General features: G+C 62.9%; 47 protein-coding genes (1 of these 47 running past the window's edge). 25 read left to right on the plus strand and 22 right to left on the minus strand.

What is annotated here, in order from left to right; translation table 11 throughout:
• Positions 1 to 697 precede the first annotated feature (697 nt).
• Positions 698 to 1603 carry a flagellin gene (locus AB5Y47_RS03115; protein WP_042015961.1) on the minus strand — a complete coding sequence of 302 codons (906 nt, stop codon included), beginning with the start codon at positions 1601 to 1603 and terminating at the stop codon, positions 698 to 700.
• 382 nt (positions 1604 to 1985) lie between these two features.
• Here AB5Y47_RS03115 and AB5Y47_RS03120 point away from each other — a divergent pair, with 382 nt between their 5' ends.
• Positions 1986 to 2618 carry a trimeric intracellular cation channel family protein gene (locus tag AB5Y47_RS03120; protein WP_041212810.1) on the plus strand — a complete coding sequence of 211 codons (633 nt, stop codon included), beginning with the start codon at positions 1986 to 1988 and terminating at the stop codon, positions 2616 to 2618.
• A gap of 101 nt (positions 2619 to 2719) precedes the next feature.
• Positions 2720 to 3112, plus strand: a complete 393-nt coding sequence (locus AB5Y47_RS03125; RefSeq protein WP_039038657.1) for a hypothetical protein — start codon at positions 2720 to 2722, stop codon at positions 3110 to 3112.
• 75 nt (positions 3113 to 3187) lie between these two features.
• Here the strand turns inward: AB5Y47_RS03125 and thiI are convergent, their stop codons facing one another.
• Positions 3188 to 4636: a tRNA uracil 4-sulfurtransferase ThiI gene (gene thiI / locus AB5Y47_RS03130; RefSeq protein WP_039038656.1), complete on the minus strand. Its 1449-nt coding sequence runs from the start codon at positions 4634 to 4636 to the stop codon at positions 3188 to 3190.
• Between the two features lie 164 nt (positions 4637 to 4800).
• On the opposite strand from thiI, the gene AB5Y47_RS03135 reads away from it, so the two are divergent.
• The gene (locus AB5Y47_RS03135) at positions 4801 to 5760 is read left to right on the plus strand and encodes a hypothetical protein (RefSeq protein ID WP_202042722.1); all 960 of its coding nucleotides are present in this window, start codon (positions 4801 to 4803) and stop codon (positions 5758 to 5760) included.
• 88 nt (positions 5761 to 5848) lie between these two features.
• On the opposite strand, the gene pbpC is transcribed toward AB5Y47_RS03135, so the two are convergent.
• From pbpC to AB5Y47_RS03150, 3 genes are all read right to left on the minus strand, one after another.
• Positions 5849 to 8257, minus strand: a complete 2409-nt coding sequence (gene pbpC, locus AB5Y47_RS03140; RefSeq protein ID WP_368219810.1) for a penicillin-binding protein 1C — start codon at positions 8255 to 8257, stop codon at positions 5849 to 5851.
• On the minus strand, positions 8223 to 13067 hold the full coding sequence (locus tag AB5Y47_RS03145; RefSeq protein ID WP_368219812.1) for an alpha-2-macroglobulin: 4845 nt from the start codon (positions 13065 to 13067) through the stop codon (positions 8223 to 8225). Before AB5Y47_RS03145 ends, pbpC begins: the two co-directional genes overlap by 35 nt.
• A 330-nt stretch (positions 13068 to 13397) precedes the next feature.
• Positions 13398 to 13532: a hypothetical protein gene (locus AB5Y47_RS03150; RefSeq protein ID WP_263308517.1), complete on the minus strand. Its 135-nt coding sequence runs from the start codon at positions 13530 to 13532 to the stop codon at positions 13398 to 13400.
• A gap of 87 nt (positions 13533 to 13619) precedes the next feature.
• Between AB5Y47_RS03150 and AB5Y47_RS03155 the strand changes: the two genes are divergently transcribed.
• The 5 genes from AB5Y47_RS03155 to AB5Y47_RS03175 are packed head-to-tail and all read left to right on the plus strand — an operon-like array spanning position 13620 to position 18730.
• Positions 13620 to 14657, plus strand: coding sequence for an AI-2E family transporter (locus AB5Y47_RS03155; RefSeq protein ID WP_223955555.1), 1038 nt, complete (start codon positions 13620 to 13622; stop codon positions 14655 to 14657).
• A 4-nt stretch (positions 14658 to 14661) separates the two neighbouring features.
• On the plus strand, positions 14662 to 16179 hold the full coding sequence (locus tag AB5Y47_RS03160; RefSeq protein ID WP_323933629.1) for a TolC family protein: 1518 nt from the start codon (positions 14662 to 14664) through the stop codon (positions 16177 to 16179).
• On the plus strand, positions 16172 to 17263 hold the full coding sequence (locus tag AB5Y47_RS03165; protein WP_323933627.1) for an HlyD family secretion protein: 1092 nt from the start codon (positions 16172 to 16174) through the stop codon (positions 17261 to 17263). Before AB5Y47_RS03160 ends, AB5Y47_RS03165 begins: the two co-directional genes overlap by 8 nt.
• A gap of 8 nt (positions 17264 to 17271) precedes the next feature.
• Positions 17272 to 18300 carry a hypothetical protein gene (locus tag AB5Y47_RS03170; protein ID WP_324036600.1) on the plus strand — a complete coding sequence of 343 codons (1029 nt, stop codon included), beginning with the start codon at positions 17272 to 17274 and terminating at the stop codon, positions 18298 to 18300.
• A gap of 1 nt (position 18301) precedes the next feature.
• Complete coding sequence (locus AB5Y47_RS03175) at positions 18302 to 18730, plus strand: ion channel (protein ID WP_041212801.1); 429 nt, start codon at positions 18302 to 18304, stop codon at positions 18728 to 18730.
• Positions 18731 to 18838: 108 nt separating this feature from the next.
• Here the strand turns inward: AB5Y47_RS03175 and AB5Y47_RS03180 are convergent, their stop codons facing one another.
• Complete coding sequence (locus AB5Y47_RS03180; protein WP_368219815.1) at positions 18839 to 20527, minus strand: FAD-dependent oxidoreductase; 1689 nt, start codon at positions 20525 to 20527, stop codon at positions 18839 to 18841.
• Positions 20528 to 20661: 134 nt separating this feature from the next.
• Between AB5Y47_RS03180 and AB5Y47_RS03185 the strand changes: the two genes are divergently transcribed.
• The 3 genes from AB5Y47_RS03185 to AB5Y47_RS03195 all read left to right on the plus strand — a co-directional run bounded on the left by AB5Y47_RS03185 (position 20662) and on the right by AB5Y47_RS03195 (position 25261).
• Positions 20662 to 23607 carry a putative bifunctional diguanylate cyclase/phosphodiesterase gene (locus tag AB5Y47_RS03185; RefSeq protein ID WP_368219816.1) on the plus strand — a complete coding sequence of 982 codons (2946 nt, stop codon included), beginning with the start codon at positions 20662 to 20664 and terminating at the stop codon, positions 23605 to 23607.
• Positions 23608 to 23682: 75 nt separating this feature from the next.
• Positions 23683 to 24525 carry a pyruvate formate lyase 1-activating protein gene (gene pflA, locus AB5Y47_RS03190; RefSeq protein WP_010674272.1) on the plus strand — a complete coding sequence of 281 codons (843 nt, stop codon included), beginning with the start codon at positions 23683 to 23685 and terminating at the stop codon, positions 24523 to 24525.
• Positions 24526 to 24619: 94 nt separating this feature from the next.
• Complete coding sequence (locus tag AB5Y47_RS03195; RefSeq protein WP_319888414.1) at positions 24620 to 25261, plus strand: energy-coupling factor ABC transporter permease; 642 nt, start codon at positions 24620 to 24622, stop codon at positions 25259 to 25261.
• A 58-nt stretch (positions 25262 to 25319) separates the two neighbouring features.
• Here the strand turns inward: AB5Y47_RS03195 and AB5Y47_RS03200 are convergent, their stop codons facing one another.
• The 4 genes from AB5Y47_RS03200 to AB5Y47_RS03215 all read right to left on the minus strand — a co-directional run bounded on the left by AB5Y47_RS03200 (position 25320) and on the right by AB5Y47_RS03215 (position 28471).
• Positions 25320 to 26012 carry an ABC transporter permease gene (locus AB5Y47_RS03200; RefSeq protein ID WP_043156313.1) on the minus strand — a complete coding sequence of 231 codons (693 nt, stop codon included), beginning with the start codon at positions 26010 to 26012 and terminating at the stop codon, positions 25320 to 25322.
• 3 nt (positions 26013 to 26015) lie between these two features.
• Entirely contained in the window at positions 26016 to 26756 is a 741-nt protein-coding gene (locus AB5Y47_RS03205) for an ABC transporter permease (RefSeq protein WP_010674269.1), read from the minus strand.
• A gap of 105 nt (positions 26757 to 26861) precedes the next feature.
• On the minus strand, positions 26862 to 27635 hold the full coding sequence (locus AB5Y47_RS03210) for an ABC transporter substrate-binding protein (RefSeq protein WP_010674268.1): 774 nt from the start codon (positions 27633 to 27635) through the stop codon (positions 26862 to 26864).
• Positions 27636 to 27700: 65 nt separating this feature from the next.
• Positions 27701 to 28471 (minus strand): ABC transporter ATP-binding protein, encoded by a 771-nt coding sequence (locus AB5Y47_RS03215; RefSeq protein ID WP_010674267.1) that lies wholly within the window; start codon positions 28469 to 28471, stop codon positions 27701 to 27703.
• Positions 28472 to 29003: 532 nt separating this feature from the next.
• On the opposite strand from AB5Y47_RS03215, the gene AB5Y47_RS03220 reads away from it, so the two are divergent.
• A complete protein-coding gene (locus AB5Y47_RS03220; RefSeq protein WP_113725220.1) occupies positions 29004 to 29906 on the plus strand; it encodes a lysine exporter LysO family protein in 903 nt (300 codons plus the stop codon).
• An 82-nt stretch (positions 29907 to 29988) separates the two neighbouring features.
• Here the strand turns inward: AB5Y47_RS03220 and iadA are convergent, their stop codons facing one another.
• Both iadA and AB5Y47_RS03230 read right to left on the minus strand, forming a co-directional pair.
• A complete protein-coding gene (iadA, locus tag AB5Y47_RS03225) occupies positions 29989 to 31119 on the minus strand; it encodes a beta-aspartyl-peptidase (RefSeq protein WP_010674265.1) in 1131 nt (376 codons plus the stop codon).
• A 58-nt stretch (positions 31120 to 31177) separates the two neighbouring features.
• Positions 31178 to 31957 carry an ABC transporter substrate-binding protein gene (locus tag AB5Y47_RS03230; RefSeq protein WP_010674264.1) on the minus strand — a complete coding sequence of 260 codons (780 nt, stop codon included), beginning with the start codon at positions 31955 to 31957 and terminating at the stop codon, positions 31178 to 31180.
• A gap of 65 nt (positions 31958 to 32022) precedes the next feature.
• On the opposite strand from AB5Y47_RS03230, the gene AB5Y47_RS03235 reads away from it, so the two are divergent.
• Together AB5Y47_RS03235 and AB5Y47_RS03240 are read left to right on the plus strand one after the other, a co-directional pair.
• The gene (locus tag AB5Y47_RS03235; protein WP_029314324.1) at positions 32023 to 32346 is read left to right on the plus strand and encodes a hypothetical protein; all 324 of its coding nucleotides are present in this window, start codon (positions 32023 to 32025) and stop codon (positions 32344 to 32346) included.
• Positions 32343 to 32954 (plus strand): ACP phosphodiesterase, encoded by a 612-nt coding sequence (locus AB5Y47_RS03240; RefSeq protein ID WP_010674263.1) that lies wholly within the window; start codon positions 32343 to 32345, stop codon positions 32952 to 32954. The genes AB5Y47_RS03235 and AB5Y47_RS03240 overlap by 4 nt, the downstream gene beginning before the upstream one ends.
• A gap of 38 nt (positions 32955 to 32992) precedes the next feature.
• Here the strand turns inward: AB5Y47_RS03240 and AB5Y47_RS03245 are convergent, their stop codons facing one another.
• The 3 genes from AB5Y47_RS03245 to arsC form a co-directional block, all read right to left on the minus strand.
• A complete protein-coding gene (locus AB5Y47_RS03245; RefSeq protein ID WP_323887017.1) occupies positions 32993 to 34063 on the minus strand; it encodes a linear amide C-N hydrolase in 1071 nt (356 codons plus the stop codon).
• Between the two features lie 248 nt (positions 34064 to 34311).
• Positions 34312 to 34686: a DUF2069 domain-containing protein gene (locus AB5Y47_RS03250; protein WP_069785092.1), complete on the minus strand. Its 375-nt coding sequence runs from the start codon at positions 34684 to 34686 to the stop codon at positions 34312 to 34314.
• Positions 34683 to 35033 carry an arsenate reductase (glutaredoxin) gene (arsC, locus tag AB5Y47_RS03255; protein ID WP_010674260.1) on the minus strand — a complete coding sequence of 117 codons (351 nt, stop codon included), beginning with the start codon at positions 35031 to 35033 and terminating at the stop codon, positions 34683 to 34685. Before arsC ends, AB5Y47_RS03250 begins: the two co-directional genes overlap by 4 nt.
• Before the next feature lie 60 nt (positions 35034 to 35093).
• Between arsC and AB5Y47_RS03260 the strand changes: the two genes are divergently transcribed.
• A complete protein-coding gene (locus AB5Y47_RS03260; protein ID WP_128318062.1) occupies positions 35094 to 35573 on the plus strand; it encodes a TlpA disulfide reductase family protein in 480 nt (159 codons plus the stop codon).
• 133 nt (positions 35574 to 35706) lie between these two features.
• On the opposite strand, the gene AB5Y47_RS03265 is transcribed toward AB5Y47_RS03260, so the two are convergent.
• Positions 35707 to 37161: a M48 family metalloprotease gene (locus AB5Y47_RS03265; RefSeq protein ID WP_223918331.1), complete on the minus strand. Its 1455-nt coding sequence runs from the start codon at positions 37159 to 37161 to the stop codon at positions 35707 to 35709.
• A gap of 127 nt (positions 37162 to 37288) precedes the next feature.
• Here AB5Y47_RS03265 and AB5Y47_RS03270 point away from each other — a divergent pair, with 127 nt between their 5' ends.
• The 3 genes from AB5Y47_RS03270 to AB5Y47_RS03280 all read left to right on the plus strand — a co-directional run bounded on the left by AB5Y47_RS03270 (position 37289) and on the right by AB5Y47_RS03280 (position 39635).
• Positions 37289 to 37558: a sulfurtransferase TusA family protein gene (locus AB5Y47_RS03270; RefSeq protein ID WP_368219819.1), complete on the plus strand. Its 270-nt coding sequence runs from the start codon at positions 37289 to 37291 to the stop codon at positions 37556 to 37558.
• Positions 37559 to 37580: 22 nt separating this feature from the next.
• Positions 37581 to 38651, plus strand: coding sequence for an AI-2E family transporter (locus AB5Y47_RS03275; RefSeq protein WP_029314318.1), 1071 nt, complete (start codon positions 37581 to 37583; stop codon positions 38649 to 38651).
• A gap of 174 nt (positions 38652 to 38825) precedes the next feature.
• Entirely contained in the window at positions 38826 to 39635 is an 810-nt protein-coding gene (locus AB5Y47_RS03280; RefSeq protein WP_368219820.1) for a MipA/OmpV family protein, read from the plus strand.
• A gap of 66 nt (positions 39636 to 39701) precedes the next feature.
• Here the strand turns inward: AB5Y47_RS03280 and AB5Y47_RS03285 are convergent, their stop codons facing one another.
• Complete coding sequence (locus AB5Y47_RS03285) at positions 39702 to 40508, minus strand: alpha/beta fold hydrolase (protein ID WP_368219821.1); 807 nt, start codon at positions 40506 to 40508, stop codon at positions 39702 to 39704.
• Between the two features lie 156 nt (positions 40509 to 40664).
• On the opposite strand from AB5Y47_RS03285, the gene ppk2 reads away from it, so the two are divergent.
• Entirely contained in the window at positions 40665 to 41495 is an 831-nt protein-coding gene (gene ppk2 / locus AB5Y47_RS03290) for a polyphosphate kinase 2 (protein WP_010674253.1), read from the plus strand.
• A 127-nt stretch (positions 41496 to 41622) separates the two neighbouring features.
• Here ppk2 and AB5Y47_RS03295 read toward each other — a convergent pair whose 3' ends face one another.
• The 5 genes from AB5Y47_RS03295 to yejK form a co-directional block, all read right to left on the minus strand.
• Positions 41623 to 42759, minus strand: a complete 1137-nt coding sequence (locus AB5Y47_RS03295; protein ID WP_010674252.1) for an ABC transporter ATP-binding protein — start codon at positions 42757 to 42759, stop codon at positions 41623 to 41625.
• A 70-nt stretch (positions 42760 to 42829) separates the two neighbouring features.
• Positions 42830 to 43720, minus strand: a complete 891-nt coding sequence (gene malG / locus AB5Y47_RS03300) for a maltose ABC transporter permease MalG (protein WP_010674251.1) — start codon at positions 43718 to 43720, stop codon at positions 42830 to 42832.
• 12 nt (positions 43721 to 43732) lie between these two features.
• The gene (gene malF / locus AB5Y47_RS03305) at positions 43733 to 45388 is read right to left on the minus strand and encodes a maltose ABC transporter permease MalF (RefSeq protein ID WP_201968802.1); all 1656 of its coding nucleotides are present in this window, start codon (positions 45386 to 45388) and stop codon (positions 43733 to 43735) included.
• A 73-nt stretch (positions 45389 to 45461) separates the two neighbouring features.
• Positions 45462 to 46643 (minus strand): maltose/maltodextrin ABC transporter substrate-binding protein MalE, encoded by a 1182-nt coding sequence (gene malE / locus AB5Y47_RS03310; protein WP_010674249.1) that lies wholly within the window; start codon positions 46641 to 46643, stop codon positions 45462 to 45464.
• A 395-nt stretch (positions 46644 to 47038) separates the two neighbouring features.
• On the minus strand, positions 47039 to 48088 hold the full coding sequence (gene yejK / locus AB5Y47_RS03315; RefSeq protein WP_039038628.1) for a nucleoid-associated protein YejK: 1050 nt from the start codon (positions 48086 to 48088) through the stop codon (positions 47039 to 47041).
• A 73-nt stretch (positions 48089 to 48161) separates the two neighbouring features.
• On the opposite strand from yejK, the gene AB5Y47_RS03320 reads away from it, so the two are divergent.
• The 6 genes from AB5Y47_RS03320 to AB5Y47_RS03345 all read left to right on the plus strand — a co-directional run.
• A complete protein-coding gene (locus AB5Y47_RS03320) occupies positions 48162 to 48389 on the plus strand; it encodes a YejL family protein (RefSeq protein WP_039038627.1) in 228 nt (75 codons plus the stop codon).
• 43 nt (positions 48390 to 48432) lie between these two features.
• Positions 48433 to 50280, plus strand: a complete 1848-nt coding sequence (locus tag AB5Y47_RS03325; RefSeq protein WP_010674246.1) for a DUF3413 domain-containing protein — start codon at positions 48433 to 48435, stop codon at positions 50278 to 50280.
• Between the two features lie 250 nt (positions 50281 to 50530).
• Entirely contained in the window at positions 50531 to 52699 is a 2169-nt protein-coding gene (locus AB5Y47_RS03330; RefSeq protein WP_368219822.1) for a TonB-dependent hemoglobin/transferrin/lactoferrin family receptor, read from the plus strand.
• Entirely contained in the window at positions 52699 to 54741 is a 2043-nt protein-coding gene (locus AB5Y47_RS03335) for a prolyl oligopeptidase family serine peptidase (protein WP_368219824.1), read from the plus strand. Before AB5Y47_RS03330 ends, AB5Y47_RS03335 begins: the two co-directional genes overlap by 1 nt.
• Before the next feature lie 29 nt (positions 54742 to 54770).
• Entirely contained in the window at positions 54771 to 57182 is a 2412-nt protein-coding gene (locus tag AB5Y47_RS03340; protein WP_368219826.1) for a proprotein convertase P-domain-containing protein, read from the plus strand.
• A gap of 50 nt (positions 57183 to 57232) precedes the next feature.
• Positions 57233 to 57539 carry the 5' portion of a DUF1566 domain-containing protein gene (locus AB5Y47_RS03345; RefSeq protein WP_368219828.1) on the plus strand. 1061 nt of this gene lie beyond the right edge of the window, so the window shows 307 of its 1368 coding nt (coding positions 1-307); it begins with the start codon at positions 57233 to 57235; its stop codon lies beyond the right edge, outside the window.

Here is a 57539-nt window from a genome sequence, read left to right on the forward strand (position 1 = left end):
GGTGTAAGAGGTATCCAACGACTTGGTGGTGTTCATCAAGTTACGCTGGGCGTTCAGTGATGAAGTGTTGGTGTTGATAAACATGGCCATAAAAGGTCTCTCCTGATGAACAAGGAACTGCGGGCCCTGTGTGTTGTGTCATACACAATCAGGTTCCCACCGTTCAGATGGACAGATTGAACGGTCTGTCTCATCTGGCGGGTCCTCTGTTTGAACGGACATCGGACCCGCAGTTGCGCAAATGTTGGTTTTCCGAACACCCCTCGATTTGCTTCATCTTCTGTAACGGCCTGCCTCTCAGAACCTTTAAAACAATTTATGCATACCAGGTCACTAAAGTGAGAAAGCGGAGCCTTGGTAGCCCATCGGCCACTTCATTTCCCCCTCCCTTGCTCCTCTCCCGCCTTTTTCATATCTGATGCCATAAATTGGCATGGGTTGTGCAGTGTTTTCTGTGTCGCCATTTTTTCGGCGCCCATAAAAAAGGCCGACAATGTCGGCCAAAGAAGAGCTTACGCTCAGGAGAACAACCTCGAGGGTGACAGAGTGAACGATCTGCGCAACACTCGAGGGGTATACCAATAAGAGAACTTCTCTTTCGATAGAACAAGGCGTAAATCCGAACACCCCATTGTTCCATCTTGTTTACCAGGGCGGCCTGAACAACCGCCCTTTTCTTTTTCTCGGCATCAGGACCTTAGTTCTGCAGCAGGGAGAGTGCAGACTGGGGACGCTGGTTGGCCTGGGCCAGGATGCTGGAAGCCGCCTGTTGCAGGATGTTCTGCTTGGTCATGTTGGCGGTCTCGGTCGCAAAGTCTGCATCGCGGATACGGGAGCGAGCGGCAGAGACGTTTTCCGAGATATTAGCCTGGTTGCGAATGGTGGAGTCCAGACGGTTTTGCACCGCACCCAGTTCGGCACGCTTGCTGTCGACCACGGTCAGCATGGAATCAACCGCCGCCAGCACGTTTTGGGCGTTGGTCTGGGTACTGATGCTGATACCGCCAGCAGCAGCTCCGTTAGTGAAAATGGCATCGACCGCAAGGGTACCACCACTTGCTGCCGTTACCGTGGTGTTCGCTGCCGCTGCGATTCCAGAGATACTGAAACCGTTGGCCTGACTCAGGCTGAAGCTGATGGTTTGGTTGGCATCAGCACCTACTTGGAAAGTACCGCTAAATGAACCATCAAGCAGCTTGGTCCCTGCAAAGGTGGTTGCAGTGGAGATACGGTTGATCTCGGCACCCAGCTGATCCACTTCTTTTTGCAGGGCTTCACGATCCTTGGCGGAGTTGGAACCGTTGGCGGATTGTTGAGCCAGGGTACGCATGCGTTGCAGCATACCGGTCACTTCATCCATCGCCCCTTCAGCAGTCTGAGCAAGGGAGATGCCGTCGTTGGCGTTGCGGTTGCCCTGGTCCAGACCGTTGATCTGGGAGGTCAGACGGTTGGAGATCTGCAGACCTGCCGCATCGTCTTTGGCGCTGTTGATGCGCAGGCCGGAGGCCAGACGGGTGTAGGAGGTATCCAGGGATTTAGTGCTGTTCATCATGTTACGCTGAGCGTTGAGCGATGAAACGTTGGTATTGATATACAGACTCATGATTTTTCTCCTAAGCTATTAAAATTTAACTTTAATTCACTCAGGCTTTATTGTGTTTTGTGCCTGATATGTTTAGTTAACGGCGCCTTTTCACAAGACTTTAATTTCTTTTTTCTGCCTTTCTGGCAGTAATCGCCGCCTAACCTATATATCGGCCTCTATTCCTCACCCTTGAGAAAAAAATCGGGATTTTTTGTCACCTGACAGCCCGCCCCCCGGGCCATAGTGGCCACAGCCCGCATCAGACAAGGCGGGAGCGTGATCTTCACCCAGCCTTCAGAAACCGGCGCTGGCTCCCACTTTTGCACGCCAGCATTGCTCATCCCCACACCTTGCCCCTAAAATCGCCGCCCCATCATCTATTGGACGTGAGTTGTTCTCCATGCAGACACTGGTTGAGCAGATTGTTTACATCAGCGACATGTTTGGTACTGCGGTATTCGCGTTTTCGGGCGTACTGGTGGCGGGCCGCCTCAGGATGGACGGTTTCGGTGTCATGGTGCTGGCGGCGGTTACCGCCATCGGGGGGGGCACCATCCGTGACATGATCCTGGGGGCAACCCCGGTCTTCTGGGTACGCGACCCCCTCTATATCTGGGTGGTCATTGCCACGGCGCTCATCGGCATGTGGATGGTCAAACTGCCCCGCCGCATGCCCTGGTATGTGCTGCCGGTGGCAGACGCCTTCGGGTTGGCGCTCTTTACCGTGATCGGGGCACAAAAAGCCCTCAACTTTGGTACATCTGGGCTTATCGCCGTATTGATGGGCACCATGACAGGGGTCGCTGGGGGCATGATAAGGGACGTGCTGGCCCGGGAAGTGCCCATGGTGCTGCAAAAGGAGATCTACGCCACCGCCTGCATTCTGGGCGGCATCCTCTATACCTTGTCGCTGGAGGTCGGGGTAGACAGGGTCAGCGCCATGCTCATCAGCATGCTCGGGGTGTTTGGTCTGCGGGTGGCGGCCATCTACTGGCACCTCTCCCTGCCCACCTTCTCGCTGCAGCGCAACTGAGAAGCCTCAGAGTGGGCGAGATCCCATCCCGGCAGGGACAAGATTGAACCAAGCCGGCTTTTCTGTTGTCATACAGGGGTCGTTTCAAGCCGGAAAACCTCATGCAAAAACTTGGGCTCATTACCACGCTTGTTCTGATGATGGTGGCAGCGGCTCATGCGGGGGCACAGGCCCTGTTCGGGCGTCTGGCATCCACCCCGGTACAGCAGTTCAACCAGCAGATCCGTCAGGCGAGCAGCAGTCAGCAAGGCTGGGTCAACGACTATCGCGAAGTGGCTCGCCGCTTCGTCGGCCATAAAGATGTACCCACCCGTATCCATGCTCAACAGCTGGACAACGATCTGGTACTCTCGGTGGCTCTTGATGGCCAGCGTAGCGACATGCTCTACATCCTGACCCTGTTTCGCAGCAACAACCTGTGGCAGATGCGTCAGGCCGAGATGGGCTGGCGCTGTCAGGGTCAGGAAACCTTCACCCCGGTCCCCTGCCCCTGAGCATCTACCTTCATCCGAGTGAAATAAAAAATCCGGCGCCTTGGCCGGATTTTTTATACGCGTCTTGCCGTCACATCACGGACGGTAGACCTTGACGTTGGCAAAACCCTTCTCTTTCAGGTAAAGCGCCTGCAGTTTGCTCATCACGCCACGATCGCAATAGAGCAGGTAGGTCTTCTCTTTCGGCAGGTCACCAAAGGCGGTGGCCAGCTTGAAGAAGGGGATATGCATGATCTCGCGCCCTTCCACCACCAGCGGCTTGTCGTCATGCTCCTCCATGGAGCGAATGTCCAGGATCACCTCGTCGTCACCGCTCTCGGCGGTGGTCTCCACCTCCTGCACCTCGGCGGCGGTCTCTTCACCGATGCGACGAATGTCGAGGTAACGGGCCTCGGCCACCACCTTGTCCAGAATGGCAAAGTCGAAGTTCTCCTCTTCCGCCTCGATGCGGGAGAGCTCGGCCTTCACGGTCGGCTTCTTGGAAATCACGCCGCAATACTCCGGCATGGTCTCCGCGAACTCCAGGGTACCGATGCGGCGGGCTTCGCTGATGATGTCCGGCTTGTCCCAGGTGATGAGCGGGCGCAGGATCACCTTGTCGGTCACCCGGTCGATGACGTTCAGGTTGGTGAGGGTCTGGCTGGAAACCTGGCCAACGCACTCGCCGGTCACCAGGGCCGGGATCTGGAACTCGTCGGCCACCTTGGCAGCGGCACGCATCATCATCCGCTTGAGCACCACCCCCATCTGGCCGTTGTCGATCTTCTCGAGGATCTCGGCCACCACGGGCTCGAAGTCTACCGCGGTGAAGCGCACCCGGTGGGAGGAGCCGAAACGGTTCCACAGGTGATAGGCCACCTGCTTGACGCCAATCTCGTGAGCCGCCCCACCCAGATTGAAGAAGCAGTAGTGCACCCGGCAGCCGCGCTTGATGAACTGGAAGGAGGCGACACCCGAGTCAAACCCGCCGGAGAGCAAGCTCAGCACATCTTCCTGGGTGGCGATGGGCATGCCGCTCAGCCCCTGGTGGATGGCGCTGACGATGAAAAGCTCCTCGCCATCGATCTCGAGGTTGATCTTCACATCCGGGTTCTTGAGGCGCACACCGTTGCTCACGCAGTGCTGGTTCAGACCGCCGCCCACGTAGCGTTCAATCTCCAGCGAGGAGAATTCGTGCTTGCCGTGGCGCTTGGCACGCACGCAGAAGGTCTTGCCCTCGAGCTGATCACCCCAGACGGCTTTCACCTGCTCGAAGATGTCGTGCAGGTCGGTAAACTTGCTGGCCTGCACCTCGAGGAAGGCCTGAATGCCGGGGATGCAGGCCAGGGCTTCGATGGCTTGCTCGCGGAACTGGTCATTGCGGGAGCTCACGATCAGCTTGTCCCAATCCATCCGCACCCGGGCATCGTCGTCAAAGCGGCGCAGGACATTGCGGATATTGCCCTGCAGGATCTTGATAAAGCGCTGGCGAACCGACTTGCTCTTGATGGTGATTTCAGGGAACAGCTTGATAATGAACTTCATGGTAATGACTCGGGTGGCCTTGATTTAAGGGCGCGAATTATATCAGAACTTTGTGACCAGCGCCTACTGCATGAGCGGCCGCTCACATTCCCCCACGCAAAGTTTGCCGCATCCGGGCAATCATGCGTATATTCCCACCCCTGCATCCTGGCAACACAGCATCCATGAAAACCCATATCTACTACCCCGGCATGGAGGTACGCGACGAGCTCTGGCTCAAGTTTGCCCTGCTCTATCTGGAGCGGCTCGCCTTCGTCTTCACCGTCAGTGAGAAGAGCGGTCTCACCGCCCTGCTGGAGACCCTGCGCCAGCAAACCGACCTGCTGGCCGAGCCGCCACAACCCGCCTTCTTCGCCCATATCACGCCCCAGGTGGAGAGCCAGATTGCCGGCCTGGTCGCCCCCGATTTTGTCCGCCACAAGGTGTTTGGCAACAGGGAGCTGATCGCCCGCTGGCGTTCAGCCCCCAACCACGACTGCTTCTGCCCGGCCCAGGCGGGACTGGAGCGGCTGCACGGGTTTTGTCTGACCCACGGCTTTGCGACGCAGGATGAAGGGGGGATCAGAATGGCGCGCCGCTTTGCCAACCTGCTCTCCATGCGCCTCGCCCGTGAGTGGGCACTCGCCAATGACGGGGCGCTGATTACCGATCACGACTATCTCGACCGCCTGCTCCACCTGCTCGAATCTCGCTACCACAATCGCGGCGGTCAGGATTGCTTCCACCTCGAGATCCCGCTGCAAGTGCCCACTCACCTGGCCGACATCCCGTTTGCAGAGCTCATTGCCCTGCGGGGGCGAAGCGGCTTTCGTCAGCAGCTCGCCGAGTTCCATCAGGCCCTCGATGCCCTGCTCGCCATGCTGGGCAGCGGCTACGCCGAACCCGCCGTGTTGACCCGCTTCGAGCAGGCCCAGCAGGGGTTCACACCCTTGCTGGGACCCGAGACCGTTACCCTGCCGCTCACCACGCTCGTCAGTACTGGCTTACCGGCCATGGCGATGATCCACCACCTCAAGGGGAGTCACCCACAGAGCAACCTGGTGTTTCATCCCATCAAGAAGAGCCACTTCCACCAGCGCAAGAGCCGGCATTTCTTCACCCGGCTGGGGCAGGTCAAGCCCTGACTCCCCGCCTCTGCCGGGGAATCGACAATCAACTGACGGCATCGGGACCATCACCGATGCCGTCAATATTCTGGCGCTCACCACGCCCTCAGGAGGGGGTTTCCAGCCGAAACTCGATGCGATCGCTGTTTCCCGCCTCATCCACCACCACCAGCTGATAGCGACCCGCCTTGCTCACTACTTGATCCCCGTCCCAGCGCAGCCGCTGGCCGTTGAGAAACCAGGCCGGCTTGCCGACACCGCCCAGCACCCTGGGCTGCAACCGATAGCGCTGACTGCGGATAAGGTTGCCCTCCCCCAGTGCCAGGATGCGGATGGGGGCCTGCTGCTCGGCGCTCTGCCCCTCCCCCGCGCAGCCCCTGGCAAGCAGCGCCTGACGCCGCTCGCCCGGTGAGCGCCATGGCTCCAGCGACAGCGGCCAGAGCGCTCTAAAAGCGGATTGTGCCGCATCGTGGCAGCGGGTCAGCGTCGGCTTGCCGTCGACAGTGAGCGCAATCTGGCGCAGCGGCGAGGGCCAATCCATGGGATCCGGCAAGGTGGGAGGGTCGCGCCCTTCCAGCAACCAGGCGCTCTGATGCTGCAAACAGGCCTCAGGCAGGGTCGCGCTCGTCTTGCGCCCCAGCGGCCAGCAAACTTCGGCCTCGCTCACCGTGTTGGGTTGTGCCGGCAGGGGGCTGTTGTCCGAGAGCCGCGAATAGACAGAGAGCAGCAGTGGCACTGCCGCACTCTGTCCATAAAAGCCGGGCATGGGGGTGCCATCGGGGCGCCCCAGCCAGACGCCGATGGTCCAGCGACTGGAGACCCCCATCGCCCAGCTGTCGCGATAGCCATAGCTGGTGCCGGTCTTCCAGGCCAGTCGATTGACCCGGCCGGTCGCCTCACTGGCAAAGGGCTGATCCGCGCGCCCCTGGGCGCTCAATATCTGCCAGATGATCCAGGCGGCCCCCGGGCTCAGCAAGGGGCGTGACACCGCCTGCTGCCCCGCCAGCCAGACCGGCATCGCCACCTGCCCCTGCCGGGTCAGCGAGCTGTAGAGCGCCACCAGCTGCTCGAGCCGAATGCCCGCCGCCCCCAGCGCAATGGCCGGATTGGGTTTGTCGGAAAGGGCCAGCCTCACCCCGGCGTTGTCGAGACGGCTGACCAGTTTGTCGGCCCCGAGCGCCTCCAGCACCTGCACCGCCGGCACGTTGAGGGATTGCTGCAGCGCCTGGGCGAGCGTCACCGGCCCCTGAAAGGCACCGGAGAAATTGGCGGGTCTATAGTCCGAGCCCAGCCTTGGCGCATCGGAGAGCAGGGAGGCCGAGTGCACCAACCCTTCGTCCATGGCCAGACCGTAGATGAAGGGCTTGAGGGTGGAGCCGGGAGAGCGGATCGCCTGCACCATGTCGAGATAACCGTGGCGGCGCAAATTGCCATACTCGGCACTTCCCACGTAGGCACGCACCGCCATGGTTCTGTTGTCTACCAGGAGCAACGCCGCTGAGGTTTGCTCGGGGAAGCGCCGGATATAGCTTGCCACCCGCCCCTCCAGCCAGCGCTGCAGATCGCCGTCGATGGTGGTGTGCACCAGCGCCCCGGCCTGATGGTCGGCGGCGAGACGGGCAAACAGCGGCGCCTCCATCGGCGTAAAGTGGCCGCGGGCCAGCACAGGCTCGATACGACCCTCCAGCCACACCTGTTCGGGCCAGACGCCCTGTGCCACCAGCCGCTGCATCACCTTGTCGCGGGCGGCGCGAGCCCGCTCGGGATGCCGGTCCGGCCGGTTGCGGCTGGGAGCCTGCGGCAGCACCGCCAACAGCGCCGCCTCGGCATAGGTCAGCTTGGCGGCGCTCTTGCCGAGATAGGCAAAACTTGCCGCCTGCACCCCCTCCAGATTGCCGCCAAACGGCGCCCGGTTCAGATAGACGGTGAGCAGGGTGCGCTTGTCGTAGTGCCACTCCAGCTGCAGCGCACGGGCCATCTGGCGCAGCTTGCCGGGCACGCTCCTGTGGTAGGGCTCGATAAGACGCGCCACCTGCATGGTGAGGGTCGAGCCCCCCGATACGGCGCGCCCGTAACGCAGCCACTGCCAGACCCCGCGCACCATGGCCACCGGATTGACCCCGGGATGACGCAAGAAGTAGCGATCCTCGTAGCCCAGCAGCGCCTCGATATAGCGGGGGGAGACCTGCTCCAGGGTCACGGGGTAACGCCACACCCCGCTGGTATCGGCAAAGGCGCGCAGCGGTCGCCCCTTCATGTCGAGCACCACCCGCGCGTAGGCAGGGTCGAGTGGCGGCGGCGGGAATAGTCGATCCAACGCCAGCAATGACAGGAGCAGTGCTACAACGCCCAGCACCGAGCAACTCAGCCAGCGTGGCAAACGGCCAAGCCAGCGCCAGCCAGCGCGGCCAGTGCGACCCAGGCTCAGCCAGCCACGCTGCCAGAAAGTGAGCGGGCGAACCCGCTCAAGGGAGGGTTTGTTACTCAGAGATACGCACCTCGTGGATATCCTCACCCACAGCCCGCAGCTCGGGCCGGTACATATCCTCCACCTGGGTCGGCGGCACCTGATAGCGACCCGGCGTTACCGCCCGCATCAGGTAGACCAGTTGTTGGTTGCTCCCTTCGCTCAGATCCAGCGCCGCCGTATAGCGGTCGTCGCGAAACTCCTGATGCTTGAGGTAGTCGTTCCACTCGCTCTGCCACGCCGGTTTCCCCTCAATGGAAAGCTCTTCCAGCTTGATGCTGTTGCCGAGGGCCGGGTTCTCCAGCTCGAAGCCAGCGGGCACCATCTCCACCAGCAGGGCATCGGGCACCGCCGATTCACTGCTGACGTTGAGCCGCACCACCACCAGATCGCCCACCTTCACCTTGGCGGGATCAAACGGCTGGCCGTCGCTATTGAACCAGCTGCGGGTTACGCTTATCCCCTGGCTCAGCCGGGTAGGAGCCTGCTCGGGGTAACCGATCAAGGTGCGCTGCACATAGAGGGATCCCTTGCCCTCGTTGGTGACGGTGCTCGCCGCCAGTGCCTCGGGGGCACCCTGCTGCAGCGGAGCCGAACCGCTCAGGGATCCACTGCCAAGAGAGGAGGTCACCCTGGCCTGCCAGTCGACGGCCGGATCGACGCGGGCGAGTCGCAGCAGGGCGAGCCGCTCTTGGGTGCTGAGCCACTGACGGTGAGCCAACGTATCGGCCACCTTGGCACTGAGGGCCGGCCAGCGCTCCGCAGCCAGCTTGTGCTGGCGCAGCAAGGAGAGCTCAAGAGCTTCATCGCGCAGCGGCGAGCCGTAATCCCCCAGATAGTCGTCCCCGCGCTCGGTCGCCAATGCCCGACTGAGGGCCTTGGCAGCGTTCTGCTCATCCCCCATGGCCGAGAGGGCCAGCGAGAGGTGGAGCAGCGGCAAACCTGAGCGGGCATGATCGGCCTGCTGCTCCCAGATAAGGCGCAGGGTAGCGAGTGGCGCCTTGCCCACCCGGGCCAGCACATAGGCGCTGTAGGCCTGATAGGCCAGCCGGCTGTGCTCGGGGGCACTGCTCCAGCGCTCACCATACTGACTGTCGGTGAGATAGCTCTGCAGCCGGTTCAGCGCCTGATTGAGCATCGCCTCCGGCACGGCGTCGCCCGCCTCCTTGCGCGCCAGCAGGTAGTCGGCGGCATAGGCAGTGAGCCATTGCTCCTCGTCGGAGCGACCATCCCAGAGGCCAAAACCGCCACTGGGCAGTTGCAACCGCTGCAGCCGTTGCAGCAGGGCGCGCTGCACGTCCGCCTCGCTCACCGCTTGCTTGCCCTCTGCGGGTTTGCTCCAGGCGGCCCGCTCATCGGCCGTGGTCAGCAAGTAAGGCCAGGCACGGGACAGAGTCTGCTCCAGACAGGCATAGGGGTAGTCAGCCAGCGCCTGCCACTGGGCTGCCGGATCCCAGGGGGGAGTGCCGGAGAGGCTGAGCAGCCCCTGCAGGTTGGCGCGATCCAGCCCGGTCAGCTCAGCTGGCGCAAAGCTCATCTGCTGGCCGGGAGCCAACATCTGATAGCGCTGGCGAGTCTCGGCCGGCCAGGGGGAGCGCAGCGGCAAATACCAGTCGCGGCTGATGGCAAAATCCTTGCCGCTGGCCGCCAACTGCAGGCTTGCCACGCCGCTCGCCCCGGTCACGGTGAGCGGCAGGGTCAGCCACTGCTCCTCGCCGTTTTTAAGGGAAAGGGTGCCGGGCAGCTCGCCATTTGCCTTGAGCCCGCCGTTGAGGGTCCAAGCAAGGGAGAGGGTCTGATCCTCGCCGCTCATGTTGCGCAGCTGCACCAGCGCACGGGTCTCATCCCCTCTGGCGCCAAAGCGCGGCCAGCCGATCTCGGCCACCAAGGGCGCCACCACCTTGACGGCACGCTCGGCCTCGCCGACTTGCTGTTCGTTCCAGGCCAGCGCCATCAGCGCCAGTTCGCCGTTGAAGTTGGGCAGATCAAGTGGGATCACCGCCTTGCCGCTCTCATCAAAGCTCACCTCGCCACTCCACAGTGCGGCGATCTCGACCCGGCTCTCCAGCGCACCACCCTTTTTCAGCGGCGCCCGATCGCCCCCGTAGTTGAGGCGGGCCAGCTTGCCATCCTGCGGCGGGATCACCTGGCCGTAGTTGTCGAACAAATCTTGGGCGAAGCGCTTGCGACCAAAGAAGATCTCGAACGGGTCGAGCGGCTGGTAGTCGCTGATGTTGAGCACGCCCCGATCCACCGCCGCCAGCACCACCCGCCCTTGGCTATTGGGGGTGGAGGTTGCGGTCACTTCCAGCCGGGTGAGCGGCACCGCTTTATCAGGCGCGCTCAGGGTGAGCGGCAGACGGCGCGCTTCCCGATCCAGGGTGAGCGGCACCAGACCGACCGAGCGCAGGCTCTGCACACTCTTTTGGCTCACCGGCTTTGAGTCACTGTCTGGCGCGGCGATCTGGGCCGAGATATGCAGATCATGACGCTGCCACTCGGGGCTGACCGGGATCTCGAACTCGCCGCGGGCATCCTTGGCATCGCCGCCGGCCCCCTTGAGCTCGATACGCTGCCACCAGCGCAGGCCGTCGCCATCTTCCACCAGCAGCAAGCCCTTGCCGGGTCGAGGGGCCACCAGCGTCACTTTGGCCTTCTCCCCGGCCTGATAGGCGCGCTTGTCGAGGGTGATGGCAATCTTGTCAGGCCGCGCCTGCTCGCCACCGCCGCCCCAGGCGTAACTGCCTATCTCCACCCGCAGGCTGGATTGATGGCCCTGACTGTTCTCCACCTCCAACCGATACCAGCCCGCCGCCAGTTGCAGCGTGAGCGGAGTCGGCCCCTTGCCATCCAGCTGCAGGGTCTGCTCCTGCTCCAGATAGGGCTGGCTGTTGAACTCGTACTTCCACCCCTCGCCATCGGCGTAGTGCCAGTAGTAGTCGCGGTATTCGTTGATGAGGCGCACCTTCACCGCCCCCGCCACCGGCTGGCCTTGCTCATCGAGGTTGAGGATCTGGAAGGGGAGCGGCTTGCCCCCCTCTACCCGATCAGCCACAAAATCGGCCTTGAGCGCCGGCCACTGGCTGCCCGCGGGCCAGCCATACTGAGTGCGGCTGCGATTGACGGCGCGGCCACCGGGCTCGGCGAGCGACACCCGATAGGCCACCTCCAGCGGCCCGAGGGCGCGCACCCCATCGAGTTCATCAGCAAGCGAAAAAGTCCCCTGCCCCTGCGCATCGAGGGTGAGATTGAGAGGCTCGAGATCCTTGCCCTGCTCGGCGAGCAGCACGTCACCCAGAGTGAACTCCTGCCACTGAGTAAAAGGCATGGTGGCGCGGCTGATCTTTACCTCCGCCTTGGCCTTGGTGGCACTGGCCGGCGCGCCGTAGAGATAGTCCCCCTGCAGTGGCAGGCTGAGGGCGGCGTCCAGACTCGTCACTTCCCCATCCGGCCCCTTGCCAAGCTGCAGTTTGAGCCGCTCCGGCAGAAACTCCTCCACCAGAAAAGGCCACTCGAAGCGACTACCAGCAGCGGTCTTGAGGTTGATGGTCCAGCGCCCGAGCGGCGCATCGTCCGGCAGACGCAAGCCGTAATGGGCGGCGCCCAAATTGTCCGGCAACAGCCGTTTCTGTTCGAGCAGTTGGCCGTCCGGCTGCTTCACCTCCAGCTCTACCGCCATGCCCGGCAGCAGCTGGCCATCCTGCCCCTTGAGCAGGATCTCGCTGTCGAGCCGCTCGCCGGGGCGATAGAGATCGCGCCCGCTAAAGAGATAAAGCTGCTGGGCCTGCCAGGGCTGGGTGCCGAGATCGAAGGTAGAGAGATCGAGCGCCGCCCCATCGAGGCGCAGCACCGCCAGATGATTGCCCTGTTCAGCCAGCAGCAAGCGAGCCCCCTGCACCTGATCGAAGCGACGATGGCCCTGCGGATCAGTGGTTTGCACCTGCAGCCGGTTGCCCTTCTCGTCGAGCAGGGAGAGCTGCACATTCTTGAGCGGGTCGGCGCTGGCCAGGGAGCTGACGAACACCTCCAGCTGATCGCGGTAACGGCGGGCACTGAGCCCCATGTCGCTCACCGCAAAATAGGTGGTCTCCTTGCGCCAGTCATAGTTGCCTAGGGGCGACATCACCGCAAAGTAGACGCCGGCCTCCGCCAGCTGCGGCTCCTTCACATTGATAAGGCGAGTCTCGCGCCGGTTGGCATCGAGCTCCAGCGCATAGCGGCCGCTGAACACCCGCTTGGCCCGCTTGGTGATCTGTTCAAGCTCCCAGTTGCCCATGCCGGCACCGGGGCGATACTCGGCCAGGAAACGGGGCAGGTATTCGGCATCGACCCGGAAGAAGTCGATATTGACCTCGTCCACGTTGACCGCGCTGATGGGCAGGCGCAGCTCGTCGCGCAGCGGCAATACCATGCCACTGGCGGTAAAAGAGGCTCCCGCCTCCAGCGGCCGGGTCTTGAGAGTCCAGCTCTGGGGGGATGGGCCCAGCCCCGCCTTGAGGCTCACCTCATAGCTTTTATCGGGCTGAACGTTCGGGAAATAGAGGGTGCGGCCATCGTCGGCGAGGATCCACTCCCCCTGCACCTGCTTACCCCCCTCACTGACCCCGAGCCAACTCTGCCAGTTTGCCTTGGGCACCAAGGGGTCGGAGAAAACCAGCGCCAGTGCCGGGGCATCGCGATATTGACGGGCATTGGCTTGCACGACTGAACTCGGCGCCCCGGCCTCCTGCCGGGCCATCGGTTCTGTCGTCGGCACCTGGCTGGCAGGCTTGTCGGGGCCGCAACCAGCCAGCAGCAGCGCCGCCAGCCAGGCCACACGGGGAAGACGAGTCACGGGGCAGGAGAGAGAGAGGTGCATGGTGTTCATCCCGGGTTGGATCGCCGCAGCGCAGGAGCCAATAGAATAAAGCGTCACTCCCGGGAACACCAACTGCCATATCGGGCGGCATCGGCCAACAGAAATGGGCGCATCGCCTCGGACGGGAGCGCGACGCCCCGTGAAGCGCGAGGTTTATTCGAGGCCCCGTATGCGATGTCCTGTTCCATGAAAGGGGATTGTCGTGATTTTCTGAACCCAGGCTAAACCGGGCACCACTGTTCACTTGTGCGTGATCGGGCCATTCATTATTCTCGGCCCTGCTCAACACAGGCCTTCCAATCAACGACATATCAAGCAGATAAATATTTTTTAAGCCTTGAACACCTGTGCCATACATAACGTGCAGGTGCGCTTGATGTATGCCTCAACCATTGAAAACAAACTTATTAATTGTCCATCGACCAGAATGCCGACCTTGAGTTCACACAGGGTCAGCGGGGTCATGCATCCATCCCTCTCTGGAGTCATATCAGCATGGAAAATAACGATCTGTCCCTCGTCGAAAAAAGATTGGTTGCCCGATTCCTGGACATGTTCATCAAATTTGGCCTTATTCTGGCGCTGGGGTCGTTCTGCTTCACCGTGTTCTCCCCCTTCATGAACATGATGCTGTGGGCCCTGATCTTGGCGGTCACCCTTTACCCCCTCCATCAGCGCTTTGCCGCCCGACTCGGGGGAAAACAGGGCCAGTCGTCCACCCTGCTGGTCCTGCTGGGCATCCTGCTCATCGTGGCCCCCACCGTTGCCATGCTCGGCTCCCTGGGAGACAGCGTCAGCGCCCTGATAGACAAGGTGAACAACAACACTCTGGTGATTCCGGCGCCTTCCGCCGACATCGCCAGCATCCCGCTGATCGGTGCCAAGCTGCACGCCTTATGGACCAAGGCATCCGTGGATCTGCCGAGCCTCCTCATCAGCTACAAGCCGCAGCTCGGCGACATGGCCAAGCAGACTGTCACCATGCTCGCCAGCATGGGGGGCGGCCTGCTGGGCTTCGTCGCCTCTTTCATCGTGGCTGGCATCATCATGGCCTGGGGTGCACCGGGTGCCATCAGCGCCGAGCGCATCGCCATGCGCATCACCGATGAGCGCAAGGGCCTCGCCCTGACCAAGCTGTGCACCAGCACCATCCGGGCCGTGGCCATGGGGGTCATCGGGGTCGCCTTCATCCAAGCCCTGCTGGCTGGCGTCATCATGTCCCTCGCCGGGATCCCGGCGGTCGGCATCTTCTTCGTCCTGGCGCTGATCCTGGGTATCGCCCAGGTCCCCGTCATCCTGGTCACGGGACCGGCCATTGCCTTCATGTGGATGGCGGGGGATCACGGCACCCTGCTCAACGTCATCTACTCAGTGCTGCTGGTCGTGGCCGGCATGGCCGACAACGTGCTCAAGCCGCTGCTGCTGGGGCGTGGCGTCGATGCGCCCATGCCGGTAGTGCTGCTGGGGGCCCTCGGCGGCATGGCCACCAATGGCATCCTCGGCATGTTCATCGGTGCCACCCTGCTCTCCATCGGCTATCGCATCTTCATGGCCTGGGTCAACGACGGTCTGGCCAACGCGGAAAAATAACCCCATGGCCGACGCACTTTCTCTCCTTCGCCCCCTGTTTGCAGGGGGCACCTGCCTGCTGCTCGGTGCCTGTACTCTGCTCGGGCCCGATTATCAGGCCCCCGGTGTCGAGGAGATGGCCAACTGGCACAGCGCCAGCGAGGGTCAGCAGGCGGTGACGGTGACCGACTACCGACGATGGTGGGACAACTTGCATGATCCCGTGCTGAGCGCCCTGGTGGAGGAGGCCTTCCTCAAGAATCCGGACGTGCGGATCGCCGGCCTGCGGATCCTCGAGGCCCAGGCCCAGCTTGGCATCGCCGAGAGCCTGCTCGGCCCCCAGGCGACGGTGGGAACGGCAGAATTTCTCCAGGCAGGTCAGACCCGGGGCGGCCACAGCAGCGCCGGCAGCAGCTACGGCGCCGGCTTCAACCTCGGCTGGGAACTCGACTTCTGGGGCAAGTTCCAGCGCGGAGTCGAGGCGGCGGATGCCAGCTATTTCGCGAGCCTGGCCCAGTATGACGACATCCAGGTGTTGATGGCCGCCCAGGTGGCCCAGCTCTATGTGAGCATCCGTACCCTGGAGGCCAGGCTCCAGATCGCCCGGGAGAATGCCCGCATCCAGCGGCGCAGCCTGGAGATCACCGAGCGACTGTTCAAGAGCGGCAACAGCGCCGAGCTGGACGTGCAGCAAGCCAGGACCCAGTACCTGGGCACCCTGTCCGGCATTCCCCAGCTCGAGACCAGCCTGCGCCAAAGCCAGAACGCCCTCTCCACCCTGCTCGCCCGCGCCCCGGGGCCCCTGCCCGAGATGACCACCAACACCGGCAAGATCCCCCAGGGCGAGCTGGCCCTGGTCACCGAGATGCCCGCGGATCTGCTGCGCCGCCGTCCTGACGTGCGGGGGGCGGAGCGTCAGCTGGCCGCCCAGTCGGCCCTCATCGGGGTGGCCGAGAGCGAGCTCTACCCCTCCATCACCCTGCTCGGCACCCTGGGAGTCAATGCCAGCGGCGGGGAAAGTGGCACCTTCTCCTGGGCCGTCGGGCCGTCGCTGAGCTGGAACGTGCTGGATCAGGGGCGGCTCGGCAACCAGATCCTGGTGCAGGACGCCCGCTTCCAGCAGCTTCACGAACGCTATCGCGACAGCGTGTTCAAGGCGGCCCGCGAGGTGGATGACGCGGCCGTGGCCTATGCCAACGGCCAGGAGGAGATCGCCCTGCTGACCCAGACCGGCGAAGCCGCCCGCCGCTCCCTCGAAATCGCCAACACCCAGTACCGCGAGGGGATGGCGGACTTCCAGCGGGTGCTCGACTCCCAGCGTGCCCTGTTCAACCAGCAGGAGCGCCTGGTCAACAGCCGCGGTGCCCGGATGCGCGACCTCATCACCCTCTACAAGGCACTGGGTGGCGGTTGGGAACAGGGGCGCGAACGTCCCCTGGTGACCCCCAAGGTGGAGGCTCAACTGCGCACGCGCGCCGACTGGGCCCCCCTGCTCGACGCAGCCCACTCCCCCATGACACAGAAGGCAAACGCCCATGACTGACACAGCCTCTCCCGGCCAGGCCAGCCGCCGCGCCACCCTCGGGCTGCTGGCCGCGATCCTCCTCCTGCTCAGCTGGTATCTGCTGGCGGACAGGTTGACCCCCTACAGCTCCCAGGCCCGGGTGCAGGCCTTCGTGGTCCCCGTCGCCGCCGAGGTGGCAGGCCAGATCAAGCGGGTCTATGTCCACGACAATCAGGACGTGGAGGCCGGCGCCCCCCTGTTCGAGATCGATCCCGAGCCCTATGACATCGCCCTGGCCAAGGCCAGATCCGACTACCAGACGGTGCTGAGCGGCGTCAAGGCAAATACCGAAGGGGTCAAGGCGGCCGAGGCTTCCCTGATGGCCATGCGCGCCGCCTATGACAACGCCGCCAAGGATGCGGAACGCCAGGAGCGGCTCTATCGGGAAGATCCGGGGGCCATTTCGGTGCGTCGCCTGGAGGTGGCCCAGGCCAGCCGCGAGACCGCCAAGAGCCAGGTGGCGGCGGCCGAAGCCGACGTTCGCCGCGCCATCGAGGCCGCCGGGGCGAGCGGCGATGACAACTCCCAGCTGCTCAGTGCCCGCTCGGCGGTGCACAAGGCCGAGCTGGATCGCCAGAACACCCGCGTGGTGGCGCCGGGCCGGGGGCTCATCACCGACTTGAGCACGGATGCGGGCCAGTTTATCGGGGCCGGCGCCCCGGCCATGACCCTGATCGCCATCCACGACGTCTGGGTATCGGCGGATCTGACGGAGAACAACCTCGGCAACATTCGACCAGGGGACAAGGTCGCCATCCTGCTCGACAGCCTGCCTGGACAGCTGTTCGAGGGGAAAGTCCGCAGCGTCGGCTACGGGGTGGGCGATGGCAAGAACCAGCCCGCCGGTACCCTGCCCACGGTGGACAACAACCGCGACTGGCTGCGCCAGGCCCAGCGTTTCCCGGTCAAGGTCGCCTTCCAGAGCGACGACTTCCCCCCGGTCGAGGCGCTGCGGATCGGTGGTCAGGCCGACGTGCTGGTCTACACCGGCGAGAGCGGGGTGATGCACCTCCTGGGGGCACTCTATATCCGCCTGATGAGCCTCTTCTCCTTCCTCTATTGAGGTACCAGATGCATAACGCCGACAAGGCTGTACTGCGCATTGGCACGGGCATCGGGCTCGCGACGGGGATCTGTTACGGCCTGGCGCTGCCCATGCCCCACCTCGGGGTCATCATGGCCTGGGTGGTGCTGTGCCGACCCGGCGAGCCGCTCAGCCTTGGCAAAGGGTTGCTGGGTGGCGCTCTGCTGCTGGCCGTGATGGTCGGCGGCGTGCTGCTGGTGCCCCTGCTGACCCACTATGCCCTGGCGGCCGTGCTGCTCGTCGCCCTGCTGCTCTACCTGCTGATGCAGCAGGCGATGGCCGGCAAGGGAGCCGCCGCCATGCTGCTCATCATGGCCATCACGGTGATCCCGGTGGCCGGTCTCATCGAGCAGTCTCTTGCCATCGCCCTTGCCCAGATGATGGGACTGGGGATCCTGATAGGCACCCTGGTCAACCGCCTGGCCCACGCACTCTTCCCTCCCCTGCAGGTGGCGGGAGCGGCGGCAAGACCGGTGCCATTGCCCCCCGAACATCCCGAGCGGCTGGCGCTGCGCGCCGTCGCCATGGTACTGCCGGTGTGGCTGATGGCGCTGGGCAATCCGGCGTTCTACATTCCGGCGGTGATGAAGACGGTGACCCTGGCCCAGCAGAGTACCTCCCTCAATGCCAGACAGGCGGGCCAGGAGCTGGTGCTCTCGACCCTGATGGGCGCCCTGCTGGCGTTCGCACTCTGGCTCGGGCTCAGCCTCTGGCCCTCGCTCCTGATGCTGGTGCTGATGCTGGCCCTGATGACCCTCTGGCTGGCGCGGCGCCTGGTGCGGCTGGTGGCGGGGCGTTTCCCGCCATCCTTCTGGAGCAACGCCTGGATCACGGCGCTCATCCTGTTTGGCCCGGCCATCGAGGACAGCGCCACCGGCAAGGATGTGTGGTTGGCGGCCGCCATGCGTTGCGGCCTCTATCTGGTGGTGGCCGGCTATGGCTGGCTCTGTATCTTGCTGCTCGAACAGTGGTGGCCAGTCGGCCGCCCACTGGCAGAAGCCAAGCTAGGAGATTGATATGTTAACGATTTTTTTGGTCGGCATCCCGGTGATCCTGGTCAACATGCTGCTGCAATCCCTGGTATCCGTCTGGAGCATCCGCTTCTACGTCAAGCGATTCAATCGACGCGAGGGGGCCCTGGCCGGCATGCTGGCTTTGTTTGGCATCATCACTCTGGTGATGCTGGGCAACCTGGCCCAGATCGGCGTCTGGGGCGGGCTCTTCCTGTGGCTCGGGGAGTTCGATACCCTGCAGGAGGCCGTCTATCACTCCGGGGTCAACTTCGCCACTCTGGGCTATGGCGACATCGTCATGAGCCCGCAGTGGAAGCTGCTCGGCCCCCTGGAGGCGGTCAACGGTGCCCTGATGATAGGCCTCTCCGGCGCCTCCATGCTCGCGGTCTTGCAGCACCACATTCGCAATCAGCTCGCTGACAGCCCCCCCTGAGAGCGAGGGGCCACCTGCGGCAACCCCGTGCGGCAACAAAACGGGCCACTCACTGGAGTGGCCCGTTTGCATACAGAGTGATCAATCGGGCCATTTCAGCCACAGGATCTACTCGGCGATCACCGTCTGCCAGGTCTTGAAACCGCCTGAGAGGTTCTTGACCCGAAAACCGTGCTGGCTCAGCAGGCGGCAGGCCACGTGACCCCGCAGTCCCACCTGGCAGCTGATGAGCAGCTCTTTATCCCTGGGCAGCTCATGGAGGCGGCCGCGCAGCTCGTCCAGGGGGATGTGCATCGCCCCCGGGATGCGCCCCAGCTTGTCGAGTTCGGGGCCATTGCGCACATCCACCACCTGCTGATGGGGGTGGCGAGCCTGCACCTCGGCTGCGTGGCAGAGCAGGGTGTCCCCCTTCAGATGGTTGCTCGCCACGAACCCGGCCATGTTGATCACATCCTTGGCCGAGCCAAAGGGCGGTGCATAGGTGAGCTCCAGATCCTGCAGATCAAACACGGTGAGACCGGCGCGCTGGGCCACCGCCAGCACGTCGATGCGCTTGTCGATGCCATCCTTGCCGATGGCCTGGGCGCCGTAGATCTTGCCATCGGGGGCAAACAGCAGCTTGAGGCTGACCGGGTGGGCACCGGGGTAGTAGCCGGCGTGGCTGCCCGGGTGGACATAGACCTTCTCGAACGGCAGCCCCAGCTGCACCAGCCGCTTCTCGTTCAGCCCCGTGCTCGCCACCGCCAGATCGAACAGCTTGCAGATGGCGGTCCCTTGCGTCTTCTTGTAGGTTTCGCTTCGCCCCAGCATGTTGTCGGCGGCAATGCGCCCCTGCCGGTTGGCCGGGCCCGCCAGGGGAATGAGCACGGATTCGCCGGTGACAAAATCGGTCTCCTCCACCGCGTCCCCCACCGCGAAGATGAAGGGATCCGAGGTGCGCATGCCCGCATCCACCTTGATGCCGCCCCGCGGTCCCAGCACCAGCCCCGCCTTGGCGGCGAGCAGAGTCTCGGGCTTGACGCCGATGGCGAGGATCAACAGGCCGGTGTCGAGATGAGAGCCGTCATTGAGGGTCAGGCGCAGTCCACCCCGCTGGGCGGTCGCCACGGCGGCGGTCTTCTCGTCAGGCACCTCCAGGCTTTCGATGGCAGCGAGGCCGGTACGCAGGCGAAGATCGACCCCCTCCTCCCGGATGCGGGCGTGGAGCAGGTTGGCCATCTCCTTGTCCACCGGCGCCATCACCTGATCGGAGAGCTCAAGCAGGGTGACATCCAGCTTGCGCTGGTGCAGCGCCTCCATCATCTCCAGCCCGATGAAACCGCCCCCCACCACGGTGACGTGGCGGGGCTTGTCGTGCGCCAGCGCCGCCAGGATGCGATCCATGTCGGGAATGCTCCGCAGGGTGTGTACCCCCGGGCTCTCGATGCCGGGGAAGGGAGGCCGGATGGGGGCGGCGCCCGGGCTCAGCAGCAGCACGTCGTAGGCTTCGCGCCGCTCTTCGCCGGTCAGCAGGTTGCGCACCAGCAGGCTCTTGCCGGCCTTGTCTATCTCGATGACGTCGTGAAACACCCGCACATCCACGTTGAACCGGCGCTTGAAGCTTTGCGGTGTCTGCAGCAGCAGGGCATCCCGATCCGGGATATCCCCCCCGATGTGATAAGGCAGACCGCAATTGGCGAAGCTCACGAACTCGCCCCGCTCGAACATCACGATCTCCGCCTCTTCGCTCAAACGGCGGGCACGGGCGGCGGCGGACGCTCCCCCGGCCACACCACCCACAATCAGGATCCGTTTCATCTGCAAGACTCCACTCAACAGGAAATGACCAATAAATTAGACTTATCTAATTTAGAATTCAATGAAATTTTGTTTGCCACGGATTTGCAGTATTCTTGCCCTCCGACAATTGCTCAACAGGATAGTGTCAGTTCATGTCGTCTACCGCGCTCAGCCATCTTCCGACCGCCAGCCAGGCGCCCCTGTTCTTCCGCCTGGATACCCGTAGTCAACGGCTGGTCGCCCTGACCGATGTGATGCAGACGCCGCTCCACTGGCTCGACGAGCCCCGCAGTGCCTGGCCGGCCCAATTGCCGGACGCCCTGCGCCAGCCCATCGAGCAGCGGCTGGCCAGCGGCAAGGGGGGCAAGCTGGTGCTGCGCTTTGACGCCCTCCTCTGGCATATTTCCCTCTCCCACGAGCAGGACGCCTTCTGGCTCATCTGCCTGCAGACTCAGTCCCAGGAGAGCGCCGCCAGCCTGTCCCTGCAACTGCCGCGCCTGAGCCAGATGGCCAGCCAGCAGCAGTATGACGCCATGCTGGAGAGCCTCAAGGAGTGCCTGGGGGCCGATCGCCTGATCCTCTGGCACTACCAGGCCCATGGCGCCCTGGGCGGCGAGCAGCTGACCCCGGTGTTCACCCTGGGGGTGGGGGTGGACGCGCTCGGTGCCATTCGCGGAGACAGCCGCTACATCCGGGCCCTGCGCGCCCGGGGTGCCCTGAGCTTCTCGGAGGCGGCCCACCAGCCCATGTTGAGCCAGCACTACTATCTGGCCGATGCCAATGTCTGCTCCCGCCTGGACGGCGCCTTGCTGGAGCAGGAGAAGCTCATCGGCGTGCTCAGCCTGGAGTATGCCGAGAGCACCCTCATCAGCGATGACACCCTGCAACTGGTGCGTCATTGCGCCCGTTTGCTCGGCCACTGGCAGCCGGACCCCGTGGCGACCGACACCCCGGACCTCGCGCCTCCCCCGGGGCTGGCCAACCTGACCGGCAACGATTACTGCCGCGCCCTGCTGCGCTGGGCCATGGGCCTGAGCGGTGCCCACAGGGGCTGGATCGGCGAGTTTCAGCCTCGCGGCCAGGATCTCTGGCTCATTCCCCGCTGCGTGGTGGAGGGGGATGCCTTCGCCGTCGTCAAACCCATGCCCATGGACATCGGCCCGGGCCGGGAGATCTTCCAGCACGGGCAGAGTCTCTACGTGGAAGATCTGGCCCTGCGCTATCCCCAGTCCAGCCAGCTGCTGGCCCTCGACGCCAAGGCCTATGTCGGCATCCCCTTCCCGGGGCCAAACGGTCTCCCCCTGGGGCAGCTCACCCTGCTGCTCGCCACCCCCCTGGCCGATCCCGCGCCCCTGCTGGACGTCCTCTACGAACAGCGCGAGCGGGCCGCCAGCGAGTTGCAGCGCCTGGCCAATGACGATGCCCTGCGCCTGGCCGAAGTGGCCTTCAACACCCACGACGGCCTGCTGGTTATGGATCACGGGGGCATCATCCTCAAGGTCAATGCCTCCTTCAGCCGCATCACCGGCTTTGCCAGCGAGGAGATGCTGGGCCTGCACATCGACGCCCTGAGGCCCACCTACTATGGCGACACCCTCAAGGAGGAGGTGATCGCGGCGGTCAACCGGCAGGGATACTGGCTCGGGGAGGAACAATGCCTGCACAGGGAGGGACACCTCTTCCCGGTGCGGCTCATGGTGAGCGGGGTCAAGGACGAGGAGGAGGAGATCAGCCACTTCGTCTGCAGCTTCCACGACATCACCCAGGAGAAAGAGACCGCCCGCCACATCGAGCGCCTCGCCTACTACGACGACCTGTGCGATCTCTACAACAGGCGCAGCCTGACCGACATCATGCAGCGCACCCTGCAGGCCCCGAGTGGTCAGTGGGGGGCCCTGCTGCTGCTGGATCTGGACAACTTCAAATCCATCAACGACTCCCTCGGTCACGCCTGCGGCGATCTGCTGCTCCAGGCCGTGGTGGTGCGACTCAAGTCCCTGCCCCAGGAGAACCTGGTGCTCGCCCGCACTTCGGGTGACGAATTTGCCCTGCTCTTCACGGCACTGGGCCAGGGCTATATCACCGCCAAGATCCTGGCGGAGCACTTTGCCCGGGAGCTGATGGGGATCTTCCGTGCCCCCTTCGACATCGGCGATCACAAGCTGCACTGCAGCGCCTCCGTGGGGATCAGCCTGTTCAGCGATGACGACAAGGATCACCTTGTCCTGATGCAGCAGGCCGATACCGCCGTCCACATGGCCAAGCGCGCGGGCCAGGGCAACCATATCTTCTTCAGTGAAGCCATGGCGGAAAAAGAGAAGAGCAAGCTTTCTCTCAACAACCAGCTGCGCGATGCCCTGCGCAACAACGAGCTGGTGCTGCACTACCAGCCCCAATACCGGGTCGACAACGGCACGCTCTCGGGCATAGAGGCGCTGCTGCGCTGGCAGAAGGCCGACGGCACCATGGTGCCACCCGGGGAGTTCATCCCCATCGCCGAGGAGACCACCCTGATCCAGGAGATCGGCTACTGGGTGATGAAGACCGCCTGCGCCCAGTACAGCTTCTGGCTCAACAACGGCCTCGCCATCCCCCATCTGTCGGTCAACGTCAGCGCCCGCCAGTTCCACACCGCCGGTTTCGTGCAGCAGGTGGAGTACATACTGCGGGACACCGGGGTGCCCCCATCGCGCCTGTTGCTGGAGATCACCGAGTCCGTGGTGCTGGAAAACCGGCTGGAGAGTATCGCCAGGATCCGCCAGCTCAAGGCCCTCGGCCTGCTCATCTCCATCGACGACTTCGGCACGGGCTACTCCTCCCTGGCCTATCTGCGGGATCTGCCCGCCGACGAAGTGAAGCTCGACAGAAGCTTCATCCAGACCCTGGTCCACAGCGAACAGGACAAGGCCATCGTCAAGGCCATCCTGGATCTCGCCCGGGTGTTTCGTTTCACCGTCACCGCCGAAGGGGTGGAGGAAGAGGAGCAGCTCGCCGTGCTCAAGGCCCTGGGATGCCAGCATTATCAAGGCTTCCTCACCAGCCGGCCGCTCCCCGTCAAGGCACTGGAGAGCCTGCTGGGTGCCACCCCTGCGGGCTAAACTGGTAGGATTTATAGGGCTTTCTGTCATAAAATAACGACCGCTCGAACCTTGTCCGCACCATTGGAGTCGTCTATGTCAGTCATTAACCGGATCCCCGCCGTTGAATCCAAGGGACCTGCCACCCCCGGCACGCAGCGGATCCCGACCGTTGAAGCCAGCGACACCGGCACTACCGACATCATTGGCCGGATCCACTCCGTCGAGACCTGCGGGACCGTCGACGGCCCCGGCATCCGCTTCATCGTGTTCATGCAGGGCTGCCTGATGCGCTGCAAGTATTGTCACAACCGGGACACCTGGGACACCCAGGGCGGCCGCGAGGTCACCGTGCCCGAGCTGATGAAGGATCTCACCAGCTATCGTCACTTCATGAATGCCTCCGGCGGTGGCGTGACCGCCTCCGGCGGCGAGGCCATGCTGCAGCAGGAGTTCATCGCCGAACTGTTCACCGCCTGCAAGGCCCAGGGGATCCACACCTGCCTGGATACCAACGGTTTCGTGCGTCACTACGACGAGTTGCTCGACCGGGTGCTGGACAACACCGATCTGGTGCTGCTCGACATCAAGCAGATCAACGACGAGAAGCACATTCCCCTCACCCACGTCAGCAACAAGTACACCCTGGAGTTCGCCCGCTACCTGGCCTCCCGCGGCCAGACCATGTGGATCCGCTACGTGGTGGTACCCACCTGGTCCGACGATGACGAGAGCGCAGAAGGACTCGGCCAGTTCATCGCCGAGCTGGGGGAGTGCGTCGAGAAGGTGGAGCTGCTGCCCTACCACGAACTTGGCAAGCACAAGTGGGACGTGCTGGGAGATACCTACGATCTGGTCGGCATCAAGCCCCCCAGCAAGGAGACCATGGACAGGGTCCAGGGCATCCTTGGCAAGTATCACCCCAACGTGAAGTATTGAGACAGGAGGCCGCCCGGCAGAGGGCGGCCTCTTTTCATTGCGCCGGCATTCGCCACGGCGCCATCACCGACAGCCGCATCCGGGGGAACCGCTCATGAGTGAAGGACAAGTCGCCGCCCTCCTGCTCTGGCTGGTGCTGCTCGCCTTCAGTCTGAACGCCTCCCTGCTGCGCACCCTTGGCGCCCACCCGCTCTATCAGCATCTTTGCCTCGGCGGCGCCATCGTGCTGGTACCGCTGTGGACCTTGCGGGCCGGGTTGCACGAGGGGCTCGAGATCCACTTTCTCGGCCTCACCAGCCTGACCCTGTTGCTGGGCTGGCGCCTCGCCCTGCTCGCCCCCTGCCTCACCCTGCTGCTCCTCGCTTACTTCGGGGTCATCCCCCTGGCCGACATCGGCTGGCAGGCCCTCATCGGCGTCGCCCTGCCGGTGGCCACCAGCTGGCTGCTGTTTCTGGGGAGCTGGGCCTGGCTGCCTCGCCACCTCTTCGTCTATCTGTTCGTGGCGGCATTTCTCGGGGGGGCGCTGAGCATTTCGGCCAAGGTGATCGCCAGCGCCTTGCTGATGGGGGTGAGCGGCACCTACTCCTGGCACACCATCAGCGCCGACTACCTCTCCATCTGGCCGCTGCTGCTCTTCCCCGAGGCGCTCCTCAACGGCATGACCATGACCCTGCTCGCCGTCTATCGCCCCCACTGGGTCAACACCTTCTTCGAAAGGGAGTACCTGGGGCGCTGAGCCTGCCCGTAGTCCATAAAAAAAAGCCCGCAGTTGCGGGCTTTTTCTCTGCTGGCAGTCAGACGCTGCGCGGGCGCAGGTGGGCATGCCAGCGGGCTTCCCACTTCTTGAACAACCAGACGATGACGAAGGTGAGCAGCATGTAGAGCAGACCTGCGGTCAGGAACGCCTCGAACGGGCTGTAGTAGCGGGAGTTGATGATCCGCGCGGCCCCCGTCAGATCGACGATGGTAATGATGCCCGCCACCGCCGACCCCTGCAGCATGAAGATCACCTCGTTGCTGTAGGCCGGCAGCGCACGGCGAAACGAGTTGGGCAGGATGATGCGGGTGAGGGTCTGCCAGCGGGTCATGCCGAAGGCGCTTGCCGCTTCTATCTGTCCCTTGGGCATGTTCATCACGGCGCCGCGCACTATCTCGGCGGTGTAGGCGCCGGTGTTGAGAGTGAACGCCAGCAGGGCACAGAACCAGGCTTCCGAGAAGAGGGTCCAGGCCGCACTGTTCTTGAGCCACTCCCACTGGGCGGCACCGTAGTAGATGATGAAGAGCTGCACCAGGAGCGGGGTGCCACGGAAGAAGTAGATATAGGCCCAGATTGGCCCCTTTATCAACCAGTTGCGGCTGTTGCGCAGTATGCCCATGGGCACCGCCAGCATGAGCCCCAGCATGAGCGAGGCGGCCACCAGCCAGATGGTGGTATAGAGCCCCTCCCAGTAGGTGGGCCACTCCTTGAGAATGATCGAGAAATCCATGGCTTACCTCGTCTTGATGGCGTAGTGACGCTCGGCCCACTTGAGCGCCGAGGTAGAGACTGCGGTGAAGACCAGGAAGATCAGCGCCACCGCCATGTAGAAGGTGAAAGGCTGCTGGGTCGAGCCCGCCGCGAGCGACGCCTTTCGCACCATGTCATCGAGCCCGATGATGGAGACCAGGGCCGTGGTTTTCAGCAGCACCAGCCAGTTGTTGCCAAACCCGGGCAGGGCGTGGCGCATCATCTGGGGAAAGAGGATCCGCACAAAGACCTGGCTTGCCCGCATGCCGAAGGCACGGGCCGCCTCGAGCTCCCCCTTGTCCACCGCCAGGATGGCGCCGCGGAAGGTCTCGGTCATGTAGGCGCCGAAGATGAAGCCGATGGTGGCGACCCCGGCCGCAAACGGGCTGATGTCGATGTAATCGGGCAGCAGGGAGACCCACTCCTGATTCGGGTTGCTCGCCAGCAGGTGGTTGTTGTAGGCCTCGTTGACCCAGGTGCAGATCCCGTTGATGAGCACCTGGCCGCCGAAGAAGAGCAGCATCATCAGCACCAGATCCGGGATGCCGCGAATGACGGTGGTGTAGGCCGCCGCGATGCCGCGTGCCCACTTGTAGGGAGAGAGCTTGGCCAGGGCCCCCAGCATGCCGAGCACCAGGGCCAGCAGCAGGGAGGCAAGCGCCACCTCCAGGGTGATCCAGGCCCCCTCCAGCAGAGAGGTTTCGTATCCTTTCAAATCAAACATATGCAATGCAGCTCCATCGCAATCGGGCCCGTCACTCCCAGCGGAAGGCAACGGGCCCGATGACTACTGACGGGATCAACCTGTCGTTGTTCGCCTGACGTCGGCTTACTCGCCGTACACGTCGAAGTCGAAGTACTTGTCGTTGATTTCCTTGTACTTGCCATTGGCACGCAGGGCCAGGATGGCGGCATTGAATTTCTCTTTCAGATCCTTGTCAGCCTTGCGCACCGCGATGCCGGCACCCTCGCCAAACCACTTGGGATCGGTCAGTTTCGGGCCGATGAACTCGAAGGCATCGCCCCCTTCCTTCTTCAGCAGGCCGTCGCTGATGGCGGCGGAGTCGGCCATCACGTAGTCGACACGGCCGGATTTCAGATCGAGGTAGGCTTCATCCGCAGTGCCGTAGCGCTTGATGGTGGCGTTGGGGAAGTTGTCGGTGATGTAGGTATCCATGGAGGTGGCACGCTGCACGGCGATGGTCTTGCCGTCCATGAAGGCCTTGTCGAGCTGGATTTCGGTCCCTTTCTTGGCGGCGAAGCGCGCCGGGATGTGCTGGTACTTCTGGGTGAAGTCCACCTTCTTCTTGCGCTCTTCGGTGATGTCCATGGTGGCGATGATGGCGTCATACTTGCGCGACAGCAGCGCCGGAATGATGCCGTCCCAGTCCTGCTTGATCAGGGTGCACTTCACTTTCATCTCTTCGCACAGGGCGTTGGCGATGTCAATGTCGAAGCCTTTCACCTCGCCGCTCGGCTCGGTCCAGGAGAAGGGGGGATAGGCCCCTTCCACCCCGATCCGGACCTCTTTCCACTCCTTGGCCATCAGGCTACCGGAACACAGGGCCGTCATCACGGCAGTCGCCAGCATCAGCTTGTTCATGTATCTCTCCTTGATAAACACGTCGATCGTTGAAAGTACGGATGGTTTAAATTGAATCCCGTCCATCAATAGATGGACGAGATGAATTGCTTGAATCGCTCCGACTTGGGATGGGCGAAGATCTCCTTGGGATTCCCCTCCTCCTCCACGCGCCCCTGGTGCAGGAACATCACCTTGTTCGACACGTCGCGGGCGAAGGACATCTCGTGGGTCACCACCATCATGGTACGCCCCTCTTCCGCCAGCTCGCGCATCAGGCCAAGGACCTCCCCCACCAGTTCAGGGTCGAGGGCCGAGGTAGGCTCGTCAAACAGCATCACCTCGGGCTCCACCGCCAGCGCCCGGGCGATGGCGGCCCGCTGCTGCTGGCCGCCGGAGAGGTGACCGGGATAATAGTCGCGACGCTCCCACAGCCCCACCCGGTTGAGCAGATGCTCCGCCTTGGCGATGGCCTCGGCACGGGGCACCTTGAGCACCTGGATGGGCACTTCGATGATGTTCTGCATGATGGTCATGTGGGACCAGAGATTGAAGCTTTGAAACACCATGGCCAGTCGGCTGCGGATACGCTCCACCTGGCGCATGTCTTCCGGCAGGCGTTCGCCGGAACGGCTGGTTTTCATCCGGATCAGCTCCCCATGGAGGGAGACGCTGCCCGATGAGGGGGTTTCAAGCAGATTGATACAGCGTAGAAAGGTCGACTTCCCCGAACCCGAGGAGCCGATGAGGGAGATCACATCCCCCTTGTGGGCCGTCATATCGATGCCCTTGAGCACTTCGTGGGTGCCAAAATACTTGTGCAGATCACGAACTTCCAGTGCGGCAACGTCGCTCATCCATTACAACCTTGTCTGTCCCTAGACGCCGCTTCGGCGTGACTCCACCATCGTTAATTTAACAAAACGTTAACCGATGGCAACCTTCAGCGAAAATATCATTGAGGTAGTGAAAAAACAATACAGAACCGAGGTATTTGGTGTTTTATCTGTATTTTTATTGGCCTATTGAGTATTTTTCAGCACTTTGTCTGCATAAAATCCATTTTTTGTCGCACCTTCCCTACCGCTCTTTTATACCCGCATCGCACTGGTAGCAAGCATATTTCACCATATCCGCCAGATGTCACCCAAAAGGACTTTATTCACCCAGGCAGATTCCCCTTCTCTCGTCATTTCATGGGGATGAAATTGATTTTTCAGGTGATGTGGCCCTCTTTCTCTGTTTGCATACAGAGCCGACTGTCATCAAAAAACACAACAATATGATAAAAAAGTCCCGTATGGGCCATGCTGATGCACAGATCCGTGACACAGGTGCAACAAGTCGTGATAAGGTGCCGTTTTTCCACGTTTTGTGATCGAGGCCCCGATGTTGCTCAATGTGTTGCTGATCCTGCTGCCGCTGGTGATCGGCTATCTGGTTCCCCTCTCTTCCGCCCGTCTGATCAAGCTGGTCAACCAGTCCCTGGGCAAGATGGTCTACCTCATCCTGTTCCTGATGGGGCTGGGGCTGGCCTATGTGGAGAACCTGGGCAGCAACCTGGCAGTGATCTTCAAGGTGGCAGGGGTGATGCTCGCAGCCATTACCCTCTGCAACCTGCTGGCCCTGTGGTGGCTGGACAAACGCAGCCCCCCCACCCACGAGGCCAGTGACGGCAAGATGCCGAGCAAGCTGCACCTGTTGTGGGAATCCCTCCAGCTCTGTTTCGTGGTGTTGGGGGGCGTCTTGCTGGGGCTGGTGGTGGACCTGCGCGCCCTGCCCATCGACAAGTGGAGCGAGTGGGCCCTGATGCTGCTGCTCTTGCTCATCGGCATCCAGATGCGCAACTCCGGCATGCGCCTGCGCCAGATCCTGCTCAACCCCTGGGGCATGAAGATCGCGCTCACCGTCATCCTCAGCAGCTGGCTCGGCAGCCTGCTGGCCGCCCAGCTGCTCGGCATGCCCTTTGCCCATGGCCTCGCGATGAGCTCCAGTTTTGGCTGGTATTCGCTCTCCGGCATCCTGGTAGCGGACAAGCTGGGCCCGGTGCTGGGCTCGGCCGCCTTCATCAACGATCTGGGGCGCGAGCTTATCGCCATCCTCATCATCCCGGTGCTGATGCGCCGCCACCCCAGCGCCGCCATCGGCTACGGCGGCGCCACGGCGCTGGACTTCACCCTGCCTGTCATCCAGAAATCCGGCGGCATCCAGGTGGTGCCGGTGGCCATCGTCTCCGGCTTTATCCTGAGCCTGCTCGGCCCCATTTTGATCCTGGGGTTCCTGGCCATCTGAGCCCCATGGCACGAAAAAGCCCGGCACTGCTGCCGGGCTTTTTGTTGATGAACTGAGCGGGCTGAATGACAGGCGCCGGTATTCAGGTGCGCCACCGACCCCCACTCATCACCCGCTCGATGGTGAACGTATCAGGATCGATCAGCAGCAAATCCGCATCCTGCCCCACCCCCAGGGTACCCTTGCTCGCAAGCCCCAACGCCCTGGCCGGATTGGCCGTCACTACCGCCAGTGCCGTCTCCAGCGCCACCCCCTTGCCGCAGGCCGCCACCACCTCCTGCCACAGGCTCCCTATCTGGCCGCAGCGCAGCTCGATGAGCCGCCCCTCGCCGTCAAAGCGCGGCAGACTGGCGTTGGCATCCGAGCTGAAGCTGATGCGATCCACGGGCACGCCGGCCGCCAGCAACGCCACCAGGGCGTCGGCCGCGAGCCGCTCCCCGTCATCCAGCAGGTCCGGGAAGCTCGACGTGGTGAGGTCGACCCAGCCGCCTGCCCGACCCCACTCGATGGCCTCGGCAAAGAGCCAGGGATTGCGGTTGCAGTGAGTGGGGTAGAGCTGGCGAAGCGGGATGTCGGTGTCATCGCGCAGGGCCCGCAGGGGCGCCAGCGCCCCGCGGCCATCTCCCAGGTGAAAGAAGCTGACGCCACTTTTGCCCGACAACAGCCCGGCCACCCGCGCCTCGCTCGCCAGGCGCGCCAGCTCGTCGTGGGTGGGGGCGCTGGACCTGTGATCGCTGATGGCCACCTCCCCCACCCCCAGCACTTCGGGGATCAGCATGATGTCCGACTCCACCGTGCCGGTGAGGGTCTTGACCGGCAGGTGGTAGGAGCCGGTGTACATGAAGGCGCTCACCCCGGCGGCGCGAAACTCGCGCACCTTCCCCAGCACCTGGGCCGGGCTGCGGGTCAGGCTGTCGGTGCCGAGGGCCGCCACGAGCGTGGTAACCCCCGCCGCCAGAGCTTCCCTTGCCGAGAGCTCCGGCGTGCGAAAGCCGAAGCCTCCCTCGCCGCCGCCTCCCGTGATATGGGCGAGCGGGTCTACCAGTCCGGGCACCAGATAGCGGCCGCCAGCGTCCACCCGCGTCAGTGGCCAGTCGACCGGAACCGTCAGTCCCTTGCCCATCCAGGCGATGCGGCCATCCGCCACCAGCAGATCCTGCTGGCCGAGCGGGGCCGGACTATGGATCTGCGCACCCTCGATCAGGGTCAACATGGGGTCTCTCCTTGCTGCATGAAAAAGGAGGGAGCAGGCTCCCTCCGACTGTTACCCATCAACCGCCATAGATATCGTACTTGAAGTACTTCCGGTTGATCTCCTGATACTTGCCGTTGGCGCGCAGGGCCTTGATGGCGTCGTTCAGCCTGGCCCTGAGATCCGGATCCCCCTTGCGCACCGCGATCCCCATGCCGTCGCCAAACCATTGACGGTCGGTCAGGGCCGGCCCCACATAGTCGAACTTGTCGCCCCCTTCCTTGCCAAGCAACCCCTGTTCGATGGCCGAGGCGTCGGCCAGCAGGGCCAACACCCGTCCCGCCTTCAGATCGAGGTAGGCTTCATCGGCACTGCCGTAACGCACTATGGTGACGCTGGAGCCGAAGTTGTCGGTCAGGTACTTGTCGTGGGTGGTGGCCCGCTGCACGCCGATGCGCTTGCCCGCCATCCCTTCCGGCGTCAGCGTCAGTTCGGTGCCCCTGGCCGCCACGAAGCGGTTGGGAATGTGTGCATATTTCTCGGTGAAGTCGACCTTCTTGCGCCGCTCGTCGGTGATCGACATGGCAGCGATAATGGCGTCGTACTTGCGCGACAGCAGGGCCGGGATCATGCCGTCCCAATCCTGGGCCACCAGCTCGCACCTGACAGCCATCTGCTGGCACAGGGCGTTGGCCAGATCGATGTCGAAGCCCTTTATCTCCCCAGAAGCGTCGGTCCATGAGAAGGGCGGATAGGCCCCCTCCACGCCAAAGCGTACCGTCTTCCACTCCTTGGCGGTGACGGGGGCGGCGAGCAGACAGGCAGCAACAAGGGCTGACAGGGTCAGTGTGGTCTTCATCGTGAGTACTCCATTACATAAAAAGCGCACAGGCGCGGTCAAGGCATCGCAGGCAGAGGCAAGCGATGGCCAACAAACGGCAAATTGCAGATGAGCGGGATTACGCCGCCATGGGCGTCAATGAACTGCTCCGGGGCCTCGACCTATTCGTCGAACCACTCGGAGAGATAGAAAGGCTTGAAGTAGAAGGCCAGAAAAAAGCCTCTGGCTTTGCGCATCATGGTGATTTGTCGCGTCCTGTGACAAAGATGGCAAGCACCTTACCACGCCTCAAATTTGCCCGGCAAGGGGACTTGGGGATGAAACATCCTGCCCATGGTCAATCCGGCCACGATTCGTTAGGCTCGGATCACCCGTTCACGCCCAGGCACGCGAGCCCCATCCCATGAATTTTCTCGCCCACCTCCATCTGGCGGCCCATACCGGCAGCTCCCTCACCGGCAACCTGCTGGGGGACTTCATCAAGGGCCCGCTGCCGACGGGTCTGGCTGACCACTTCGACGAGGGGATCTGGCTGCACCGCAAGATAGACGCCTTCACCGATGCCCACCCGGCCCATCGGGCCGCCGTGGCGAGCTTCGACCCCCCCTGGCGCCGCTTCGGCGGCATTGTGGTGGACATGCTCTACGATCACTGGCTCAGCCAGCACTGGCAGAGGTTCAGCGCAGCCCCCCTGCCCCGCTTTCTGGCGCAGAGCTATGGTCAACTTCTCCTGGATCATCACAGCCTGCCACAGGGCCTGCCGATGGCCCTGCGGCACATGGCCGAGCAGGACTGGCTGGCCTCCTACCTGTACCGGGAAGGGGTGGGGGCGGCCCTCAACGGCATCGGTCGTCGGCTGCGCCGCCCCGTGCCGCTCGGGGAGGCGCTCCACGCCCTGGATCAGGCTCGCTGGATCGAGGCCGAGCACGCCTTCCTGCACTTCTACCCGGAGCTGATGCGCTTTTGCGAGGCGCAGATCGCCGCCCACCGCACGGCCACCTCATCCCCACCATAAAAAACGCCCCGAGCGGGGCGTTGTCATCGGGGGAATGCTCAGGCCTTGGGGCTGGCCGGCAGGAAGCGAAACGCCTTGGCCGGGACGAATTTCTCCGCCGTCTCCCCCGCATAGAGCTGCTGCTCGGTCAGGGGCAACTTGCGCACCGGGGCCCCCGCGGCGAGATCCAGCTTGTCCATGCTCACCCAGAAGGTGTTGGGCAGATGGGTCAGCTCGAAGAAATAGCGGCGATGCTGCTGATCCGCCACGCTGCGCCACAGGGTGGTGGAGATGTTGGGCTGATCCGGGGTGCTGATCCCCATGGGTACCGAGACATTGCGCATTACGCTCATCACCCCGGCCACCGCCTCGTTGGCCTGGTCGGTCTTTGGCAGGGTCTTGATATAGAAGGAGGCGCGGGCAAATCGATCCGCCGAGCGGTTGGTGCCGGGCAGCATGGTGAGACCGCCAATCTCCACCCAGTAGTCGTTGAGAGCCAGTTGCTTGTCAAAGGTCGGCGAGTTGGTCATCACCTGATAGCTGCGGTCGTGGTAGATCTGCAGCTTGCCCCCCACATACTGGAAGATGGCGGAATCACCGCTCGCATCGGAGAGGGAGAGGTGCAGCTGGCCCGGCTTGCCATCCGGGGTCAGGGTGGTCACCACATAGAACTCATCTCTGGAGAGGGCCTCGACCGCCTCGGCCACGGTGGCGAAGTTGTCCAGCGCATACTGGGCCCAGAGCGAGATGGAGAGGGTCTTGCGCGGATCCTTGTCGCTCGGGGTCACATACTCGGACTCGGTCAGATAGAGGAGGTTGGCCACCAGCCCCTTCTCGTTCATGCCGTCGGCGGTGCCCGCATCGAAGCCTGCCGCCACCACGGAGCCGTAACGCGACGTCCACGTCATGGAGTGCGCACCGGCCTCCCCTTCCCGCGCGATGCCACGGGGCAGCGCCCAGAGATTGGTCGGCATGGCGCTGCGCCAGTCCATGGTACGACCGGTCACCACCAGCGCTCCCTCCCCCTGATAGACGGCGCGGGTACAGGCATCGGCGAGGGAACTGACGGAGAGGGAGACGGTCAGGGCCAGCAGGGTCTTGTGCAACAGGGGGGAACGCAGGATTTTCATATGGATCACTCGAGTCTGGTGAAAACACAAGCATACCCCTTTTTGCATAACAGGGGCTGACTGAGGCTGGCAAACCAGGTGGCAGATCTGTCAACAGAGGTACTGCCCTGCCAATCAGCGATCAATATCCATAAATTAATCAAAGAGATAAGCAAGCCACTTCGGGGCGATACCGCCAGATGCCATTCGCTGGCTTGCGTCGGTTTCAGACACATTCCCTGCCCGCCAGCAGGCGGACAGGGAGGGGCTCAGCCTTCCTTCTTGCGGATACTCAGCCCCAGCTCGCGGCCGCGCAGGCGGGCATAATAGATGGTGCCCACAAACGCCAGGGTGGTGAGCACCAGCTCCACCACCGCCAACCACCGCTCCCCCTCATCCGTGGTGATCAGGGTCAGGGCGTGCAGGAAGTAGGGCATCAGCACGAAGTTGCCCCAGGCGTGGGTGTAGGGATTGCCCTGCACTATGCCCTTGAGGGGGAAGAGCAGCGGCACCGTCCAGATCACCGGCAACAGCCAGGGGGCGAGATCCGGGTGGGGCGAGAGCCACAGATGCCAGAGCAGCACCCAGGCCAGCAGGCCGAAAAAACCGGCCAGGGTCAGCAGGCGGGCGAAGCGGGTGGTCACTTGAGGATCTCCAGCACCTGCTCGGGCGGACGACCGATGCGGGCCTGCCCGTTCTTGATGACGATGGGGCGCTCGATGAGCTTGGGGTGCTGGTGCATGGCACGAATGAGATCATCGCCGCTCACCTCGCCGAGCCCCAGCTCCTTGTAGAGATCTTCCTTGGTGCGCATCAGCTGTCGGGGATCCGTGAAGCCAAGCTGACTCAGGAGGGTGCGGATCTGTGCCTCGCTCGGTGCCTGCTCCAGATAGAGCACCACCTCGGGGGCGACCCCGTGCTGTTCCAGCAAGGCCAGGGTTTCACGGCTCTTGGAGCAGCGCGGATTGTGGTAGATTTGGGTCTCGCTCATGATAACTCCCTGATTAATCGCAAGATGGGACAAGAAATGGCGCTATTGTAGGGGAAACGGATGGTCAGGGTAAGCGGGAAGGCTATGGAAATGAAACGGATCTGTTGGCTGATTGTGGCAACCCTGCTGGGGGCCTGCAGCCCGGCACCCGACTTCACCGACGGCGCGGGAAAGAAGGTCAGCCTCGCGGATCTCGGTGGCAAACCGCTGCTGGTCAACTACTTCGCCCCCTGGTGCGCCCCCTGCCTGCGGGAGATGCCCCTGCTGGCAACATTGCACCAGGAAGGTCAGATCCGGGTGATCGCCATCAACTATGATCCCGCCTCCCCCGCCGAACTGACCGAGCTGGCAAGGCGCCACGCCATCAGGGTTCCCCTGATGATCCCGGATGACGACGCCCGCCTCCCGTTCCCAAGGCCCGGGGCGCTGCCCACCAGCTATCTGCTCGATGCCAGGGGCACGCTGCTGGAGACCCTGGTGGGGGAGCTGGACGAGCAGAAGATAGGCGAGATAAAACGCCGCCTGGCGAGCTCCCCATAGCAGAGCCATCCATCATTCTCATTTCTTCATCATCAAGATGCGTTGAAACCGATGAAAGGCCCTATTTTAGCCTGCAAAACAAGGCGGGGTGCCCCCAAAGGAGCACCCCGCCTGCCATCAACCCGCTCCGGACTCAGCCCTTGAGGCTGTCCAGATCCTTCTTGGCCCGCTCCAGCTGGGTGATGCGCGCCTCGATGCGGGCCAGGGTCAGCTTGTCGCTGGTGGTGCCCCGCGCCACGATCAGTTCGTCGATGGCCGCCTGATAGTCCCCGCGCAGGGAAAGGGTCTCCGCCCGTGCCATGTGCAGGTCCGTCATTCTGCCCGCCTTGCGGTAGGCGTCAGACAGTAGGCTCCAGGCCAGGCTGTTCTCGTCGTGCTCCCGGGCATAAGGGTCCAGGATGGCGATGGACTTCTTGTAGTTGCCCCCCTCCAGATAGGCGTTGCCGAGGTTCACCACCACCACCTCGTTGTCCGGCATCCGGGTGCGGAAGCGCTCCAGTCTGGCGATGGCCTGGGCGCTGCGCCCCTTGGCGAGATCGATGTCGGTCAGGGCATCCACCACGAAGAGATCCTCCGGGTGACGGGTCGCCAGCTCCTGCATCAGGGTGTCGGCCTCGTCGGTGCGCTTGAGCTGCAACAGGGCCAGCGCCTTGCCATAGATGGCGGCATCCTTGAGGGGGTAATCCCCCTTCTGCAGGCGGCTGTCGAAGTAGGTGAGCAGCGCCTGGGGCGTCTCGGTGCCATAGCGCACCTGGATGCGCACCTTGGCCAGCCAGAAGTCCAGGCTCGGCGGCAGGGCGCGCGCGCCATAGCTCCCGGCCCGGGCACGGGCTTCGCTGATCCGGGTCTCCGGCAGGGGGTGAGTCAGCAGCATCTCCGGCGGCTTGCTGGCGTAGCGGTACTCCGCCGCCAGCTTCTGGAAGAAGTTGGCCATGCCCATGGGATCGAACCCGGCGTCATACAGCGTCTTCATGCCGATGCGATCCGCCTCGTATTCGTTGTCCCGGGTGTAGTTGATGGCCGACTGCATCGACAAGCCAAGCGTGGTCTGCAAGGCCGCGATGCCGGCGGTGGGGTTGATCACCGCGAGTGCAATGGAGCCCACCAGGCCGGCCAGGGTCATGGCGGAGCTGCTCGCCTGTGCCTCCATGTAACGGGCGATGTGACGCTGGGTCACGTGGGTGATTTCGTGGGCCAGTACCGAGGCCAGCTCGCTCTCGCTCTCGGCGTAGAGGAAGAGGCCGGTGTGCACCTTGACCCGGCCACCGAGGAAGGCCGCCGCGTTGATGCTGGGATCGTTGATGAGGAAGAAGGTGAACGGGAAGCGCACCCCGTCGGCATTGGTCAGCAGCCGCTGGCCCAGATCGTCGATGTATTCGTTGAGCACGGGGTCATCGATGATGGGCAGGCCCGCCCGGGCAAAACGCATGAAGGCGTTGCCGTAGCGCACCTCCTGCTCGATGGGCAGTGCGGCGACCCCGGCGGTACCGATGTCGGGCAACTGGTTGCTCCCCTGGGCGTGGAAGGTCGCCCCCATCAGGGTGACCAACAGGGGAAGCGATGCTATCAGGGGGGAAAAACGTGCCACGTTATCTCTATCTCCAATCAGACCCCAGCGGGCATCGGCAGAATACCCTTGCCATTCAAGGCCCACAAGCGTTGTTTCATCCTCTCATCACGGCCATAATGACCGCCACGCACGCGATGGAGTTCTCATGGAACAGCTCGACCTGACCCCCTGGCGTTGTCCCGAGCCCCTCATCCGGCTCAAGCTCTGGTTGCGCCAGGCCCGGCCCGGTCAATCCGTGTGCATCCAGCTCGGGGATGCAGGCTCCCGGCAGGACATTCCCGCCTATCTGCGCCGTCAGGGTCACCATGTCCAGACCCTGGAAGAGTCAGCTGCCCGCCTCTCCCTGCTGCTCGTCGTTGCCCGTCACCCCCGGGACGCCCTGCTCGCCCCCGAGCCCATGCCACCCACCCCGTGAGCCGCCATTCAAGGAAGCCTCGATGTTAGATGTATTGAAGCGCTGGTATCAGACCCGTTTTTCCGACCCCGATGCCGTCACCCTCTTCCTGCTGCTGGTCTTCTGCTTTGCCGTGCTCTGGCTGTTTGGGGATCTGCTGGCACCGCTGCTGGTGGCCCTGGTGATGGCCTATCTGCTGGAGTGGCCGGTGAGTCGCCTGCAACGGGGCGGCCTCTCTCGCACCGTCGCTACCAGCCTGGTCCTGCTGTTGTTCATCACGGTGACGACCCTGATGCTGCTGGGCCTCATCCCGACGCTGGTGAGCCAGGGGGTCAACCTGGCCAAGGAGGCCCCCGCCATGCTGGCCCATGCCCAGGACTATGTGCGCACCCTGCCGGAAAAATACCCCGAGATCATCGACGTCAGCCTGGTGGAGACCATCATCGACAACATTCGCCAGCGCATCCTGACCGGCGGCGAACAACTGGTGAGCGCCTCTTTGAGCTCCCTCATCAACGTGGTGGCCATCCTCATCTACGCCATCCTGGTGCCCCTGATGGTCTTCTTCATGCTCAAGGACAAACAGGTGCTGATGGGCGGCCTGCGCCGCTTCCTGCCCCGCAACCGCACCCTGGTGAACCGGGTCTGGGTGGAGATGAACGACCAGATCATCAACTACATCCGCGGCAAGGTTATCGAGATCGTCATCGTCGGCATCGCCACCTATGTGCCCTTCGCCCTGATGGGATTGCGCTACTCCGCCCTGCTGGCGGTCGCGGTGGGCTTCTCCGTGCTCATCCCCTATATCGGTGCCGCCGCGGTGACCGTGCCGGTGGCCATGGTGGCCCTGTTCCAGTGGGGGCTGACCCCCGACTTCGCCTGGCTGATGGTGGCCTATTTCGTGATCCAGGCCCTAGACGGCAACCTGCTGGTCCCCCTGCTCTTCTCCGAGGCGGTCAACCTGCACCCGGTGGCTATCATCATCGCCGTGCTGGTGTTTGGCGGTCTGTGGGGCTTTTGGGGCGTCTTCTTCGCCATTCCCCTCGCCACACTGGTCAAAGCGGTGCTCAATGCCTGGCCCAAGCGGGAAGATCTCCCCCGCCCCGCCCCCTGACCCTGGCAAGGGGCGAGGCCGGGTCTCGCCCCTTCCAGATACCGGCCACCAGCAGCACCTCCGTGACGCTGGCTCATGCTTGCCTTGTCGGGTTTAATTGAAAACCGACATCCGTTTGACTTGCTACGCAGGTCTGATTCGTTCCCACTGCCCACCCACCGACAAGGATCTGTCATGTCCCCAGTCCCTGCCCTGCGCCATGCCTCTTTGGGTGCCTTTCTGGCACTGCTGTTCTGTTCTCCCGTCCGGGCAGACCTCGATATCGGGGCCCTCAGCGCCTTCTCCAGCGACAGCCCTGACAGCCCCATTCCCAAGGGGCTGGTGCTGGGCGGGGCCGTCATCGGCGGTCAGGCCCGTTACCAGCACCAGGACGATACCCTGATGCCCATCCCGGGGGCCCTCTATTTTGGTGACAACCTGATGTATCTGGGGGATCGGGCCCGCTACTACCTGAGCCGGGATGGCAACCTCTCGACCTATGCCTTCGGCCGGATGCGCTTTGGCAACCTGGACCCGGACGACGATCCCTTCCTCCATGGCATGGAGAAGCGCAAGGGGCAGTTCGAGGCCGGTGTTGGGGCCGATATCATCACTCCCTACGCCCTCTGGAGCGTGCGGGCCACCACGGATGTGACCGGCACCAGCAACGGTCAGGAGCTGATGCTGTGGGCCAACTTCCCCATCATCCGCGGCCCCCTGCTGCTGATGCCGGGAGCCGGCGTGATGCTGCGCAGCCACAACCTCGCCAACTACTACTTCGGCGGTGTCTCGCAAGACGAAGCGAGGGCGGACAGGCCGGCTTGGAACACGGGCACCACCCTCTCCCCCATGGTCTCCCTCATCGGCAGCTATCGCTTCAGCGCCAACTGGATTGGCGGCTTTGGCATCAACTACGAGCGCTACGACGACGATATCGCGGACAGCCCCATCGTCCAGCATCAGGGAGAACTCTATGCAGGCTTCGGGGTGGGCTACATCTGGTAGCCCCATCCGGACTGGACAACAAAAAAGGAGCCCATGGCTCCTTTTTTACGGCTATCCGGCGCAGCGTCACCCTGCCACTTCGGCGAGAAATTCGGCGAGCGCCTGGTTGATGAACGCGGGGTTCTCCAAGGTCGAGATGTGACCGGCCCCCGGGATCTCCCTGAACGGGCACCCCAGCACCTCGGCCATCAGATACCCCTCCAGCACAGGGCGAGCCTTGTCCTCGCACCCCGTCATCACCAGTGCGGGCAGCCTCATCTCTTCGAGCCAGTCGATGCGATCCTCCCGGGTCACGAAGCTGCGCCCCACCGCCACCAGGCTCGCCACCTTGTCGGCGGGCCATTGGGCCAGCCGTGCCTTGAAACCGGCCATCAGGGCCGCGTCCGGTTGATGGGCGAAGAAGAGCGGCGCCACCTGATCGGCGATGGGCGCAGGCACGGCGCCGACCTGTTCGATCATCGCCAGCATGCCGAGATAGCGCTCGCAGGTGATCTGGGGTTCAAGGCCGACGAAGCTGTCCATCAGCACCAGGCCCTTGAGGCGAGCAGGCGCCATGCGCGCCAGCTCCACGCCCCACATGCCACCGATGGAGAGCCCCACCAGCACGCACTCGTCGATGCCAAGGGCATCGAGCAGCGCCAGATGATCCCGGGCCAGGGTCGCCAGGGTGCAGGGCCCCTCGGGCAGCACATCGGAATCCCCGTGACCCCAAAGCTCGGGCACGATGCAGCGATAATGCCCCTTGAGGGCCTCGATTTGCGGTGCCCACATGGCACTGTCCCACAGGTAGCTGTGGCCAAAGAGCAGTGCCGGACCCTGCCCCTCGTCCAGATAGGCCATGCGGCGGCCCGCTATCTCCATAAACTGCTTCATGTTTTCTCCTGTTGCCAGCGGCGATGAAACTGGCTTTCCTGTTTTTCTGTTGCCAGCGGCTGATAAGGCGGCAGTGTAACACGCCACCCTTGGCAGGGGTGCCCGCCTGGTGCAAGCTGGAGAGACTCACAACGAGGAGTCACCAAGGAGAGGATGATGGCCAAGGAAAAGAGCAAGAAACGCCCCCGTCTGGACAAGAAGACCTACGAACATCACCTCGCCCACCTGCAGGAGGAGCTGGTCAAGTTGCAGGAGTGGGTCAAGCAGGAGGGGCTCAAAGTGGTGGTGCTGTTCGAGGGGCGCGACGCCGCGGGCAAGGGGGGCGTCATCAAGGCGATCACCGAACCCCTCAACCCCCGGGTCTGCCGGGTCACCGCCCTGCCCGCCCCCTCGGATCGGGAGCGTACCCAGTGGTACTTCCAGCGCTACGTGGCGCACCTGCCCTCGGCGGGCGAGATGGTGCTGTTTGACCGCTCCTGGTACAACCGGGCCGGGGTCGAACGGGTGATGGGCTTTTGCAGCGACGACGAGTATCGCGAATTCCTGCGCGCCTGCCCCGAATTCGAGCGGATGTTGATCCGCTCCGGCATCACCCTCATCAAATACTGGTTCTCGGTCAGCGACGAAGAGCAGGAGAAACGCTTCAAGGAGCGCATCAACACTCCCATCAAGCGCTGGAAATTCAGCCCCATGGATCTGCAATCCCGCTCACGCTGGGTGGAATACTCCCGCGCCAAGGATGACATGTTCACCTACACGGATACCGAGGATTGCCCCTGGTTCGTGGTGGACGCCGACGACAAGCGCCGCGCCCGCCTCAACTGCATCTCCCACCTCCTTGGCAAGGTGCCCTACGAGGCGATCCACTACGAGCCCATCACCCTGCCCCCCATCAAGACCGAAGGGTATGAGCGCCCACCGCTCACCAGCCAGCACTTCGTGCCGGACGTCACCGCCGCCCTCGAGTCAGACAAGCACGGACAGTGACGGGACCCCGGCCAGCCGCCCCCGCTGGCCGGACCCGGGCTTCGGATGACGGGCAATAAAAAGCCGGTCTTGCGACCGGCAAAAGGCATTGAACGTATAGAAAGGAAAACCTGGCACTCTCGCCCTCTCAGGCGCGGATATATTTGGCCGTGCGCGGGAACGCCTGTTCTTTGGCATCGAACAGGTAGCAGGCTTCGGCCGGGATGCCGACGCTGTACTCCTGGCCGGTGGCCACGTCGATGTCGGAGCTCGCCTTGACGGTGAAGTCGTGACCATCCACGTCCATGTAGACGAAGGATTCTGCCCCCAGGTGTTCGGCAACCTGCACCACGCCGCTCACGCGGCTGTCGGCATGGGCATGACCCAGCGGCACCAGGTGCTCGGGGCGAATGCCCAGCTCCACCTTGTCACCCACCGCGCCGCGACGGGCATCCACCCGGGCACGCACGGTATCGCCGGAGGTGAGCTTGACCACGCACTCCTGCTCGCCGATCTCCACCAGCTCGCCCGCCAGGAAGTTCATCTTGGGGGAGCCGATGAAGCCCGCCACGAACTTGTTGTCCGGGTTGTGGTAGAGCTCGAGGGGGGTGCCGAACTGCTCCAGGTTGGTGGCCGCCTCGCCCTTGAGCGGGCTCAGCACCACGATGCGGTTGGCCAGCGTCATGGCCTCCACCTGGTCGTGGGTCACGTAGATGATGGTGGAGTTGAGCTCCTTGTGCAGCTTGGCGATCTCGATGCGCATCTTGACCCGCAGGGCGGCGTCGAGGTTCGACAGCGGTTCGTCAAACAGGAACACCTGCGGCTGCTGCACGATGGAGCGGCCGATGGCCACCCGCTGACGCTGACCGCCAGAAAGGGCCTTGGGCTTGCGGTCCAGCAAAGGCTCGAGACCCAGGATCTCGGCGGCGCGCATCACCCGCTTGTGGATGTTCTCCTTGTCCATCTTCTTGAGCTTGAGGCCAAAAGCCATGTTCTCGTAGATGTTCATGTGCGGGTAGAGGGCGTAGGACTGGAACACCATGCCCACGTTGCGCTCCACCGGCGGCACGTCGTTCATGTAGCGCCCGCCGATGGTCAGCTCGCCGCTGGTGATGTCTTCCAGACCCGCGATCATCCGAAGCAGGGTGGACTTGCCGCAGCCGGACGGGCCGACGAAGACGATGAACTCCCCTTCCTTGATGTCCAGGTTGATGCTGCGCAGGGTGTCCTTGTGGACAGCCGGGTCGTAATTTTTGCGAACGTTGTTGAGTACTACTTCAGCCATGTCGAGCTCCGCTCTTGAATCTTTGCAAATCGTGATGACGGGGGGAGCCAGCTCCCCCGGCCATGAACCGTTAACCTTTCACGCCGCCTGCGGTCAGACCGCCCACCAGCCAGCGCTGGGCGAGCAGGAAGACGACCGTGATGGGGAAGCCTGACAGCACGGCGGCTGCGGCGAAGTCACCCCACAGGTAGTTCTGCGGATAGAGGTACTGCTGGGCCCCGACCGCCAGGGTCAGATTGTTCACATCCTGCAACAGGATGGAGGCCATGGGCACCTCGGTGATGGAGCCGATGAAGGCCAGGATGAACACCACCGCCAGAATGGGCACCGACAGGGGCAGCAGGATCAGGCGGAACGCCTGCCACGGAGTAGCGCCATCGATGGCCGCCGCCTCCTCCAGGGAGGAGTCGATGGTCTCGAAGTAGCCCTTGATGGTCCAGACGTGCAGGGCGATGCCCCCCATGTAGGCCAGGATCAGGCCGCCGTGGGTGTTGAGACCCAGCCAGGGGATGTAGTCACCGATCTTGTTGAAGAGCGCGTAGATGGCCACCAGTGCCAGCACCGCCGGGAACATCTGGAAGATCAGCATGCCCTGCAGGATGGTGGACTTGCCACGGAACCGCAGACGGGCGAAGGCGTAGGCACAGGTGGTGGAGAGCACCACTATCATCAGGGCGGTGATGCCCGCCACCTTGATGGAGTTCCACAGCCAGGTCAGCACCGGGAACGGCGGCGGCGTGATGCTGCCGTCGGCGTTGGTGATGGACATGCCGAGCGCCAGCTTCCAGTGATCCAGGGTCGGATTGGTGGGGATGATCTCCCCCACCGAGAAGTTGCCGTTACGGAACGAGATGGCGATGACCATGATCAGCGGGAAGATGATCAGTGCCAGGAAGCCCCACATCACCAGGTGGGTTGCCCACACCCGGTATTTGACTGATTTGGGTTGTACGATTGCCATGTTGAAGCCTCCTTACAGTTGCTTGTCGGCTTTGGACAATTTCAGGTTGAGCAAGGCCAGCGCACCCACGATGAGGAAGATGGCGGTGGCGATGGCACTGGCCAGACCGTAGTCCTGACCACCCGAGCCCTGGAACGCGATCCGGTAGGTGTAGCTCACCAGCAAGTCGGTGGTCCCGGCCGGCGTGGTGGCCCCGATGATGTCCGGCGCCCCGTTCGTCAACAACTGGATAAGTACGAAGTTGTTGAAGTTGAAGGCAAAGGATGCAATCAACAGCGGTGTCAGCGGCTTCATCAAGAGCGGTACGGTGATCTTGAAGAAGTTCTGTACCGGCCCCGCCCCGTCCATGGCAGACGCCTCGTAGAGATCTTCCGGAATCGCCTTGAGCAGGCCCATGCAGAGGATCATCATGTAGGGGTAACCGAGCCAGGTGTTGACGATGAGGATCATCACCTTGGCCAGGAAGGGATTGGTGTACCAGTCCGGCTTGATGCCGAAGGCCGCTTCCAGGAACAGGTTGATTTCACCGAAGTTCTGGTTGAACAAGCCCTTGAACACCAGGATGGAGATGAACGCCGGTATCGCATAGGGCAGGATCAGCATGACCCGGTAGAAACCACGCCCCCTGAGCTGCTCCCACTGCACCAGACACGCCAGCACCATGCCGATCGCCAGGGTGAACGCCACCGAACAGGCGGAGAAGATCACGGTCCAGACGAAGATCTGCATGAAGGGACTCTGGATACCCGGGTCCGTCATGATGCGCATGAAGTTTTTCCAACCCACGCTCACCACGAAACCGGGGGCAACGCCCTTGCCGACGAAGTGACCTTCCGCATCGATGTACTGGTAGAAGCCGGTGTCACCGTTGGGCAGCATCAGCTCGCCGCTCTGGTTGTCACGCAGCAGGTTGGCATCTTTTATCATGACGCCGGACTTGAGCACGGCGCCGTCGACCAGCTGGGTATAGAGCTGTTTCTGGGCGGCGAACTTGCGCAGGCTGCTCAGGGTCAGATGGATATTGCCTTCGGGCAGTACCACATCCAGGGCACTCAGGTGGGTGCGGTGATCGACGATGGCACGAATGGGTGCCGCCTCGCCGACCGTGGCCCCGTCCAGAGGCTGCAACTGAACAACCTGGGGCTCGTCACGGACCCGTCCTTCACGGACGGCCAGGGTACGCGCCTTGTTGTTCAGCAAGGTAAGGGGTTGACTGATAAAGGATTGGTCGTCCTGTTTCAGCAGCAGCTGAAACTGATTGTTCTCACCACCCAGGAGGGTGAAATCGAATTCACCGCCGGTCACCTTGTAGGTTTTTTTCAGATGGTAATCCCGAGCCTGCTCAAGGGAGAGCAAGTTGGATCCCGAATAGTTGGTGAAGGCGATGCCGATCGTGTAGGCAAGAGGGAAGATGATAAAAACAACCATGCCTGCCACACCGGGGAAAATATAACGGTGGGCATAGGTCTTCTTGTTCATGAAGACATAGAGACCGACGGATACGACCACCAGATCGAGCAGGGCAAATACCCACTCGCCGCTGGCATACATCATCACGGCCGCATAACCATTAAGCACTGCGATCAGTGCCGCCATGGTCCATTTCAGCCAGACGTACTTGTCTTTCTTCGGACCGGCATAGGATTCGATAGAAGGTACTACTTCCATGCCAATTAACCTTTATTGCGCCAAGAGAGATTGAGAGAGTGGGAGGCCCGAAGGCCTCCCGGGTAGTGCATGCTTACTGGACGATACGCTTGGCAGCGGTATCCAGGGCTTCGTCAACACCCTGACGGCCAGAGGTGACGTTCTTGAGGGCGGTTTCGAAGGAGGACCAGAAACGGCTCATCTCGGGCACGGACGGCATCGGTTCGCCGTTCTGGGCGTTCAGCATGGTGGCCTTGATGTTGGGGTCGGCTTCCAGGGTCTTCTGGAAGGACTTCAGGGCCACGGCACCCAGCGGCTTGTCGGCGTTCATCGGCGCCAGACCGGCATCGGTCAGCAGGTAGTTCTCGAGGAACTCGATGGCCAGATCCTTGTTCGGGCTGGCGGCGTTGATGGTGGCACCCAGTACGCCAACGAAGGCCTTGGCCGGCTTGCCTTTCAGGGTCGGCAGCTGGGCTACGCCATACTTGATGCCGCTCTTGTCCAGGTTGCTCCAGGCCCAGGGGCCGTTGATCATCATGGCTACTTCGCCCTTGTTGAACTTGGCGTCCATCACACCGTAGTCGATGCCCTTCTCCAGGTGACCGGATTTGATCATCTCGGAGATGTAGCCGACGCCAGCCTTGGCACCTGCGTTGTTCACGCCGGTGTCTTTGACGTCATAGCCGGTGGCGGTCTTCTTGAAGGCATAACCACCGTTGGCAGCCACCAGGGGGTAGCTGAAGTAGGGGGTGTCATAGGCCCACATGATGGCGCGCTTGCCATTTTTCTTCAGGTCTTCGTCGATCTTGGCGATCTCTTCGAAGGTCTTCGGCGGGTTGGGCAACAGATCCTTGTTGTAAATCAGGCTGACGGCTTCTACCGCGACCGGGTAGCCATAGGTCTTGCCATCGACGGTCATGGCATCCCAGGCGAATTGCTCGAACTTGGCCTTGGTGGCGGCATTCGGGGTCACGGGAACCAGCAGACCGGACTTGACCCACTCACCGTAACGGTCGTGAGCCCAGAAGAAGATGTCCGGGCCGTTGCCGGTGGCGGCGGCTTGCTGGAATTTGACTTCAACCTGATCCGGGTGGGCGACGGTGACCTTGATGCCGGTTTCGGCTTCAAACTTCTTGCCGACTTCGGCCAGGCCGTTGTAGCCCTTGTCACCGTTGATCCAGATGGTCAGCTGACCTTCATCAATGGCAGCAGTGGCAGAGCAGGCCACGCCCAGGGTAGCCAGACCGATCAGGGATGACAGCAATTTCTTTTTCATGAGCCTTTCCTTGTATTAGTTCCGCGCTGTAAGAGCATTGTGTGCAGATGAATATTATCCCAAGCAGTCAATGCCTCACATGACACGCCTCGCATTTTTGAAATGCAATTACGTATTTTCTTCCAGAAAGTTATGAAAACATTTTCTTATTTCAGCGACTTAGGAAGGGATATCCCCATATTTTTGCCAAGATATGGAAATTAAATTACAGAAGGGAAATTAATTTACGTCATTGAAAGGGATTTCACCCCACTGAAAACCCTTTCATTCCCGATATTTTGTTCAATGTGTTAACAAAAGTACTGAGGTGGTTTCCATCTACATCACCCCCTTAAATAAAAAGGCACCGGAGCAGACTCCGGTGCCTTTTTGCAAGAAATGACGGCTGGATCACATTACGACTGGCGCAGCAATTGATCCTTGAGATTGGGCGGGACTCCCCTGATGGTCAGGGTGTCGGTCTGGGGATCGTAAAAGACCCGGCTGTTGAGCAACTTCTGCTCGAAGCTCAGGGTCAGGCCGCCACCGGAGCCCACAAACTTGGTCAAGCCCCGCAGGGTGGAACGGTCCGCCGGGAAGCGCTCCTCCAGCTCGTACTCCTGACCGATGAAGCTGTAAAAATCGAGGTCCCCATCACCGGGCAATTCCGCCGACAGCTCCTTGATCTCGATCTCCTCGCCGGCGCTGGCCTGCTCGGTGCAATATTTGAAGACCTGCTTCTTGTAGTCATTGCGTTCGGCCGGTTCGAGTTGGCGGCTGTCACAGTAATCGTCCACCGCCTGCAGCAACCCCTTGTTCTGGATCTTGGCATCCATGCCCTCCCGGGCCCCCAGCAGATCCATGAAGAAATCCCCCAGCTTGCGACCGACCCGGCCCTTGCTGAAGGTGATATAACGACGAGAATCCCCCTGGGTTTTCCACTCGGTGAGATCGATGCGGGCCACCAGATTGAGTTTGCCGATATCCAGGTACTGGATGTGGCGCAGCTCCAGCGCCTCGCTCACGGTGACGCTCTCCTTGCCTTCCAGCAGGGCGATCATCAGGTAATCCACCCCCACATAGTTGTACTTGGCAATCAGCAACACCCCTTGCTCGTCCAGGGCATGCTCCACCAGCTGCTTGACCAGCATCTGGGTCAGGTTAACGGAAAAGGGGACGAACTCGGTCTGCTCCGCCAGCAACTGCTCCAGGGCGATGCGAAAGGCGGGGGAAGGCTGCTTGGGGGCGTCTTCCCCCTCCGCCAGCTCGGCGACGGCGGCCTCGGGATCGGCGAAGAAGCCAAAGCCCTTTCCCCCCTTGCCGTTGTAGATGCGATGCAGCTCCGCCATCAGCCCTTGTACCGCCTCGTCGGCAGGCAGGGTCTGGCTGCGGGTATCGGCGTGGGGCTGGCCATCGTTGCCCGCCCGCAGGGAGTGAAGAATGATCTTGTCGATATCGAGACTCATGTCACAAAGCCATAGTGTTAGCCGAAAGGGTGAAGTATTATAAGGCGCTTTGAACCGAGGTGAACCCAAGATTATGCCCATCGTATCAAAGTACAATAACGAGCAGTTTGACGCCCTGATGAACGACCTGATCACCGCCCTGGAGAAACACAAGGCACCGGTGGATCTCAGTCTGATGGTCCTTGGCAACCTGACCACCAACATCATCAACGGCATGGCCCCGGCCCAGCGCCAGGCGATCACCGAGAAGTTCATCCAGGCACTCACCGCCTCGGTGGGCCATCGCCACGATGCGCACTGAGTTTCTTCGCATTCTTTGATGTTTTTCAAGCAGATGGATCATTATGGTCGAAACCGGCAACCCCTATCGCGATAATGTCTCTCGCCTGATCACCTGGGGGCATTGGTTCTCCTTCTTCAACATCATCCTGGCCATGCTGATCTCGACCCGTTACCTGGGCGCCATCAGCTGGCCGTCGACCACGCTCGGCGTGACCTATCTCGTCATCAGCTGGATAGGTCATTTCTCGTTCCTGAGCTTCGTCACCTATCTGCTGACCATCTTCCCCTTGAGCTTCATCCTGCCCAGGGAGAAGCCGCTGCGCTTCATTTCATCCATCATCGCCACCCTGGCGCTGGTGCTGCTGCTTATCGACACCCAGGTGTTCCAGCTGTTCAAGTTCCACTTGAATGGCCAGGTGTGGCAACTGCTGCTGGATCAGGCGCAGACCGAAGAGGGCTCTATCTGGAGCATCATCTTCGTGGCGGTGCCCGCCATCTTCCTGCTGCAACTGCTGCTGTCGGCCTATGTGTGGCGCAAGATCAACAAGCGCAAACGCCGCCAGTACGGCAATCAGGTGGGACTGGCCCTGCTGGTCTGCTTCATCCTGACCCATCTGGTCAACAGCTGGGCGGATGCGACCCTGTATCAACCCATCACCATGCAGCGGGCCAACTTCCCCCTCTCCTACCCCATGACCGCCAGAAGCTTCCTGGCCAAGCATGGCTGGCTCGACCTCGAGCAGTATGAGAAGAAGGCCGAAGATCAGGGAAGCGCTGAGCACCGTCTGCTCTATCCCTTGCGCCCCCTCAGCGTGAGCGCACCCAGCGATCACAAAAACCTGCTGGTGGTGGTGGTCGACTCCCTGCGAGCCGACATGCTCAACAACATCAACATGCCCAATCTGCAACGCTACGCGGACAACCACTTCAATTTCCGCCAGCACATGAGTGGTGGCAATGATGAAGCCATGGGGATGTTCAGCCTCTTCTACGGGCTGCCCGGCCACTATTACGGGGACATCCGGGCCGACAAGCGCCCCCCCGTGCTGTTCGACGAGATGCTGCGTCAGGACTACCAGTTCGGCCTGTTCGGTGCACTGGAAGATGCCAAGCAGTATCGCCAGAGCCTGCTTGCGGGTCTGCGCAAGCAGGTCTTCGTCTCCCGCCAGACCGATGACCGCAGGCTCATCGACGACTGGCAGCAGTGGCTTGGCACGCGCACCGCGGACAGACCCTGGTTCTCTCTGGTCTATCTCTCTAGCCCGGGGGATTATCAGGTGCCCGCCAGCATCAAGGGCCCCTTCCAGCCCGAGTTGACCCGCTTCAACCCGGCCACTGCCTATCGGCCCGAGAACCTGCAGAAGCTGGAGAACCGCTACAAGAACGCGGTCTTCTATACCGATCAACTGCTGGAGCAGATGCTGACCCAACTGCAATTGCAGGGGCTTGATGATCAGACCATCGTCGTGGTCACCTCCAACCACGGTCAGGAGTTCAACGAGACCCAGAGCAACAGCTGGGGCTATGGCAGCAATTACTCGACCTATCAGGTGCAGGTCCCCCTGGTGCTGGCCTGGCCTGGTGCCGAACCTGCGCCCCAGGCGCAGGCGAGCAGCCACCTGGATCTGGTACCGACCCTGATGAAGAACATGCTGGGTGTACGCAACCCCTATCGTGACTACAGCACGGGGCGCAACCTGTTCGAAGCCAGTACACGCACATGGCTGCTGGCGGGGGATCAGAATGACTTCGCCATCTATCAGGGCAACACCATCACCCAGTTCAACAAGCAGGGGGACTTCGAGCTGCTGGACCGCGACACCTATCGCCCCATCAAGCACGGCACCCCGGACATGGGCACCCTGATCCAGGTGATGAACGAGCTCAATCGCTTCTATCGCGCCCCCTGATCAGCGCCAGCCTACCTCCTTGAGCCCGCCCCTATGGCGGGCTTTTTCTTGCCCGCACCACGCCCGTCCTCCTGTTTCCCATGGCGTCATTCGCAAACGTATGCCACTACCTTACTGATTTATCCCTCAAAAAACTCAATTCGATCAATATCATAAAAACAAAATGATAATGATTGTCATTTATTGATCTACTTGACTCCCTCTGCAATAATCCGCGCCCCTCAGGCTTAAATAATAATTATTCTCAAATATGAAAATTCGACTTCTTCACTACTGGCCCATGCTGCTGTCCGGTACGGCGCTGGCTGCCAGCGATCCCGCCGGGGTCGACACAACGGACATGCTCCCCGAACTCAAGGGGCGGGAAACCATCGTGGTCAAGGGACAGCGCATCGAGCAGAAGCTCTCCGACGTGTCGGGTTCCATCACCGTCATCACGGAGGAGGATCTGGATCGCCAGGTTGCCACCGAACTCACCGATGTGTTCAAGAACGAACCCGGCGTCTCGGTGACCGGCTCCGCTGGCCGCCCCCAGAACATCATCATCCGCGGCATGGGCGGCAACCGGGTGCTCATCATCAAGGACGGGGTGCGGGTCAGCGACGGTTTTGGCGCCGACGACCTCAACGACAAGGTGGGGCGCTTCAGCTTCGATCTCGACGACGTCAAACAGATAGAGGTGGCCAAGGGAGCCGGTTCCTCCCTCCATGGCTCCGATGCCATCGGCGGCACCATCGTCATCAGCACCAAGCAGCCGGAAGATTACCTTCAGGGCCAGGATGCCTATCTCAGCAGCAAGGTGCTGCACGATGGCAACAGTGACAAGCAGAAGCTGAGCGCCACCGGCGCCGCCCGGATACGGGATACCGAACACCTGCTGCGCCTCTCCGGCTGGCAGGGACATGAGACCGCCAACTACGACGAGAGCCGCATCCCGGCGGATCTGGATGGCCTCAGCGCCTCCACCAGCTCTCGCATCCAGCTGAACGAACATCATCTGCTGCGCCTCGAACTCGACTACTTCGAGGACAACGCCGAACGGGATCAGGGGCCGCGCGAAGTGCCCCAGCCCGATGGCAAGTGGCAGGTGCGCCAGTACCACGAGCAGGGCAGCCAACGCACCCAGGGGGGAAAGCTGGCCTGGGAGGCGAGCAACCTCGACACAATACTGGCCGACAGCCTCACCTGGAGTGCCTACGGCAATCACTCGAAAAACACCGCCAACAAGCGCAGCCTGCTGCAAAACGATCTGCTGAGCGGTTATCCGCGCTATCGCAGCGAACGGGAGCTCGCCACCTTCACCGAAGACAGGATCGGTACCGAGCTGGATGTGCGCCGGGATCTCGCCACCGGCCATCTCGCCCATCAACTCAGTTACGGCATTGAGCTGGAGCGCACCACCCACGAGCGGCCGGTGGAGAAGCTGAGTCTGGAGGCCGGCATTCCCCAACCCGGCCAGTCCGCCCCCTTCAGCCGCGCCCGTACCGACAGGGCCGGAGTCTGGCTCGGCGACGTGGCCAGCCTGGGCCAGTGGCAGTTCACCCCCACCCTGCGCATGGATCACCAGTGGCTCACGCCGCTGGACGGCAGCCACGACAGCAACCACAGCTGGCACCTCTCCCCGAGCCTGGCCACCAGCTACCGCTTCAACGACCAGTGGCGCAGCTGGCTCAGCTACGCCAACGGGTTCCGGGCGCCTTCCTACGACAAGGTGTACGGCAACATCCCCCACTACTTCGCCCTGCCGCCCTTCGAGATCATCGCCAACACAGGGCTCAAGGAGGAAACCAGCCACAGCATCGAGTGGGGGCTGAGTGGCGAGGGGGACAACTGGAGCATCAAGCCAGCGCTCTTCTACAACCGCTACTACAACTTCATCGACTGGCGCGAGGTGGGGCTGCGCCTGAGCGATGGTGTCATCCTGCGCCAATATCGCAACGTCGCCAAGGCCGAAACCTGGGGGGCCGAACTCGCCGCCAGCTACTGGCTGACCCAGGAGTGGGAGCTCGCCACCAAGCTCGGCTGGGTCGATGGCGAGGACAACAAAGGTGAAGCGCTGCGCACCCTGACGCCCCTCGAGGGCAACACCCGTCTGAGCTATCAGGCCAATGAGTGGAGTCTGGGCATTCAGGCGGACTATGCCGCCGCCATGAGCCGGGTGCCCACCTGCGGCAACAGCCTGACCGGCCGCCAGGGGGACTGCCTCGAAAGTGCCGGCTGGCTCAGTTTCGCCCTGACGGCCGACTGGCTGGTCACCGACGCCCTCAAGGTCAACCTCAAGCTCGACAACCTGTTCGACACCCGCTACACCCGCTATCAGGATGTGGCCGGGCTGGAAGCCGGGACCGATGCTTCCCTCTTCACCCAGAGCGGCCGCACCCTGAGTGCCAGCCTGCGCTACACCTTCGTGGGGATCTGATGCACAGCTTACTGATCCTGGCCAGCCTGCTGGCCACGCCGGCCCCCGCCTCTCCCCTGCCTGAGGCAACCCTGGAGGCCGAGCCCCTCATCCCCGAACGCCCGCAACTGATGAAGGGGGAGATAGCCCGTCTAGATCCCTATGGTGGCTGGCGTGATGACAGCCGCCAGGATCCCGCCCTCCTGACGCTGCTGCGCGAGCAGAACCGCTGGACCGAGCAGCAGCTCGCCGGCCAGGCGCCACTGGTGCAGCGCCTGCAGACGGAGTGGCAGGGCCGGGAGCGGGGCGAACCCGTGCCGGACGACTGGCTGAGCCAGGCTGGCAGCCAGTGGCGCATGGAGGCGGACGGCAGCCTGTGGCAACGCCGCGACGCCAATGACGCTCCCCGAAAGCGGCTGGCTCCCCGCCAACCTGCCGAGGGGTATTACGAGCTCGCCGCCTGGGCCCTGCACCCGGACGGGCACCTGCTTGCCCTGGCCGAAGACCGCAGGGGAGATCGGGACTACCGCATCACCCTGCTGGATCTGGCGAGTGGCGAGACTCTGGCCTCTTTGCCTCACCGCGCCGGCGATCTGCTCTGGAGTCTGGATGGCAAGACCCTCTACACCCTCGCCAACGAGCGCCAGACCCTGCGCCCCTGGCAACTGCTGGCCTGGCAGAATGGCAAGGAGACCCTGGTGTATGAGGAGCGCGATCCCGCCTGGCTGCTCGGCCTCTATCACACCACGGATCGCCGCCACCTGGTGCTGCAAAGCAACAACCACGACAGCTCCGAGCAATACCTGCTGGACGCGGGTCGGGCCGACCTGCTCAAGGGGCGCGAGCGCGGCCTCGAGTACTACCTGGATACCCAGGGGGACAGGGTGCTGCTCAAGAGCAACCGGGACGGCGCCCTCGGCCTCTATCAGGTGGCCGACTTGAGCCTGGTGGCGAAGGGAGAGTGGCAACTGCTCTGGTCCGGCGAGGGCCGGGAACTCGAGAAGTGGCGCCTCTTTGCCCGGCACACCGTGCTGCAATACCGCAAGGAAGGGGATGACTGGCTCGATGTGCTGGATGCCAAGGGTGCGTTGACCCACAGCCTGCCGCTCACCGATGGCGCAGGCACGGCCTGGATCCAGGGCAGCCAGCAACCGGCCAGCGACAAGGTGCTCATTCGCCGCCAGGGTATGGCCGAGCCACCTCACCAGCGCTGGCTGGATCTCTCCTCCGGCGCCTGGGAGGGGACACCCGAGACCAGGGACACCTCCCCCTATCAGAGCGAGCGACGCTGGATCGCGGGCAAGGATGGGGTCAAGGTGCCTGTCTCCCTGGTCTGGCGCAAGGGCATTACCCACCCCAGGGCACTGCTGCTCTACGGCTATGGGGCTTACGGCACCCCCATGCGTCCCTACTACCAGCCCCGGGTGCTGAGCCTGCTGGATCGCGGCTTTGTCTACGCCATCGCCCATGTGCGCGGGGGCGGTCTGCTCGGCGAATCCTGGTACCGGGAGGGTCGTGGCCGGGACAAACAGCACAGCGTGGATGATTTTCTCGCCGTGGCCGATGCCCTGGCACGGGATCCCGCCATCGATCCCGCCCGGCTGTTTGCCATGGGCGGCAGCGCCGGCGGCCTGCTGGTGGCAGCGGCACTCAACCAGGCGCCCACCCGTTTCGCCGGGGCCGTGCTGCAAGTTCCCTTCGTCGACCTGCTGGGCACCATGCAGGATCCCGAGCTGCCCCTCACCCGGCAGGAGTACGCCGAGTGGGGCAATCCGGCCATCCCGGGTGACTATGCCGCGATGCGCCGCCTGAGCCCCTACGACAACCTGCACAAGGCCCCTTATCCCCCCGTCTATGTGACGGGCGGCCTACACGACAGTCAGGTGCCCTACTGGGAACCCCTCAAGTGGATAGCCCGCCTGCGATCCCATAGCACGGGAACAGGCCCCTATCTGCTGCGCACCGAACTCGACGGCGGCCACCTGGGCGCCCCCCGAACGGCGGCGCTGCGTGCGGCGCAGGAGTTTGCCTTCCTGCTCACCCTGGCGGGCGTCAACCACTGACCACTTGTCCTCTTTTTCTGGAGTGAACCATGAAACCCTCTTCCCTGGCCCTCTGGCTGGCGGCAACCCTGATCTCATCGCCACTGCTGGCGGCCGATCTGCAGTTTGTCGATGAACCACCCCTGACCACGACGCCGAAGCGCTGGCTCGAGCAGCGCCTCGGTGTGCTCCTCGCCCCCGATTACGACAGGGCCAGCCTGCTCGGCCACCATTACAGCTTTCGCCAGCTGGTGAACGGCCTGCCGGTGGCCGCCACCCAGGCCGCCGTCAGTGTCGACGGGGACGGCCGCCCCTGGCGCCTCTACCACAACCTGCGCCCCTTGCAGAGCACAGCGCCCGGCTGCGATGCCAGCGGCACCCTGGATCCCCTGCTCGCCACCCTGCGCACCGACGGCAACCAGATAGAGACGCTGGGGCCGGTCGAAGCCTGGTACTGGCGAGACGGCGATACCCTGGTGCCTGCCCTGCGCCAGCGGGTGCGCGAGCACAAGGCAGGCAATGCCAAGGCAAGCCAGGTGCAGCTGTTTGCCCGTTGCGACGGGGAGCAGGAGCTTGGCCGTCTCGGGGATCAGGCAACTACCCACCCTCTGCATGTCGCCGACGCAGGCGATATGCAGGTTCAGGCCCGGGTGTTCGACCCCGATCCCCGCACCCGCCTGCAGGACGCCAGCCTGGTCTGGCACGACGCGCTGGTGCTGGCAGAGGCCGCCTATCAGGATCCGGTTCCCCTGCCGGTGAGCCTGCAAGCCGGGCAGTATCGCCTGAGCGGCCCCCATGCCAGGGTGGTGGATGTCATGGCCCCCGAATCGGCCCCCTACAGCAGCAGTGACGTGCAGGGTTTTCGCCTGACCCGGGACGATCGCGGCTTTGCGGACATCAACGCCTACTACCATCTGGATCTCGCCCAGCGCCACCTCAAGGCGCTCGGTTTCACCGATCTCATCCCCGGGGCGCTCGACATCGACACGGACGCGGGCTATCAGGACAACTCCCTCTACGATCCGTTCGAACGCAGGCTGGAGCTGGGTCGCAGCGGCGTGCCCGATGCCGAGGATCCCATGGTCATCTGGCACGAGTTCGGCCACGGGGTGCAGCACCACATCCTGCCGGATCTCGGGGAAAAGGGTGACTGGGGAGCCATCGGCGAGGGCTTTGGCGACTACCTGGCCGCCAGTCATCGCCAGCGCAGCGAAGCCGGTCGCCAGTTCGAACCCGCCATGGTGTTCAACTGGGATGCCCGCTTCACCGACCGCACCCCGCGCCAGCTCGACGATCTGCGCGCCCGCTACCATCCGGACTACCGCTACCCCGCCCACCGCACCATCAACGGCAGCAACGGGGATCAGCTCTGGGGCACCCCGCTGTTCCAGGCCCTGCTGACGGCGGTGGCCGAGCACGGTGAGGCGGCCAGGGACGAGTTTGATCGCGTCATCATCGAATCCCACTTCGGCCTGGGGCCGGCCATTCGCATGCCGCAACTGGCCCGGATCACCGTGGATACCGCCGCCCGTCTCTACCCGACGCGAGCCTATGCCCGTCTGCTGGAGCAGGCATTTCGCCAGCACGGGCTGCTGCAAGCTCCCGTCAATATCGCCCTCGCCGAGGGGAGCGCCATCCCGCTGGGGCAGCGCCAGTCGGTGCAGCTGACCCTCAGCAATCCGGGCAAGGGGGAGGTGACCCTCAACGAGCTGGCCCTCACCCTGCCAACCGGGTTGCAGGCCGATCCTGACAGCTGGCAACCAGCGACCCTGGCCGCCGGTGCCAGCATGACCACCACCCTGCGCCTGCTGGCCCAGAGCCCGCTCGCCTGCGGCGACGAGGCGAGCCTCTCGGTGAATCTCGCCATGAGCGGTACCAGCCCCACCGAGCGCCAGTGGCAGCAATCCCTGACCCTGCCCATCGGCACCCCCGTCATCAGCCGGGCCAGTGGTCGGTCGCAGCGACTGAACGATGCCCAGAGCGAGGAGGTGCGCGGCCTGAGCGAAACCAGCCTGCTGCTGGAGAAGAGCGATGCCCGTGTGAGCGACAGGCTGCAACTGAGCCTGGATCTGCAGCATGAGGCGCTGGATGAGCTGGAGATCTGGCTCAGCTCCCCCGCCGGCACCCGGGTCCAGATCTGGGACAAGGGTTACAGCCCCCTGCCGAGCCTGAAAGGGGTCTTCCCCACCGAGTTGCAGTCCCTGCAACCCTTCAGCGCCTTCGAAGGAGAACCCCTGGCCGGTCGCTGGACCCTGGAGGTGGTGGACAGCAAACCGGGCAATCAGGGTCTCCTGAACGGGTGGAGCATCAGTCAGCGTACCGGCGCCCAGTGCGGCAACACCGTGCCCGTGCCGGATGACGGCATCATCCGCTTCGATACCTCGGACAGCAGTGGCGGGGGGGCCTTCCCCCTGCTCTGGCTGCTGCCGCTGGCCCTGTGGCGCCGTCTGCGTCGCCGCTGACTCTCCCTATATAAAGAAGAGAGGGGCCAAGGCCCCTCCAAGGACACACCATGACCATGAGAATGACCCCGATCGTCTGCCTGCTGGCCCCCCTGCTCAGCGCCTGTGGCGGCGGTTCGGACGAGGCTCCCCTGACCGCGCCGGACTACCGCCTGACGGTCAGCCTGCCCGCAGCGGGCACCCTGTGCATCAACCTAAACCAGAACGACGGCTGCGAAGCCAATGAGCCCGCCGTCAGCGGCGAGGCCGGTGCCCACTCCCTGACCCGGCGCCACCCTGATCTGCTCACCACTCCCCTGCTGTTCATTCCGGCGGATCCCGCCGCCCTGCCCCTGGCCCACCCGGCGGCGCGCCAGG

The sequence above is a fragment of the Aeromonas sp. R7-2 genome (genome assembly GCF_040908105.1).
Lineage (GTDB): Bacteria > Pseudomonadota > Gammaproteobacteria > Enterobacterales > Aeromonadaceae > Aeromonas > Aeromonas caviae.

Excerpts from the sequence above, each read along its gene's own strand:
- AB5Y47_RS03185 (WP_368219816.1), top strand. The coding sequence starts at position 20,662 with ATGTCGTCTACCGCGCTCAGCCATCTTCCGACCGCCAGCCAGGCGCCC.
- AB5Y47_RS03150 (WP_263308517.1), bottom strand. The coding sequence starts at position 13,532 with ATGACCCCGCTGACCCTGTGTGAACTCAAGGTCGGCATTCTGGTCGAT.
- AB5Y47_RS03275 (WP_029314318.1), top strand. The coding sequence starts at position 37,581 with ATGTTAGATGTATTGAAGCGCTGGTATCAGACCCGTTTTTCCGACCCC.
- malE (WP_010674249.1), bottom strand. The coding sequence starts at position 46,643 with ATGAAAAAGAAATTGCTGTCATCCCTGATCGGTCTGGCTACCCTGGGC.
- AB5Y47_RS03260 (WP_128318062.1), top strand. The coding sequence starts at position 35,094 with ATGGTCAGGGTAAGCGGGAAGGCTATGGAAATGAAACGGATCTGTTGG.
- AB5Y47_RS03270 (WP_368219819.1), top strand. The coding sequence starts at position 37,289 with ATGGAACAGCTCGACCTGACCCCCTGGCGTTGTCCCGAGCCCCTCATC.
- thiI (WP_039038656.1), bottom strand. The coding sequence starts at position 4,636 with ATGAAGTTCATTATCAAGCTGTTCCCTGAAATCACCATCAAGAGCAAG.
- AB5Y47_RS03280 (WP_368219820.1), top strand. The coding sequence starts at position 38,826 with ATGTCCCCAGTCCCTGCCCTGCGCCATGCCTCTTTGGGTGCCTTTCTG.
- AB5Y47_RS03205 (WP_010674269.1), bottom strand. The coding sequence starts at position 26,756 with ATGTTTGATTTGAAAGGATACGAAACCTCTCTGCTGGAGGGGGCCTGG.
- AB5Y47_RS03195 (WP_319888414.1), top strand. The coding sequence starts at position 24,620 with ATGAGTGAAGGACAAGTCGCCGCCCTCCTGCTCTGGCTGGTGCTGCTC.
- AB5Y47_RS03285 (WP_368219821.1), bottom strand. The coding sequence starts at position 40,508 with ATGAAGCAGTTTATGGAGATAGCGGGCCGCCGCATGGCCTATCTGGAC.
- AB5Y47_RS03120 (WP_041212810.1), top strand. The coding sequence starts at position 1,986 with ATGCAGACACTGGTTGAGCAGATTGTTTACATCAGCGACATGTTTGGT.
- AB5Y47_RS03330 (WP_368219822.1), top strand. The coding sequence starts at position 50,531 with ATGAAAATTCGACTTCTTCACTACTGGCCCATGCTGCTGTCCGGTACG.
- AB5Y47_RS03175 (WP_041212801.1), top strand. The coding sequence starts at position 18,302 with ATGTTAACGATTTTTTTGGTCGGCATCCCGGTGATCCTGGTCAACATG.
- AB5Y47_RS03180 (WP_368219815.1), bottom strand. The coding sequence starts at position 20,527 with ATGAAACGGATCCTGATTGTGGGTGGTGTGGCCGGGGGAGCGTCCGCC.
- malG (WP_010674251.1), bottom strand. The coding sequence starts at position 43,720 with ATGGCAATCGTACAACCCAAATCAGTCAAATACCGGGTGTGGGCAACC.
- AB5Y47_RS03125 (WP_039038657.1), top strand. The coding sequence starts at position 2,720 with ATGCAAAAACTTGGGCTCATTACCACGCTTGTTCTGATGATGGTGGCA.
- iadA (WP_010674265.1), bottom strand. The coding sequence starts at position 31,119 with ATGTTGACCCTGATCGAGGGTGCGCAGATCCATAGTCCGGCCCCGCTC.
- AB5Y47_RS03115 (WP_042015961.1), bottom strand. The coding sequence starts at position 1,603 with ATGAGTCTGTATATCAATACCAACGTTTCATCGCTCAACGCTCAGCGT.
- ppk2 (WP_010674253.1), top strand. The coding sequence starts at position 40,665 with ATGGCCAAGGAAAAGAGCAAGAAACGCCCCCGTCTGGACAAGAAGACC.
- yejK (WP_039038628.1), bottom strand. The coding sequence starts at position 48,088 with ATGAGTCTCGATATCGACAAGATCATTCTTCACTCCCTGCGGGCGGGC.
- malF (WP_201968802.1), bottom strand. The coding sequence starts at position 45,388 with ATGGAAGTAGTACCTTCTATCGAATCCTATGCCGGTCCGAAGAAAGAC.
- AB5Y47_RS03340 (WP_368219826.1), top strand. The coding sequence starts at position 54,771 with ATGAAACCCTCTTCCCTGGCCCTCTGGCTGGCGGCAACCCTGATCTCA.
- AB5Y47_RS03210 (WP_010674268.1), bottom strand. The coding sequence starts at position 27,635 with ATGAACAAGCTGATGCTGGCGACTGCCGTGATGACGGCCCTGTGTTCC.
- AB5Y47_RS03295 (WP_010674252.1), bottom strand. The coding sequence starts at position 42,759 with ATGGCTGAAGTAGTACTCAACAACGTTCGCAAAAATTACGACCCGGCT.
- AB5Y47_RS03325 (WP_010674246.1), top strand. The coding sequence starts at position 48,433 with ATGGTCGAAACCGGCAACCCCTATCGCGATAATGTCTCTCGCCTGATC.
- AB5Y47_RS03245 (WP_323887017.1), bottom strand. The coding sequence starts at position 34,063 with ATGAAAATCCTGCGTTCCCCCCTGTTGCACAAGACCCTGCTGGCCCTG.
- AB5Y47_RS03335 (WP_368219824.1), top strand. The coding sequence starts at position 52,699 with ATGCACAGCTTACTGATCCTGGCCAGCCTGCTGGCCACGCCGGCCCCC.
- AB5Y47_RS03165 (WP_323933627.1), top strand. The coding sequence starts at position 16,172 with ATGACTGACACAGCCTCTCCCGGCCAGGCCAGCCGCCGCGCCACCCTC.
- AB5Y47_RS03160 (WP_323933629.1), top strand. The coding sequence starts at position 14,662 with ATGGCCGACGCACTTTCTCTCCTTCGCCCCCTGTTTGCAGGGGGCACC.
- AB5Y47_RS03235 (WP_029314324.1), top strand. The coding sequence starts at position 32,023 with ATGGCCAACAAACGGCAAATTGCAGATGAGCGGGATTACGCCGCCATG.
- AB5Y47_RS03215 (WP_010674267.1), bottom strand. The coding sequence starts at position 28,471 with ATGAGCGACGTTGCCGCACTGGAAGTTCGTGATCTGCACAAGTATTTT.
- AB5Y47_RS03240 (WP_010674263.1), top strand. The coding sequence starts at position 32,343 with ATGAATTTTCTCGCCCACCTCCATCTGGCGGCCCATACCGGCAGCTCC.
- AB5Y47_RS03170 (WP_324036600.1), top strand. The coding sequence starts at position 17,272 with ATGCATAACGCCGACAAGGCTGTACTGCGCATTGGCACGGGCATCGGG.
- pflA (WP_010674272.1), top strand. The coding sequence starts at position 23,683 with ATGTCAGTCATTAACCGGATCCCCGCCGTTGAATCCAAGGGACCTGCC.
- AB5Y47_RS03200 (WP_043156313.1), bottom strand. The coding sequence starts at position 26,012 with ATGGATTTCTCGATCATTCTCAAGGAGTGGCCCACCTACTGGGAGGGG.
- AB5Y47_RS03145 (WP_368219812.1), bottom strand. The coding sequence starts at position 13,067 with ATGCACCTCTCTCTCTCCTGCCCCGTGACTCGTCTTCCCCGTGTGGCC.
- AB5Y47_RS03155 (WP_223955555.1), top strand. The coding sequence starts at position 13,620 with ATGTTCATCAAATTTGGCCTTATTCTGGCGCTGGGGTCGTTCTGCTTC.
- AB5Y47_RS03135 (WP_202042722.1), top strand. The coding sequence starts at position 4,801 with ATGAAAACCCATATCTACTACCCCGGCATGGAGGTACGCGACGAGCTC.
- AB5Y47_RS03320 (WP_039038627.1), top strand. The coding sequence starts at position 48,162 with ATGCCCATCGTATCAAAGTACAATAACGAGCAGTTTGACGCCCTGATG.
- arsC (WP_010674260.1), bottom strand. The coding sequence starts at position 35,033 with ATGAGCGAGACCCAAATCTACCACAATCCGCGCTGCTCCAAGAGCCGT.
- AB5Y47_RS03220 (WP_113725220.1), top strand. The coding sequence starts at position 29,004 with ATGTTGCTCAATGTGTTGCTGATCCTGCTGCCGCTGGTGATCGGCTAT.
- AB5Y47_RS03230 (WP_010674264.1), bottom strand. The coding sequence starts at position 31,957 with ATGAAGACCACACTGACCCTGTCAGCCCTTGTTGCTGCCTGTCTGCTC.